Origin of the sequence: Pseudarthrobacter sp. J1738 (assembly GCF_050490315.1) — a bacterium.
In the GTDB taxonomy this organism is placed as follows: domain Bacteria; phylum Actinomycetota; class Actinomycetes; order Actinomycetales; family Micrococcaceae; genus JBNPEO01.
On sequence record NZ_JBNPEO010000007.1, the window covers coordinates 1 to 57671 of the forward strand.

At 57.2% G+C, this 57671-nt stretch carries 52 protein-coding genes, 1 tRNA gene and 1 pseudogene (1 of these 54 running past the window's edge); 14 read left to right on the top strand and 40 right to left on the bottom strand.

Annotated elements, in window-relative coordinates:
- Window positions 1-376: 376 nt before the first annotated feature.
- Genes ACQR35_RS10080 through ACQR35_RS10090 form a run of 3 tightly spaced genes read right to left on the bottom strand, consistent with a single transcriptional unit; the run spans window position 377 to window position 4038 of the window.
- Window positions 377-1057, bottom strand: coding sequence for a plasmid pRiA4b ORF-3 family protein (locus tag ACQR35_RS10080; RefSeq protein ID WP_236803071.1), 681 nt, complete (start codon window positions 1055-1057; stop codon window positions 377-379).
- Between the two features lie 15 nt (window positions 1058-1072).
- Complete coding sequence (locus tag ACQR35_RS10085; protein WP_430269953.1) at window positions 1073-3178, bottom strand: Tn3 family transposase; 2106 nt, start codon at window positions 3176-3178, stop codon at window positions 1073-1075.
- The gene (locus ACQR35_RS10090; RefSeq protein ID WP_430269954.1) at window positions 3175-4038 is read right to left on the bottom strand and encodes a DUF4158 domain-containing protein; all 864 of its coding nucleotides are present in this window, start codon (window positions 4036-4038) and stop codon (window positions 3175-3177) included. Before ACQR35_RS10090 ends, ACQR35_RS10085 begins: the two co-directional genes overlap by 4 nt.
- Window positions 4039-4100: 62 nt before the next feature.
- Between ACQR35_RS10090 and ACQR35_RS10095 the strand changes: the two are divergent.
- A pseudogene (locus ACQR35_RS10095) lies at window positions 4101-4229 on the top strand (DNA alkylation repair protein); the annotation flags it as partial.
- Between the two features lie 558 nt (window positions 4230-4787).
- On the opposite strand, the gene ACQR35_RS10100 reads toward ACQR35_RS10095, so the two are convergent.
- From ACQR35_RS10100 to ACQR35_RS10130, 7 genes are all read right to left on the bottom strand, one after another.
- On the bottom strand, window positions 4788-4952 hold the full coding sequence (locus tag ACQR35_RS10100; protein WP_430269955.1) for a hypothetical protein: 165 nt from the start codon (window positions 4950-4952) through the stop codon (window positions 4788-4790).
- Between the two features lie 239 nt (window positions 4953-5191).
- Entirely contained in the window at window positions 5192-5719 is a 528-nt protein-coding gene (locus ACQR35_RS10105; protein WP_366372583.1) for a hypothetical protein, read from the bottom strand.
- A 77-nt stretch (window positions 5720-5796) separates the two neighbouring features.
- Window positions 5797-7314, bottom strand: coding sequence for a recombinase XerD (locus ACQR35_RS10110; RefSeq protein ID WP_430269956.1), 1518 nt, complete (start codon window positions 7312-7314; stop codon window positions 5797-5799).
- Window positions 7304-7642, bottom strand: coding sequence for a helix-turn-helix domain-containing protein (locus ACQR35_RS10115; protein WP_430269957.1), 339 nt, complete (start codon window positions 7640-7642; stop codon window positions 7304-7306). The genes ACQR35_RS10110 and ACQR35_RS10115 overlap by 11 nt, the downstream gene beginning before the upstream one ends.
- Window positions 7636-8742: a tyrosine-type recombinase/integrase gene (locus ACQR35_RS10120; RefSeq protein WP_430269958.1), complete on the bottom strand. Its 1107-nt coding sequence runs from the start codon at window positions 8740-8742 to the stop codon at window positions 7636-7638. Before ACQR35_RS10120 ends, ACQR35_RS10115 begins: the two co-directional genes overlap by 7 nt.
- A gap of 431 nt (window positions 8743-9173) precedes the next feature.
- Window positions 9174-11561, bottom strand: a complete 2388-nt coding sequence (locus tag ACQR35_RS10125) for an ATP-binding cassette domain-containing protein (RefSeq protein WP_430269959.1) — start codon at window positions 11559-11561, stop codon at window positions 9174-9176.
- 42 nt (window positions 11562-11603) lie between these two features.
- A complete protein-coding gene (locus tag ACQR35_RS10130; protein WP_430269960.1) occupies window positions 11604-12053 on the bottom strand; it encodes a nuclear transport factor 2 family protein in 450 nt (149 codons plus the stop codon).
- Between the two features lie 34 nt (window positions 12054-12087).
- Between ACQR35_RS10130 and ACQR35_RS10135 the strand changes: the two genes are divergently transcribed.
- From ACQR35_RS10135 to ACQR35_RS10155, 5 genes are all read left to right on the top strand, one after another.
- The gene (locus ACQR35_RS10135) at window positions 12088-12756 is read left to right on the top strand and encodes a peptide deformylase (RefSeq protein ID WP_430269961.1); all 669 of its coding nucleotides are present in this window, start codon (window positions 12088-12090) and stop codon (window positions 12754-12756) included.
- Window positions 12757-12766: 10 nt separating this feature from the next.
- Window positions 12767-13630, top strand: coding sequence for a putative RNA methyltransferase (locus ACQR35_RS10140; protein ID WP_430269962.1), 864 nt, complete (start codon window positions 12767-12769; stop codon window positions 13628-13630).
- A 69-nt stretch (window positions 13631-13699) separates the two neighbouring features.
- Window positions 13700-14170: an NfeD family protein gene (locus tag ACQR35_RS10145; protein ID WP_430270018.1), complete on the top strand. Its 471-nt coding sequence runs from the start codon at window positions 13700-13702 to the stop codon at window positions 14168-14170.
- Window positions 14171-14203: 33 nt separating this feature from the next.
- Complete coding sequence (locus ACQR35_RS10150; RefSeq protein ID WP_430267148.1) at window positions 14204-15223, top strand: SPFH domain-containing protein; 1020 nt, start codon at window positions 14204-14206, stop codon at window positions 15221-15223.
- Between the two features lie 175 nt (window positions 15224-15398).
- Window positions 15399-15746 carry an RNA polymerase-binding protein RbpA gene (locus ACQR35_RS10155; RefSeq protein WP_430267147.1) on the top strand — a complete coding sequence of 116 codons (348 nt, stop codon included), beginning with the start codon at window positions 15399-15401 and terminating at the stop codon, window positions 15744-15746.
- A gap of 109 nt (window positions 15747-15855) precedes the next feature.
- On the opposite strand, the gene ACQR35_RS10160 is transcribed toward ACQR35_RS10155, so the two are convergent.
- From ACQR35_RS10160 to ACQR35_RS10245, 18 genes are all read right to left on the bottom strand, one after another.
- Complete coding sequence (locus ACQR35_RS10160) at window positions 15856-16593, bottom strand: polyprenol monophosphomannose synthase (protein ID WP_430269963.1); 738 nt, start codon at window positions 16591-16593, stop codon at window positions 15856-15858.
- 374 nt (window positions 16594-16967) lie between these two features.
- Entirely contained in the window at window positions 16968-18644 is a 1677-nt protein-coding gene (locus tag ACQR35_RS10165; protein WP_430269964.1) for an amidohydrolase, read from the bottom strand.
- Between the two features lie 46 nt (window positions 18645-18690).
- Window positions 18691-21582: a DEAD/DEAH box helicase gene (locus ACQR35_RS10170; protein ID WP_430269965.1), complete on the bottom strand. Its 2892-nt coding sequence runs from the start codon at window positions 21580-21582 to the stop codon at window positions 18691-18693.
- A 24-nt stretch (window positions 21583-21606) separates the two neighbouring features.
- Complete coding sequence (tatC, locus tag ACQR35_RS10175) at window positions 21607-22401, bottom strand: twin-arginine translocase subunit TatC (RefSeq protein WP_430267285.1); 795 nt, start codon at window positions 22399-22401, stop codon at window positions 21607-21609.
- A 47-nt stretch (window positions 22402-22448) separates the two neighbouring features.
- Window positions 22449-22730 (bottom strand): Sec-independent protein translocase subunit TatA, encoded by a 282-nt coding sequence (gene tatA / locus ACQR35_RS10180; protein WP_430267143.1) that lies wholly within the window; start codon window positions 22728-22730, stop codon window positions 22449-22451.
- Window positions 22731-22762: 32 nt separating this feature from the next.
- Window positions 22763-23113 (bottom strand): hypothetical protein, encoded by a 351-nt coding sequence (locus ACQR35_RS10185; protein ID WP_430267142.1) that lies wholly within the window; start codon window positions 23111-23113, stop codon window positions 22763-22765.
- A 47-nt stretch (window positions 23114-23160) separates the two neighbouring features.
- Window positions 23161-25212 (bottom strand): helix-turn-helix transcriptional regulator, encoded by a 2052-nt coding sequence (locus ACQR35_RS10190; protein WP_430267141.1) that lies wholly within the window; start codon window positions 25210-25212, stop codon window positions 23161-23163.
- A 96-nt stretch (window positions 25213-25308) separates the two neighbouring features.
- Window positions 25309-25704, bottom strand: coding sequence for an FKBP-type peptidyl-prolyl cis-trans isomerase (locus ACQR35_RS10195; RefSeq protein WP_430267140.1), 396 nt, complete (start codon window positions 25702-25704; stop codon window positions 25309-25311).
- A gap of 46 nt (window positions 25705-25750) precedes the next feature.
- A complete protein-coding gene (locus ACQR35_RS10200; protein ID WP_430267139.1) occupies window positions 25751-26683 on the bottom strand; it encodes an FKBP-type peptidyl-prolyl cis-trans isomerase in 933 nt (310 codons plus the stop codon).
- A gap of 110 nt (window positions 26684-26793) precedes the next feature.
- A complete protein-coding gene (gene pafA, locus ACQR35_RS10205) occupies window positions 26794-28158 on the bottom strand; it encodes a Pup--protein ligase (protein ID WP_430267138.1) in 1365 nt (454 codons plus the stop codon).
- Complete coding sequence (gene prcA / locus ACQR35_RS10210; protein WP_430267137.1) at window positions 28151-28915, bottom strand: proteasome subunit alpha; 765 nt, start codon at window positions 28913-28915, stop codon at window positions 28151-28153. Before prcA ends, pafA begins: the two co-directional genes overlap by 8 nt.
- Window positions 28916-29725, bottom strand: coding sequence for a proteasome subunit beta (gene prcB / locus ACQR35_RS10215; protein ID WP_430269966.1), 810 nt, complete (start codon window positions 29723-29725; stop codon window positions 28916-28918). It abuts the gene before it with no gap.
- Window positions 29726-29728: 3 nt separating this feature from the next.
- Complete coding sequence (locus tag ACQR35_RS10220; RefSeq protein ID WP_430267135.1) at window positions 29729-29929, bottom strand: ubiquitin-like protein Pup; 201 nt, start codon at window positions 29927-29929, stop codon at window positions 29729-29731.
- A 50-nt stretch (window positions 29930-29979) separates the two neighbouring features.
- Window positions 29980-31584, bottom strand: a complete 1605-nt coding sequence (dop, locus tag ACQR35_RS10225; protein WP_430270019.1) for a depupylase/deamidase Dop — start codon at window positions 31582-31584, stop codon at window positions 29980-29982.
- A gap of 71 nt (window positions 31585-31655) precedes the next feature.
- Window positions 31656-33389 carry a proteasome ATPase gene (gene arc, locus ACQR35_RS10230; RefSeq protein WP_430269967.1) on the bottom strand — a complete coding sequence of 578 codons (1734 nt, stop codon included), beginning with the start codon at window positions 33387-33389 and terminating at the stop codon, window positions 31656-31658.
- Between the two features lie 126 nt (window positions 33390-33515).
- Window positions 33516-34601 carry a tRNA (adenine-N1)-methyltransferase gene (locus ACQR35_RS10235; RefSeq protein WP_430267133.1) on the bottom strand — a complete coding sequence of 362 codons (1086 nt, stop codon included), beginning with the start codon at window positions 34599-34601 and terminating at the stop codon, window positions 33516-33518.
- Window positions 34602-34684: 83 nt separating this feature from the next.
- Window positions 34685-35848 (bottom strand): site-2 protease family protein, encoded by a 1164-nt coding sequence (locus tag ACQR35_RS10240; protein WP_430267132.1) that lies wholly within the window; start codon window positions 35846-35848, stop codon window positions 34685-34687.
- Window positions 35849-36577 carry an HAD family hydrolase gene (locus ACQR35_RS10245; RefSeq protein WP_430267131.1) on the bottom strand — a complete coding sequence of 243 codons (729 nt, stop codon included), beginning with the start codon at window positions 36575-36577 and terminating at the stop codon, window positions 35849-35851.
- A gap of 127 nt (window positions 36578-36704) precedes the next feature.
- Here ACQR35_RS10245 and ACQR35_RS10250 point away from each other — a divergent pair, with 127 nt between their 5' ends.
- Window positions 36705-37595 (top strand): PAC2 family protein, encoded by an 891-nt coding sequence (locus ACQR35_RS10250; RefSeq protein WP_430267130.1) that lies wholly within the window; start codon window positions 36705-36707, stop codon window positions 37593-37595.
- Here the strand turns inward: ACQR35_RS10250 and mshC are convergent.
- Together mshC and ACQR35_RS10260 are read right to left on the bottom strand one after the other, a co-directional pair.
- Window positions 37592-38875: a cysteine--1-D-myo-inosityl 2-amino-2-deoxy-alpha-D-glucopyranoside ligase gene (gene mshC / locus ACQR35_RS10255; protein WP_430267129.1), complete on the bottom strand. Its 1284-nt coding sequence runs from the start codon at window positions 38873-38875 to the stop codon at window positions 37592-37594. The two genes, ACQR35_RS10250 and mshC, sit on opposite strands and share 4 nt — an antisense overlap.
- A 15-nt stretch (window positions 38876-38890) precedes the next feature.
- Window positions 38891-39724, bottom strand: coding sequence for an undecaprenyl-diphosphate phosphatase (locus ACQR35_RS10260; protein WP_430267128.1), 834 nt, complete (start codon window positions 39722-39724; stop codon window positions 38891-38893).
- Between the two features lie 51 nt (window positions 39725-39775).
- Between ACQR35_RS10260 and ACQR35_RS10265 the strand changes: the two genes are divergently transcribed.
- Window positions 39776-40714: an aldo/keto reductase gene (locus ACQR35_RS10265; RefSeq protein ID WP_430269968.1), complete on the top strand. Its 939-nt coding sequence runs from the start codon at window positions 39776-39778 to the stop codon at window positions 40712-40714.
- Here ACQR35_RS10265 and ACQR35_RS10270 read toward each other — a convergent pair.
- Entirely contained in the window at window positions 40711-40989 is a 279-nt protein-coding gene (locus ACQR35_RS10270) for a hypothetical protein (RefSeq protein ID WP_430267126.1), read from the bottom strand. The two genes, ACQR35_RS10265 and ACQR35_RS10270, sit on opposite strands and share 4 nt — an antisense overlap.
- A 39-nt stretch (window positions 40990-41028) precedes the next feature.
- Here ACQR35_RS10270 and ACQR35_RS10275 point away from each other — a divergent pair, with 39 nt between their 5' ends.
- Window positions 41029-41262 carry a DUF5703 family protein gene (locus tag ACQR35_RS10275; protein ID WP_430267125.1) on the top strand — a complete coding sequence of 78 codons (234 nt, stop codon included), beginning with the start codon at window positions 41029-41031 and terminating at the stop codon, window positions 41260-41262.
- Between the two features lie 28 nt (window positions 41263-41290).
- Here the strand turns inward: ACQR35_RS10275 and ACQR35_RS10280 are convergent, their stop codons facing one another.
- Entirely contained in the window at window positions 41291-42460 is a 1170-nt protein-coding gene (locus ACQR35_RS10280) for an acyl-CoA dehydrogenase family protein (protein WP_430269969.1), read from the bottom strand.
- Window positions 42461-42579: 119 nt separating this feature from the next.
- Complete coding sequence (locus ACQR35_RS10285; RefSeq protein WP_430269970.1) at window positions 42580-43887, bottom strand: M20/M25/M40 family metallo-hydrolase; 1308 nt, start codon at window positions 43885-43887, stop codon at window positions 42580-42582.
- A 205-nt stretch (window positions 43888-44092) separates the two neighbouring features.
- Here ACQR35_RS10285 and ACQR35_RS10290 point away from each other — a divergent pair.
- Window positions 44093-44175, top strand: a tRNA-Leu gene (locus ACQR35_RS10290).
- Window positions 44176-44329: 154 nt separating this feature from the next.
- Here ACQR35_RS10290 and ACQR35_RS10295 read toward each other — a convergent pair.
- From ACQR35_RS10295 to ACQR35_RS10305, 3 genes are read right to left on the bottom strand one after another with little or no spacing between them, the layout of a single operon-like run.
- The gene (locus tag ACQR35_RS10295) at window positions 44330-45277 is read right to left on the bottom strand and encodes a MaoC family dehydratase (RefSeq protein ID WP_430269971.1); all 948 of its coding nucleotides are present in this window, start codon (window positions 45275-45277) and stop codon (window positions 44330-44332) included.
- Window positions 45274-46614: a 3-oxoacyl-ACP reductase gene (locus ACQR35_RS10300; RefSeq protein WP_430267121.1), complete on the bottom strand. Its 1341-nt coding sequence runs from the start codon at window positions 46612-46614 to the stop codon at window positions 45274-45276. Before ACQR35_RS10300 ends, ACQR35_RS10295 begins: the two co-directional genes overlap by 4 nt.
- A gap of 12 nt (window positions 46615-46626) precedes the next feature.
- Window positions 46627-47928 carry an acetyl-CoA C-acetyltransferase gene (locus ACQR35_RS10305; RefSeq protein WP_430269972.1) on the bottom strand — a complete coding sequence of 434 codons (1302 nt, stop codon included), beginning with the start codon at window positions 47926-47928 and terminating at the stop codon, window positions 46627-46629.
- A gap of 142 nt (window positions 47929-48070) precedes the next feature.
- Between ACQR35_RS10305 and ACQR35_RS10310 the strand changes: the two genes are divergently transcribed.
- A complete protein-coding gene (locus ACQR35_RS10310) occupies window positions 48071-48814 on the top strand; it encodes a TetR/AcrR family transcriptional regulator (protein WP_430269973.1) in 744 nt (247 codons plus the stop codon).
- Window positions 48815-48831: 17 nt separating this feature from the next.
- Complete coding sequence (locus tag ACQR35_RS10315; RefSeq protein WP_430269974.1) at window positions 48832-50958, top strand: acyl-CoA dehydrogenase; 2127 nt, start codon at window positions 48832-48834, stop codon at window positions 50956-50958.
- A 120-nt stretch (window positions 50959-51078) separates the two neighbouring features.
- On the opposite strand, the gene glgA is transcribed toward ACQR35_RS10315, so the two are convergent.
- The gene (gene glgA, locus ACQR35_RS10320) at window positions 51079-52275 is read right to left on the bottom strand and encodes a glycogen synthase (protein WP_430269975.1); all 1197 of its coding nucleotides are present in this window, start codon (window positions 52273-52275) and stop codon (window positions 51079-51081) included.
- Between the two features lie 102 nt (window positions 52276-52377).
- Here glgA and glgC point away from each other — a divergent pair, with 102 nt between their 5' ends.
- Together glgC and ACQR35_RS10330 are read left to right on the top strand one after the other, a co-directional pair.
- Window positions 52378-53775 carry a glucose-1-phosphate adenylyltransferase gene (glgC, locus tag ACQR35_RS10325; protein ID WP_430269976.1) on the top strand — a complete coding sequence of 466 codons (1398 nt, stop codon included), beginning with the start codon at window positions 52378-52380 and terminating at the stop codon, window positions 53773-53775.
- Between the two features lie 55 nt (window positions 53776-53830).
- Complete coding sequence (locus tag ACQR35_RS10330) at window positions 53831-55282, top strand: SDR family NAD(P)-dependent oxidoreductase (RefSeq protein ID WP_430267115.1); 1452 nt, start codon at window positions 53831-53833, stop codon at window positions 55280-55282.
- Between the two features lie 93 nt (window positions 55283-55375).
- On the opposite strand, the gene ACQR35_RS10335 is transcribed toward ACQR35_RS10330, so the two are convergent.
- The 3 genes in view from ACQR35_RS10335 to ACQR35_RS10345 are tightly spaced (at most 48 nt apart) and all read right to left on the bottom strand, a layout consistent with a single transcriptional unit that may run on beyond the window.
- A complete protein-coding gene (locus ACQR35_RS10335; RefSeq protein ID WP_430267114.1) occupies window positions 55376-56227 on the bottom strand; it encodes a transglutaminase family protein in 852 nt (283 codons plus the stop codon).
- A complete protein-coding gene (locus ACQR35_RS10340; RefSeq protein ID WP_430269977.1) occupies window positions 56224-57150 on the bottom strand; it encodes an alpha-E domain-containing protein in 927 nt (308 codons plus the stop codon). Before ACQR35_RS10340 ends, ACQR35_RS10335 begins: the two co-directional genes overlap by 4 nt.
- A gap of 48 nt (window positions 57151-57198) precedes the next feature.
- Window positions 57199-57671 carry the end of a circularly permuted type 2 ATP-grasp protein gene (locus ACQR35_RS10345; RefSeq protein WP_430269978.1) on the bottom strand. 1084 nt of this gene lie beyond the right edge of the window, so 473 of the gene's 1557 nt are visible here — the last part of the coding sequence; its start codon lies beyond the right edge, outside the window; the stop codon is at window positions 57199-57201.

A 57671-nucleotide genomic window follows, 5' to 3' on the forward strand; every position in this document is an offset into this window, starting at 1 on the left:
GCGGCCGGCGACACAGTGGACGTCGCATCGGTCGGCGCAACGGTGGCGGTGGCGGCCACTGCTGCACCGGTGCCACCAGCGGCAACGACGGATGCTACAACAACGGCTTTTCCTGTGGTGCCCAGCGCACCCAGCCAGGGGATGATTCCTGCCATGACAGGGGAGTCCTTTCAATACAGAACATGAGACCGGCTGACCTCATGGACAGCCGAGCGCAACGGTACTTGACAGATGGGGGATCCTGCTCGCCAGTTCCTGGAAACTACGTCAATCCTTGGCGTTTCCTGCGCCGTCCACGCGGAGACAAAAACTCGCTAAGGCATGCCGGCACAATGCCATTGGTGCCAGGCCTGGCTGTGCCGTGGCCGGCACTTGGTCAGTTTCCTTCGGGTGTGAAGAGTCTGCCGAGTTCTTCGTTGACTTTGACCGGGTCGAAGTGTGCGGGATCGAAAGTTTCCTCTCCGCCGGATCGTTGCGCGGTTCCTTGGGCCCATTCGTGCAGGCCCTGGAGGTGCTCGCGGTCTGATTCATCGACGGCATCAGGGTTGGCCAGAGTGGCGATGAGGTCTTCATAGCCGCCGATTCCACCGGAGTCCTCCAGGGGGCAGCGTCGTTTACCGCGGATCACCCGGGCATGGGCGTCGTCACCGGTTTTCCTGACGGTTTCGATCCAGTCGATGCGGTGGAGCCAGCTATCGCCGAAGTCGTATGCGTAGAACAGCGGGGTTGAGCCTTCGTTGAGGACTTTCCCGAGCTGGACGGTCTCTTCAGGCAGGTACCAGCCCTCCTCGTCTTCTGCCCTGACGTAGGCAGGCGCCCAAGACCTGGCCTGTGTCCGTCCGCGGCCCGGGGTGTTCGGGTTGCGGTCGGTAAAGGAATGCAGGTGGGAGTTTTCCCAGCCAATGATCACCTGCAGAACGTCGTGGAATTCGTCCAGGTAAAGGCTGGAATCGACTTCGAATAGCCGCCAGATCTTTGGTTTACTCCCGACGAGGTGGACTCTGGCGCGCAGAAGCTTGCCTTTGGTTCTTGGCGTGGATCTCTCATTCGTGGCCATAGGGGGTCCTTTCCATCACAGAGCAGCGGCCTGGGCCAAGCGGTTGTCACCGGGGGTACGGTGTTCGGGTTCGGCAGAGATCTGGCCCAGGTTCAGGTGGGTGTTCATGTCGAGGGTGAAGCGTCCGTAGGGGTTGATATGGGTCCAGAACAACGGTGTGAGGCCCCTGCGGTCTTCCGGTTCGAGCAGTCCGGTGAACTCCTTGACCTCGAGCACGGTTTGCAGCAGCAGGGTGTTGACCAGGACCAGGGAGGATTGGAGCAGGTGCAGGGCGAGCATGGACACTTCGGTCGTTTCACGGTCAGGGCCCGTGAGGTCACGGTTTTTACCGTAGAAGACGACGTCGTTTCCGCTGTTCCAGTTCTCCACTACCTGCAAACCGGAATTGATTTCGCGTCGCAGGTCTTCGCTGGCGAGGTAGTCGGCGGCGAAGATCGTCCGCACGGCCCGGCCCAGTTCCTCCAGGGCCTGGTACGTGGGGTGTTTGGGCCCGCCCCGGGTGAAACGGCGCAGGATCGTCTCCGACTCTGCCGTGCCGAGTTTGAGGGCCGTGGCGTATTTGACCATCTGATCGTATTGCTGGGCGATGATCTCCCAATTGATCGGCCTGGACAACACGTCATTGATCTCGGCGTAGGCTTCTTCATTGCTGGCCCGGTAGAGGCGGATCGAGCCGATGTTCTTCAACCTCGGCAACAGCTTGAACCCCAGGAGTTCGGTGAACGCGAACCCCACGATCGAGGCCCCGTGGGTATCGACGTAGTTTGCTTCGATCTCGGCGTCGGTGTCGTGGCGCAGAACGCCTTCGATCATCGCCGCGACCTCGGAGGAGGAACAGTTCTTCAGCTGGGAATAGATGCAGGTCGATTTCTTTTCCACGTGCCAGTAGATCATCACGCCGGGACCACCGTAGCGGTTGTGCCATTCGGTCATCAGGTTTGATTCCCAGGAGCCGAACTTTTTCGAATCCGACGCACAGGCGTTCCCTTCACCCCACCAGTGAGGGTTCCTGGCCTCGAACGTGGCGTTGACGACCTTCACGATCGCCTGGCGCAGATTATCCTTCGTAATGAACGTCCGGCGCACATGGCGTAGCTCCCGCTCCGTCTCTCCGTGACCGCCGGCATCAGTGACCGCTTTGATGCCCATGTTCGTCCCAAGCCCGAACAGGCACAACAGCAAACGCCTGCGCAGGGTCTCACGGTCAAGGACCTCACGGGAGGCCACGGAAACAAACTCCCCGGTAAACCCGGTCAGGAAGTCCGCTTCCTTGAGGACTTCTAGCAAGTCCAGGGTGCCCCACCGGGCCAGGACCTCGGCCTTGAGTTTGCCCAGATTCACCGGCTCGTCGAGTTTTTCCAGCTTGGGGACCTTTATCCACGGCGCCCCACGGCGTCTGGTGATCTTCACTCCACCGGTGGTATCGGCCGGCAGCCCCTTATCCAGGTGCTCCAGTGACCTCCTCATTCTGGACTGAAGATCAAGAATGAACCTGGCCGGGTCCAACGGTTTCTGCAGGGCCTCGTAGTGGAGCTCACGGGAAGCGTCGAAGTCCTGGGGAAGGTCCTCTTCCGGGTCCCGCCATTTCCCCGCCCCGTCAACGAAAACCTCGCGGCGGCGCAAAGCGTCCCGTAAGGACACGAGCAGGCACAGCTCGTACGGGATCCGCTCGATCCTGCCCTTCTCGTCGCGGACAGCGCCCTCCCAAGACCTGGGCACCACACCCGCAACCGGGACTACCTCTCCGGGCGCGAAGAACTGGCTCTTACTTCCAGCATCCGCATACCGTTCCAGCAACGCGATGGCATCCATGATGGGCCGGAACGCCGTGTTATGGCACCGGAACCGCAGCACGGACAGCAGCGCCGGTAACATCCGCCGGTAATGATTCGAGTACGAACCCCGCAACACCGTCCTCACCTTGCCCTGGAACACGCTCTCGTTGGCTTTCGCCTCCTGGACCAGTTGCCGCAGGGTTTTCTCACTCACCACCGGGAACACGGCCTCCCGGACCGTCTCATCGGGGAGCGCAATCGCTGTCTCGGCCAGTTTGAACAGCAATGCCGTCTTGCCGCGCACCCTTTGCAGATCCTCGGTCAGTTCTTTCTCGACCTTCCTCACCGCGCTGTATTGAACTTCAACACCAGCACGAGTAGCAAATCGACCAGACTGTCAGCTATCTCTGCCGTCCGTTGATGACACAGCGCCGCCAACAGCGTCAACCGCACCGGCGCCGGCGCGTCCTGGAAATCCGATGGATACATCCGTGCCGCCCGCGCCCGCCAGGCACTCACGACCTTCTCCGACACCCCGGCAAACAAACCAGCCGGTAAATCAAGAGCCTGGGCTGCTGAAAGCTTCTCCACCTCCGCCAGCAACGACTCCAAACCAGCCGGGCCCGGATCAGCTTTCAACACCGTCAATAAAGAACCCGCTGCTCCATCAGCGACCAGGGCCTTCAGCCCAGCCGCGCCGTCCGGGCCTAGAACCTGGAGGACATCAGCACACAGGCGCTGCTCAAACAACGCCCGGCCAGCACCAACAATCCTGCCCGCACGTCCCGGCGGCTCAATCCGCTCCTGACGACACCGGGACAGCGAAGCCTCCACAAGCGCAGACTCTCGAACCTCAGACGGGCACACCCTCTCCGCCAACCACCCAGCCAGCCGGGCCTCATCAGCGGTCGTGAACTCACGGAAACCAAAATGGGACCGGATCTCGGCCCGGTGGTACTTGATCGAGCGCCCACCCCAATAGGGAGCCAGCGCAACGGGAGGAACAGAAATCTGCGCCGCAATATAGTTCAAAGCTCCCGGTGGAAGGTCAGAAGGGCTACCCGGGAATCTGGCATGTTGCTGAAAAAACTTCAGCAACACAGCAAACCCTGCCCGAGTCGCTCCTGACTTCCGCGCCATCAATGCCACATCGTCATCAACCAGCGTCCACGAATCAAGGAGTTCGCTCGTCAGCTCAAGGCCCATACCAGAACTCAACCACACCTGATTGCCCCTGAAGACACCTTCAGGACTACCGGGCCGCGTTGCGTGAGCGGGCCCTAACAATTGGCGAGAGACTTGGCGTTTTGCGAGATTATCCGACGCCCCCCAATTGCACTTCGCCCTTTGCGCCTTTGTGGATCAACGAGATGGTGAGGCGAAAAGAAGGCCAATGAAATGAACGCCGCGGGCAAGCTTATGCTGAGCGCGTGATTTTCCGCCACCACCACAGCCGCATGGAATGTCAGCGGCACCGTCACAACGCGTAATGGCGCCGATTACACCGGGTAACTACAGCAGACAGGTGACACGATGGCATTGGCTAAACGAATGGCAGGCTAGTTCTCCGGACTGACAAACAACTCGCAGGTGGAGTTGTAGTAGGCGGTTGTTGTTCGGCGGTGTTCTAGACCGATGCGTGTGCAGACACGCGGGGGACAAGCCCAATGTACTTTTGCACGTCCCACCTGCGAGTTGGGTGTCAGCTGATGGATGCTGCGATCGAGTTCTCTCAGACGATTACGGCCGCCAGGATTGTTTTGTCGCCGTCTGAGCAAGCGCGCTCGTTCTGCGGACGTCTTGGATCTAATGCCGCTGACGAGCTCTTGGTCAAACGTGTTTTGACCTTCCACAAGAGCACTTCTTCCGATGCACGCTGCCACGCCAAATCACCAGTTCCTATCAATGCCGACGCCTCAGAGCGGAGGTACCCGTGGCCTGGTGAAGGCCAGCCGTCAAGATGCGGGCTGGTCGTGATCGGCCCTGCGTTCATTCCGGGAGTCAGCTGCTGCCGCCTTACGTGCTGCAATAATGCCGTCCCTAGTTGCCGCTCGGATGACGCCATACAGGATGTAGAAAAAGATGGCTGCAAAAATCACGGATAAAACTACGTCATTCATTTTTCCCCCAAAGAGTTTCCTCTGCATGTGATCAACGTCAGCGTAGCTGATGGCGTGAACATCGACGAGCGATCGCGAGCGGGAGGTCTACGCCGAAACTGCCCGAAAGCAAGTGTTGAAATCAAGTGAGGGAGTCCCAACTTGACCTTACTGGCATCCCTGCGGATTCAAAGTGAGCGTATTCATCCTGCGGTAGGGCCGCTTGGTCAGTGGAAATAGCAGCCGAAGAGCCAATCTCCCTACCGAACTTTGAGCACGCGATCGGGTTGTTTGGAGGGAAGGCGCAACGACCGGCCACTGCGGGCAATTATTTTTCCCGAGTCTTGCAGGCGCCATGTTGACTCCTTGGCCTGTCCACCCTGTAGCCAATCAAGCCGTTCCACGGGGCGTTTAAGCTGACGTTCCAGCCAGTTGGCTGCGAAGTGGCCGTAGGTATCCGGCGCTTCCTCCAAGCCGATAATTGTGAGGCCATCTCCGTCGTAGACATGGTTGTCCAAGACGTGGCTATCTCCCCATTCACCTTCCAAAGTGCGGCCGCTGGGTCCGTCGTGCCAGTACGCAACCTGAAGTGTGCACGCGTCCGGCGTCTCGATACCAGGGACGTCCAGAATCACGACTAGCGGTTTGATGCGTGCGAACACTTTAAAGGAATCAAGCTTGGGGTTCGTCGGGGGCCAGCCGGCGATGCCGCGAGCGAGCTCCTTCAGGAACTTCTCCTCTTCGGGCGTGCGGGCTCGATCTCCTTGGAACTGGCCATGCACCGTCATGGGGTGAGCCTAGCGCAGGCTGACAGTCGTGGCGGAGGAAAGTGCGTGTAGTCGTGGCCCGAGCTGCGGCGGGAAGGTCATGGTTTGGTTCGGAGGTTGACGTAGCGGGACCAGGCGTCGCCTGCTGCGTCGGCGTGGAGGAACGCGATTTGATGGCTGTAGCCGAGGGCGTCGGCGACCAGTGGCGGCGGTGAGACTAACAGGTGTTCGTCCAGGGCAGTGTTTCGTGCGCCGCGCAGGTCGATGCCCAGGCTGCGGAGCCTATCCATGATGCCGTTTGGGTGAAGTGGTTGTCCGGCCCGGGTCCCCGGGAAGAGCCAAGGGCTTTGTGCGTCTGATCCTGTTCTGAGATTCGGACGGCCTTTAAGGTGCTCTCGAAGCAAGTCGGCGAAAGGTTCGGGAATGGGCACTGGATGCGGGCCGAAGGTGATCCACATGTTGCCGGTGCTTTCATTGGTTTCGATAGCGTCGGTCCGGAGTTTGGCGACCCGAACGAGCGGCTGGGCGTAGAGAAGCAGCAGGATGCCGGCGACTCGGTAGGTCAGGGACTCGCTGGTGCCTGTAAGCAGTTCCCGGAGCCAGGCCACGCGCTGGTCCTGGGTGATCGCGGGGCGGGTCTTGGCTGTGTAGTGGCCCATGTCCACTCGGTGGTTTGTGCCGGTGTTCTTGATGAAGACGATGAAGGTGCGGATGGCTTTTCTGGTCGTGGGACCGGTTGCGAGCCAGGTTTCGATGTCTTGTTGGGTGCAGTTCGCCGCTGTCCGCTGGTGGGTTTCCCAGAGCCAGTCCAGAAACTTGATGGTCTCCGTGATCTCCTGTTTGGCGGAGTGCACCGGGGCCTGGGCACTCTTCTCCGGTGTTGTCATGGATCGGATGCGCCGGAGGTGATGCCAGGTGGCGAACTGCGCGACGGGTTTGGCGACCTCCTCGGACAAGTCGCGGAGCTTGTCGTCAACCCAGGTCTCGAACCGGGCCAAATACGGGTCCTGGTAGGGGAGGAGTCCGTGATGAATGAACAAGGCGCGCAGGTGATTGGCTTCGCGGTTCGCTGACTCAGCCGCGGCATCGAGTCCTTCGTGCGTCAGCGGAGTCTCCCCGCTCGATAGAGAGCGGAGGAGGGCTTGGACTTTGGGGGAGCGCTTCCACGTGATAATGCTTTCAGGCCGGTCTGCTTTGCAGAGGACATCGACAATTCTGCTGGCTGTTTCGGGGTCGGAAGATTCTGTCAGCAGTTGCTCATTGAGGTCCTCCCGGAGGGCGCAGCGGGCGCAGATACCGCGTCGGTAGAACTCACCTTCAACATTGCAGCGGGTGCAGTGAAAGTCATGGAGGATGCCGGCGCAGGGCGCGCAGCGGGGCCCTCCGTTGCTGTCCGGTGGTCCGGGTAGAAGTCTGTGCTGGCCGCAATCCGGACAGGTCCCGGTGGTGCGGGTGGCGGCGGTGAAGCAGGGCCCGCAGATTCGGCCTTCGGGCCAGGTGGCGCGTGTTCGGCCGGCGGCCCGGCCGCAACGTGCGCACGTCGCGGTCCCGGTGGTGCGGGGCCGGCCGCGGCTGGTGCTGCGGGGGCTGAGGCCTTCGGGTTTGTCAGTGGTCATCGTCGATGATGCGTGCCCGTTGTGGTCTGACGGTGCGGTTCAGGTCAACGACGTTGGGGGCGCTGGTTCCTGTCTTGCGGGCGCGGACGTCGGCGGCTGTGACGGTGATGAGGTCCTCGGGTCCGCAGGAGAAGATGTCGCAGATCGCCGCGATGACCTGCAGCGCAACGCGTTCGGGTTTCTGGTTGACGAGCCGGTAGACCTGTGGCCGGGACAAGGTGATGCCGCGCTCGGCCAGCAGGGGGATGAGGTCCGTGGTGTTGTGCAGTCCCCGCGCTGCCATGAGCTCGGAGAGCCGCCATTTGTATTCGACTTCGCGTCTCACCATTGACCCCTCATCTGCACGCCCAGGACTTCATCCATGGTGCGGTCCAGCGCCGCCCGGAGGGTCGCGTTGCGGAAGTCGTCGCTGACGAACTGGTAGATCCCGGTGGTTGAGGCGTGTTCGTGGCCCATCTGATGTTGCACGAATCTAGGATCCCATCCGTCCTCCAGCAGGTGCGTTGCATAGGAGCGCCGGAGCGAGTGCAGGTCCAGGCCATCCAGCGGCAGGCCCAGCTCGTTGAGGTAGCGCCGGAGCCGGCGCAGCAGGGTGGATTCACAGATCAGGCCGCCGCGTTCGCTGGGGAACAGGTCCAGCGTGTCGAGCGTGCCGCGTCCGTTGGCGAGCCAGTCCTCGATAACGCCGGCGGTCCAGTCGAAGACCGTCAGGACGCTGCGGGGTTTGTGCGGGGAGCCCTTGCGTGATTTGCCGAACCGGACCTTGCAGACGCCTGCCTTGCCGAACCTTCGTGCTTGGGGGTTGGCCGCAAAGTCGATGGTTTGCAGGTGCCGGAGCTCGTTGAATCTGAGCCCGTACGAGTAGGCGACTTTCAGCATGACGGCGTCCCGGTAGGCTACCTGCCAGCCTTTCTTGCCTGAGGCGGCGATGAGTTCGACCTGATCGTCGGCGTGATCGAACAGCATCTGCAGTTCGGTCTTGGTGAAGGGCCGCTTGGAGGCGCGTCCCTCGTACTCCTGTGTGTGGGAGGCAGTGTTCCAGTCAAAGAAGACCTGGGAGGGGTGTGTGCCGAAACGCTGTTCGCAGACCCGGTCCCAGCCGTAGTCCGGGTTCGAGACGTATGACGTGAACCGGCGGAGCGTCGACTGATAGCCGCGGACGGTGGAGTGCTTCAGCTGGTGGATCGAGCGGAGGTCACCGAAATACTCCTCGACATGCTCCGGTGCCCAGTTCCACGGGAACTCGTTCACATGGTTCACGAACCGGCGGACGCACTCGATGCCCTTGTCGATCGTGTCGAACTGGAGGTTCCTGGAGAGCTGCTGGTTGCGCCACCCGGCCAGCATGTCCTCAAGCGTCTGTTCCTCGGGATGCAGCAGCTGAACAGCGCTCAGATGCAGCACCCGCCCGGACGCGTCGACCGCCATTTTCGCCCCACAGTTTCGTCGAAGTTTTTGTTCAAATCCTGAATCAATGATTCATTAAATGCATCATCGGCACAAAGCCGCAGCTCAGACGCTTGTATCGGCAGCTTCGAGGGCTGGGTGTTGCAGCCGTCCGCAGCGTCTGGTCAGCTGCACATCAGAACTGACAGGCTTCATATTCCGCGGAATCTCAAGGAAGTTAGAGAACTCCTTGCTGGTCCCGGGGGATCGGGACGATTGATTCATCTGATGCAATACGCAGAGTACTACTTTACATAATGTAGATTATCGGCGTTAGTGTGAGGTGTGCAGGAGGGGTGACATCGACTGGACATCAGGTTCGTGGACGACGCCACCTGTTCTGCGCAATTTGCTTTTGGCGCTTTACAGATGCTGATGCGAGCCTGCATCCCGAAGACTGACGAGTTCGAGTTCTAATTGATTCGCTTCCCAACATAAGCGGCAAGGTGGCGCCCGGTGAGGGTCCCGCCGTCGTTCGCTAGATCCTCAGGCGTGCCTTCGAACACCACCTGGCCGCCCTCATGACCTGCACCTGGACCCAGATCGATGATCCAGTCGGCATGTGCCATCACTGCTTGGTGGTGTTCAATCACCACTACAGACTTGCCCGAATTAACCAGTCGGTCCAAGAGCCCTAAGAGCTGCTCGACGTCGGCTAGGTGCAGGCCCGTGGTGGGTTCGTCAAGGATATAGACCTCACCTTTCTCAGCCATCTGCGTAGCCAGCTTAAGTCTTTGGCGCTCACCACCCGATAGCGTGGTGAGAGCTTGACCGAGTGACAGGTAACCTAGGCCAACGTCTTTGAGCCGCTCCAGAATCTTCTGAGCCGCAGGTAACGCCGCCTCTCCCCCGCAAAAAAAGTCCAATGCTTCACTAACGCCCATCGCCAGCACCTCAGCGATGTTGCGCTCACCGAGTCTGTACTCCAACACAGACGCCTGAAAGCGGCGGCCTTCGCACTCTTCACACACCGATTCAACTGTCGCCATAACGCCGAGTTCTGTATAGATGACCCCGGCACCATTGCAGGTGGGGCAGGCCCCCTCGGAATTTGAACTGAACAGTGCAGGTTTCACGCCATTGGCCTTGGCAAACGCTTTGCGAATCGGCTCGAGTAGGCCGGTGTAGGTGGCCGGGTTACTGCGCCGTGAGCCCTTGATAGCCGTTTGATCAATCACCACGACGCCATCGCGGCCGGCAACCGATCCGTGAATCAAAGAGCTCTTGCCGGAACCTGCAACACCGGTCACCACCGTGAGCACACCCAGAGGAATGTCCACTGAGACGTCTTTGAGGTTGTGTTCCTTGGCCCCGCGTACCTCAAGCACACTCTTGGACTTGCGTACCGAGGCCTTAAAGCTGGCACGGTCATCAAGGTGCCGGCCAGTGATAGTGTCACTCCCCCGCAACCCGTCAACTGTTCCCTCGTAGCAAATGGTTCCGCCAGAAGTACCTGCACCGGGCCCCAGATCCACCACATGGTCGGCAATGCCGATCATTTCGGGCTTGTGCTCCACTACCAAGACAGTGTTGCCTTTGTCCCGTAGCTGCAGCAAAAGGTTATTCATCCGCTCAATATCGTGCGGATGTAGGCCAATAGAGGGTTCATCAAAAACGTACGTGACATCCGTTAGCGAGGACCCCAAATGGCGGATCATTTTGGTGCGCTGCGCCTCGCCGCCGGACAGAGTCCCAGCGGGCCGATCCAGTGACAGGTAACCCAAACCAATTTCAGCGAATGAATCCAGCAAGTGCTGCAGCCCACGGACTAAAGGCGCCACCGACAGCTCATCAATCTGGCGCATCCACTCTGCCAGATCACTGATCTGCATGGAACACAGTTCGGCAATGTTCTTGCCCTGGATCTTGGAACCAAGGACGTCCTTGGTGAGACGGGCACCGCCGCACTCTGGGCATTGTTGGAAGGTCACAGCCCGTTCAACAAAGCGACGTACGTGAGGCTGCATAGCCTCCGGGTCCTTAGACAGCATCGACTTCTGGATCTTAGGGATGATGCCTTCAAAGGTGAGGTTAACGCCCTCTACTTTGATCTTGGTGGGCTCTGAATACAGCATGGTTTCCAGCTGCCGCTTGGTGAAGCTGGCGATCGGTTTGTCCATGGGCAGACCCATACCCTCGAAGAGCCGCCCGTACCAGCCATCCATGGAATAGCCGGGAACAGTGAGCGCTCCTTCTTGGAGAGATAGAGAATCGTCGTAGAGGGCCGTGAGATCAATGTCGCTGACATTGCCCATACCCTCACAGCGTGGGCACATGCCTCCGAGGTATACAGCGTCTTTCACCACGTGTTTCTCAACGCGGCCAGCCTTCTCCGTGCTCATAACTCCGCCTGCACGGCGAGTGGGAACGTTAAAGGAGAACGCGGTGGGCGGTCCAACAAATGGCTTGCCCAGACGACTGAATAGAATTCGCAGCATCGCATGGGCGTCCGTGGCGGTACCCACGGTGGAGCGTGGATTAGCACCTAGCCGTTCTTGGTCAACGATGATTGCAGTGGTCAGGCCCTCAAGATGGTCCACTTCGGGCCTCGCGAGACTCGGCATAAAACCCTGGACAAAGGAACTGTATGTCTCATTAATCATCCGCTGAGACTCAGCAGCGATAGTTGCAAAGACCAGGGAGCTCTTCCCGGACCCAGAAACCCCGGTGAACACCGTTAGGCGGCGTTTTGGTAGCTCAACGCTGATGTTCTTGAGATTGTTCTCCCGAGCACCTTCTACACGAATGATGTTGTGGGAATCGGCGGAATCGAGCTCCGCTGCGTTGGCACTCTTACTCATGCTTAGTGGCACTCCGTCGCGTGGATCGGCTAGAAATTTGTTTTAACTCAGCCATGACAAATCACCAAGGTCGATCACAGGCTCGGGGTGGTCATTGGTGTAGTAACAGTCGTAGCTATCTTGACTCTGAATTTGTCCGTTTTTTACTTCGAAGATGGAGATCACTCGGGCGCGCATTTTTTGCCCGGTATTCCAAAAATTGAGGTCAATCATGGCTGTGGCACTCCACTCAATTTCCAGTACTACCCGTTCGCCTTGAACAGTGGAGCGTTTAATTCTGTAACTCTGTTCAGACACCACTTGATGGGCTTGTTCGGCGCCGGAAAGAGTCTGCTCAAGATTCCGCGTTCCGCCCTCAGGATTAAGCGCGTGGGGCCACTCGGTGAGAATAAAGTCCTCAGCCAAGAGTGGGCGAATCTCTTCGGCGCCTGCGCCGGCTTCCATGGCCTGGACAAATTTCGTTGCGAGCTCCAACGGAGACAGTTCAGTCATGCTGTGAAGCCTAGTGCAAGGCTAAAATCCATGCATGTCCTTCTTAGACTCATCACCTCACCCAGCCGCACCAGTCTCTGCGTTCACTCCTGAGCAAGTCCGCTCACTTGTACTGCCCATCCTCGAAGCAGAGGCATTGCCACCGATCGTGCAAGTGGGACATCCAGCACTGCGCCAGCAGAGTTTGCCGTTTGATGGCCAACTCACTTCTGAAGAATTGGGCGCTTTGATCGACATCATGCGCCAAGTGATGCACAACGCCCCCGGCGTGGGCCTCGCAGCACCACAGATCGGAGTGCCTTTGCGGCTGGCTGTTTTGGAAGACAAGTTCGACGTCGGTCCGGAGGCTGTTGCCGCGCGGTCGCGGCACCCGCTGGACTTCTTCGCCGTCGTAAATCCACAGTACACAGCCACCAGCGGTGACTACGCCGAACACTACGAAGGTTGCCTCTCAGTGCGAGGGCTTCAAGCAGTTGTGAAGCGAGCCGTGGACGTTCAACTCGATTACTTCGATGTTCAGGGGCGCCAGCAGAAGGCATCGTTCAACGGTTGGCAAGCGAGAATTGTCCAACATGAGACGGACCACCTGAACGGCACCCTCTACATAGACCGCTGTTCTATTCGTTCCTTGTGTGCTGACTCCCAATACGGGCAGTGGGCCGAACTAGGTTTTGATACTGCGCGAGCCTCACTGGGCTTCTAGGATATAAACCATGCCCTCCACTGCGTTCTCACTCCTGCTGTGCCCACTCTGCGGAGCAAGATTCTCCGCCGAAACGGAGGAGAGCTCACTGAGCTGCGGCTCCGGGCACCGGTTTGACCTAGCAAAACAGGGATACGTTAATTTTCTTACCGGGAAAGGCACTGCGTTCGCTGCAGATTCTGCGGTGATGGCTGCGGCCCGGGCAAACTTTCTTGAAGCAGGGCACTATCAAGAGCTCGCACAGCGAATTGCTGCCAAAGTGCCAATCACCGTTGATCACACACCAGTAGTTTTGGACGCTGGAACCGGCACTGGCTACTATCTGCACAAAGTGCTCCAGAACCACGCCGCAACGGCCGTTGCCTTGGACATTTCAAAGTTCGCCCTTCGCAGAGCTGCCAGGCTAAACCCGCAAGCGGCCAACGTGGTGTGGGACATCTGGCAGCCACTCCCCCTTGAGGCAGCCAGCGTGGACATGGTGATGGTGGTGTTCGCGCCACGCAACGCGAGTGAGTTTGCTCGTGTCCTCCGAACTGATGGAATCTTGGTGGTAGTTACACCGGGGCCGAATCACCTGCGTGAAATAGCGCAGGCCGCGGACCTGTTAGGGATTGAACACGACAAACTCAAACGCCTTGACACCACCATGAACCAGGCATTCAGCTTGCAGTCTCGCGAGGAACTTTGCATTCCCCTAGAGCTCTCACCAGCCCAAACTGTAGATCTGGCCCGCATGGGTCCGGCAGGCCACCATTTGGACGATTCGCGGGCCGAGGAACTGACACGACGGTTGGAATCTAGCACCACCGTGCATGCTGAGTTTGTTATCAGTACGTATCTTCCGCTCCCAGATTCAGAGCCCGCATCCGGCTAGGATGTTTAACAGGTGCAACGCGGCTCCAACCGGCAGTCACGCATTGCACCTAAAATCTAGGGGGAAGTGATGTTTGAATGGCTCGGCAATAACTGGTGGGCGTTATGGCTCACTGTTTTCTTGATTTGTGCCGCAGTAGAAATGCTTACCCTCGACTTGTTTTTTATTATGCTCGGCGGCGGCGCCATTGCTGCGCTGATTAGCGACTTCCTTGGGGCCCCGCTGTGGCTCGAAGTCATTATTTTCTGCTTGATCTCACTCTTGATGATCGCCCTCGTACGGCCCATCGCCCTGCGCCACCTCCGCAAAGGCCCAACTGAGCAGCTCAGTAACGTTGATCGTCTGATTGGTCTGGAAGCAGTGATCATCGAAAGCGTCAGCGAGCACGGCGGCTTGATCAAAATTGGTGGCGATACGTGGAGCGCCAGGAGCGCTGGTCCTCAACTAGAACCGGGTCAACGGGCGCTGGTCTCTGCCATTGAGGGAGCCACCGCGGTGGTTATTCCCGCAGCTCCAGGCAGCGCGCACAACAACCACTAGATTTCGTTATTCAACCAGGGGAGAGAAAAACGTATGGACACAGCAGGAGGCACCGCGCTCACCGTGGTGCTGTTGGTATTCGTCATTGTGGTGGTCATAGTACTTGTCCGCTCAGTCCGCATTATTCCCCAAGCACGTGCTGGTGTGGTGGAGCGTTTGGGTAAGTACCAGCGCACTTTGAACCCAGGTCTTACCGTCCTGATTCCTTTTGTTGACCGCTTGCTGCCGCTTTTGGATCTTCGCGAACAAGTAGTCTCCTTCCCGCCGCAGCCGGTGATCACAGAAGATAACCTCGTGGTCTCAATTGACACAGTGGTCTACTTCCAGGTCACCGACCCGCGCGCAGCCACCTACGAGATCGCCAACTACATCCAGGCCGTGGAGCAGTTAACCACCACTACGCTGCGTAACGTTGTTGGTGGCCTAAACCTTGAAGAAGCGCTCACGTCTCGAGACCAGATCAACGGTCAGTTGCGTGGTGTTCTTGATGAAGCCACTGGCCGTTGGGGCATTCGCGTTTCCCGTGTTGAGCTCAAGGCCATTGATCCGCCCCACTCCATCCAGGACTCGATGGAGAAGCAGATGCGTGCCGAGCGTGACCGCCGTGCGGCGATTCTTACCGCTGAAGGTACCAAGCAGTCCGCGATCCTTACCGCTGAAGGTCAACGCCAAGCAGCCATTCTTAAGGCCGAAGGTGACGCGAAAGCAGCGATCCTCCGAGCCGACGGTGAGTCGCAGGCCATTCAGAAGGTCTTCGACGCCATTCACAAGGGCAAACCAGACCAGAAGCTTCTCGCTTATCAGTACTTGCAGACCCTACCGAAATTGGCTGAAGGTACTTCCAACAAGCTGTGGATCATTCCCAGCGAGGTGGGCGAAGCACTCAAGGGAATTGGCAGCGCCTTAGGCGGCAAGCCCGGTTTCGACTTTGGTTCAGAAACCGAAACGCCCGACGTCGAAGCCTCCCCCACCCCGGTTCGGCCGGCAACAGTTCCCACTCCACCGGCAACACCGCCTACCGAAGCGGGCCCTGGAACTGAAAATCAGTTCTAAGAACGGTATGATTAAGTCTTTGTCCGCCTAGATCAACTACGCGGAACAAAAGGACAGCGTCCACCGTTGTTTTAAATGCAAGAATTTTGGTGTTGTTTTGCAGGCCGAGATGCGGTCTGAGCTGCAACACCTGCGCGGTTTGAGCTAACGCGCACATCAACATGAGGGAGTAAATATGAGCGACCGCAGCCTGCGAGGAATGCGACTTGGCGCCCAGAGCATGGAGACCGAGTCCGGCGTTGAGCCAGCTCCACGCCAGCGCATTGAGTACCGCTGTGCAGATGGTGAGCAAGTTTTTGTGACCTTTGCCGCGGAAGCTGAGATCCCGCCGGTCTGGACATCTAAGACGGGCAAAGAGGCTCTGCTGGTTGATGGCGAGAAGCCCACGGACGGCAATGAGAAGGCTGTCCGTACTCACTGGGACATGCTGCTTGAGCGTCGTAGTTTGGAAGAGCTCGAGACCATCCTTCAGGACCGTCTTGATATCTTGCGCGAACGTCGCGGCGAGCGTACCTCCGCCTAGGGGTTTTTCCTGAGCAGAACGTTTAACGTCTTTGGCTAAGAGGCTGGGGACTAAAAGAGCGGGCTGGCACCATATGGTGCCAGCCCGCTCTTTTAGTCTTGTGCTAGATCTAAGCTTTGTTGCTTCGCTTGTTCAAGCGCTTCCAACGATCGGCCAGACCCCACTTTGTGACGTTGATCATGGCTTCAACAACAATGTTGCCGCTCATCTTGGAAGAGCCAAATTCTCGCTCTACAAAAGTCACCGGTACTTCTACGATCTTCAGCCCGAGCTTTGCGGTACGCCATTTCAGGTCTACTTGAAAGCCGTAACCAACTGAGGCAACTTGGTCCAGACCAATTGCTTCCAGCGTTGTCCGCCGAAATGCCTTGAAGCCGGCCGTGATGTCCTTGATGCCCATGCCAAGCATCAAACGGGCGTAGGTGCTGCCCGCGCGAGAGATCAGTTGACGGTACAAGGGCCAGTTCACTACGGAGCCGCCCTTGACCCACCGAGATCCGATGGCAAGGTCTGCCCCCTGCTCAACGGCGTCTACGAGTAAGGGCAGCTGTTCAGGCTTGTGAGAGCCATCTGCATCCATTTCAACCAGTACGTCGTAGCCAGCTTCGAGCCCCCACTTAAAGCCTGCGATGTAGGCGGCGCCCAGCCCCTCTTTACCTTTTCGGTGCAGGACATGGACTTGGCTGTCTTCTGCAGCCAAGGAATCTGCCAATTGCCCGGTACCGTCAGGGCTGTTGTCGTCTACAACCAGAACATCCGACGCCGGAACGGCGGCACGCAATCGGCCCAATGTTTTTGGCAACGATTCGAGTTCGTTGAAGGTCGGAATGATGGTCAGTACGCGCACGCGGTGGCCCTTCCTGGCAGGAGCGGTCGATATTCGCGCCACAGCAGCCCAGTCGAAAAACCGGCGGCAAGCGGCGCAACTCTCCATTATAGGTGAGATTAGCAATGGAAAATTTTACTAAAAGAGGGCAGGCCCACACGGCTTCGGGCCAGTAAGAGCCCAGCCAAAGCCGGGAAACTGTTTTCTGCTGCCGTGGGACCTGCCCTAAAGTGCCGCTACATCAGCAGGAATATGAGAAAAATACGTAGCCCCGAGTGATGCGAGTGGCCAAGTTCCTACGATCATCTCGCGGGAACCCGTTGAACAAATATGCTACGTGCTGTGACAGTCATGTCAACCATGCACTGAACTGGGATAACTCTTATCGGCCCAGTTCAGAGCCATTTGGATGCCTCATGATTTCCTGCGGAATCGAGCTGTTCAGCAGAGTAAATTTCCGTACCGTTGGCCACAGTCTGTAGACAGATCGGTTCTGCGTCACCATCGAGTGCAGGCAAGAGGGGTGTACGCGCACGCGGATCGGTACTCCACGATTGAACGCGCTCGTCGGCTACCTGAACCATCAGTTCTTCCACTTCCCACACGGCGAAGCTGGCTGGCGCACCAGGGACCAACTGTCCCAGCAAGGGATTTGATTCACGTAATGCCCGCCAACCAGCACGAGTGTGGCCAATAAATGCTGCTCGCGCAGAAATACGTTCTGAGGCGGTGTTGTGGTTCAAGCATGCACGAATACTGTCCCAGGGGCGCAAAGCGGTGACCGGTGAATCGCTACCAAAAGCTAGTGGCACTCCGGCGCGGAACATCGAAGCGAAAGGATTCATCCCAACGTGGCGTTCACCCAAACGCTGAGCGTACATACCGTCCGCGCTTCCCCATGTTGCATCGAAGGAAGGCTGGGCGCTCACCGTAACTGAATGGGCAGCAAGGCGTTCGATCGCCTGCGCGTCAGCCATTTCTACATGTTCAAAGCGATGGGCGGCGGCCCGGACGGCTCCGCCTCCAAGCTGCGTAGCTACTCTGTCCAAGGCTTCGAGGGCTGTGTCCAACGCGGCATCCCCGATCATGTGGAATCCACCTTGGAGGCCAGCTTGTGTGCAGGCAGCCAAATGTTGTGCAGCTTGTTCCACATTGAGATAAGCGGCGCCCCTCTCCCCCGCAGCGTCGGCGTAGTCGGTCCGTAGCGCAGCCGTGCGGGAACCTAGAGCTCCGTCCATATTCAAGTCGCCTGCAAGGCCGCGAACCTTGGAACCGAGGGCCTCTACAAGTTCGCGAGCCTGGGCTTCGGTGGACACTAATTGGCCCCAATATCCGTAAACCGAGGGTGTGGCTGTAGCTTGGCTGGTCCATGACGTAGCTAAGCGGAAGTCATCCATGCCCGCTATTTGTGGTGAGGACATTTCGGCCAAGGCTACGTAGCCATTGCGTGCAGCTTCGTGGAGGGCAGCGCGCTGAAACTCTTGCAGCTGACTAGGCGCAAATTTTCGGGCCAAGGGACGTACAGCAGCATGAGCTTCGCGGGTGACGAGTGAGTGAACAGCATCCCAGCCGGGCAGTGAAGTTGCCCCTGATTGTTCAGCGAGTTTCTGGGACACCAGCGCTGAATGAACATCAACGCGAGTGAGATAGAAGTCCTTGCCAGCGGCCGCGCGCGCTAATTGCTCCGAAGTAGGTAAGGTATGATCACGCCAGGCTGAATTGTCCCACGAGTGACCCAAGAGCACAGCTGAACCGTTCGCAGTAGCTCCGGCCTCAATGGTGGCGAGAAGCTCTTGCGCGGAGCCGATTTCTGCGAGGTTTAGGCTGGCCAGCGCTGCGCCTGTCTCAGTCAGATGCACGTGAGAATCAACAAAACCCGGGGTAACAAGTGCACCCTGCAAATCTACAATGTGCATCGTAGAGTCGGCAATGGATGTGGCGGCTTGTTCGGAGCCAATCCACGCGACGGTGTCACCATCCACAAGCATCGCCGAAGCAAAGGGGTCAGCTGCTGAATAGACGGATCCGTTCCGGTACAAGGTGAGATTCCGGGCAGGCGTAGGGGTGCTCATTTACAGTCTTTCTCGTTGGTGCATCATTGGACGGGCCAATGATCGGTTACGCGACAGCGGAGTAGGCCACTACGCCACGTCGCAAATTTCGGATGGCCTCTTTGCACAATCGGTGCAAACGGTCGTCAATGCCTGGCACCTTTGCCAGCTGGTCCAAGAGGTCAATAACTTGTTTGACCCAACGCACAAAGTCCCCAGCAGCTAATTCGGTGCCTTTGAGAACTTCGAGCAGGTGCCGGCCCTTGGACCACTTAAAAATGGGCCACACCAAACCGAGCTCGGGTTCGCTCGTTAACGGCAGCTTATTGCGCTCTTCGACGTCTTCAAGCATTGACCATTCCCGGACCACCACGTCCACTGCCGATTCAAGTGAAACGCTGGGCATCTTTGGCCGCATACCGCGCTCTTCGCGCTTGGCTTGGTAAACCATAACGCTCGCCAGTGCGGCAAGCTCATGGGCGTCAACATCGTCGAATGCGCCGTGCCGGATCGACTGGGAGATAAGCAAATCCTTCTCACCGTAAATGCGGCGCAGACTCGCACCTTCGGCACTTATGGTGACTTTGCCGGAGTCGTCCGTGACCAAGTATTCGTAACGGGTCAAAACGTCACAAACACGGTCGAAAGTGCGGGCAATGGTGTTTGTCCGTCCCTGAATTTGCCGGACCAGCGTGTCAGTCTCGCGGCGCAACTTCCACCAGCGCTCCGCCCAACGCGCGTGGTCTTCGCGTTCGGCGCACGCATGGCAAGGATGCTGGCGCAGCTGCTTGCGAAGTGCGACGATCTTCTGCTCGGTGTCTGCAAGACCATCAGCAAAGGCGTATTGGCTCCGGGGCTTACGGCGCTTTTCCTGGTCCGGACGCTCGCGCAAGCCGTTACGAACCGCTGAAGCAAGGTCGCGCCGATCCTTGGGAGATTTAGCGTTAAACGACTTGGATATCCGGACCGTGAAAATGGGGGTGACGGGGGCGTCGAGGTCCTGAAAGCCAATCCGGCGCAATTGGTGGTCCGCCGTAAGGACGGCGGGCCGCGGTTCCCGAGCATTAAAGTCAGCGTTAAGAACGACGGCGACACCAGCGTTTTTTCCGTGCGGAATGTCTATCACGTCCCCCGGCATCAGACGGGTGAGTGAATCATCAATCAGAGACTTTTTCATCCGATTGTTGACCTTGGAGGCACCGTTCTCAAGATCCGAGAGATCACGGCGAAGTTTGGAGTACTCGCTGAAATCACCCAGATGGCAGGTCATGGATTTTTCGTAACCGGCCAACGATTCTTCGCGGCTACGCACCTGCCGGGCCAAACCTACGACTGAGCGGTCAGCTTGGAACTGGGCAAAGGAGGATTCCAATATTTCGCGCGCTCGTGGCCTACCAAACTGTGCAATGAGGTTGATACTCATGTTGTAAGTGGGGCGGAAGCTCGAGTTCAGTGGATAGGTACGGCGAGAGGCCAAACCAGCCACCGCGGTGGGATCCGTGCCAGGCTGCCATAGAACAACCGCGTGACCTTCAACGTCGATCCCTCGCCTGCCCGCACGGCCGGTCAGCTGCGTGTACTCCCCCGCTGTGATGTTCACATGCGCTTCGCCGTTGTATTTCTCGAGCTTTTCCAGAATCACCGTGCGGGCTGGCATATTAACGCCGAGCGCGAGGGTCTCCGTGGCATAAACCAACTTCACGAGGTTGTCGGCAAAGAGTTTCTCGACGACTTCCTTAAAGGTTGGCAACATCCCAGCGTGGTGTGCGGCGATTCCGCGCAGCAGGCCCTCGCGCCATCCCCAAAAGCCAAGGACGTCTAGGTCATCTGAAGGAATCTCCTGGGCAGCCTCATCTACTCTTGAAGCAATAATTTGTTGCTCACGCTCTGTAGTGAGCCATAAATTAGCAGCTACACACTGTTCTACAGCTGCGTCGCAAGCTGCGCGGGAGAAAATAAAGCTGATAGCGGGTAGTAAGTTTTGGCGGTCTAGGCTGGCCACAATCTGTGGGCGTGTGGCACGGCGAACGGGGCTGCGCTGCTCCTGCCCTGAAATGTTGCTTTGTTTGTAGCGGTTCTGCCGATCTTGCTGGCGCCGGCTCCGTCCGCCATGACCAAAGCGGCCACGGTGGTTCATCTGCGTTTCATTCCGGGCCATTTTGAGCAATTCCGGATTGACTACAAAACGGTCTTTAACGTCTTCTGATGTAGTTTTCGAATCGATGGCCGGGCCCGTTGGCGCTACCTCGTCAAAGGGGGTATCGGTCCCAAACAGGTCTACAACTTCTTTGCCCACCATCACGTGTTGCCACAAGGGCACTGGGCGCGTTTCAGAGACAATCACGTCAGTATCACCGCGCACGGTATCTAGCCATGCGCCAAATTCTTCAGCGTTAGAAACGGTGGCGCTCAACGAGGCAAGTTGGACCTCTGTGGGTAAGTGGATGATGACTTCTTCCCACACTGCACCACGGAATCGGTCAGCGAGATAGTGGACTTCATCCATCACCACGTAGCCCAAGTCATCGAGAGCCTCTGAACCGGCGTAGAGCATATTGCGCAGAACTTCAGTGGTCATGACCACCACCGGTGCGTCACTGTTGATGTTCGTGTCGCCGGTGAGCAAACCTACATTTTCAATCCCGTATTTGGCGCCGAGCTCTGTGAACTTCTGGTTACTCAGGGCTTTGATGGGAGTGGTGTAAAACGCCTTCAGCCCGCGTTCTAGCGCCAAGTAGATGGCGAATTCGCCAACAATTGTTTTTCCGGCCCCGGTGGGAGCAGCAACGAGCACTCCCCTGCCCGCTTCAAGGGACTGGCAGGCCTTGAGCTGAAAATCGTCCAAGGCAAACTCAAGAGTGGACGCAAATTGTCCAACTTTGGTGCGTGCCATCTCTTGTCTCTTGGCCGCCGCTTCGTATCGTTGGGACGGCGAGAAAGTCTCCGATGGTGATGACATACTTCCAGCCTAATAGCCGTAGGCCTAGAGGTTCTCCAGATCCTGCAATGGCGTGGCAATATCTGCAGTGGCGTCTGACTCTTGCTGCGCCTTGGCCACACGTGCTGCACGGCGTTTGTCGTTGATAATGCACAGGCCGATGGCAGCAAAAAAGAGAATCAAAAGCGGTCCGGCCAACATAAACATGGATAGGGCGTCGGCACCAGGAGCGGCGACGGCCGCCAGGACAAACACCAGAAATACAGTGATGCGCCAAGATTTCAAAATGGTTCGTCCCGAAACTATGCCTGCCATGTTGACACCGACGAGCACCACAGGCACCAAGAAGGCGATGCCCAAAAAGAGGAGCATGTGGGTGGCAAAGGTCAGGTACTCAGAGGCGTCAACGTTGTTAGCACCGTTCTGGGGAGTGAATTGCAGCAAGGCACGAACCACAGTGGGGATAACGGTCCAAGCCACGAACACACCGGTCAAAAAGAGAGGCACAGCTGCGGCCATAAAACCAAGCGAGTAGCCGCGTTCTTTTTTGGTCAGACCAGGGGTGATAAATCCCCAGATTTGGTAGATCCAGATGGGGCTGGAGATCACCAAACCAATTTGGATCGCGATTCGAATCTTAAAATCGAATGGCGAAGCTACGGAGGCAAAGTTCAACACCGCTGTGCGGTGAGACTCCGCCGCAATCCTGATCAGTGGGTCCGAAAGACTGTTAACCACCGGATCATAAAGGAACCACCCAGCAACGGCACCGAGAATAATCCCGATGCCAGCTTTAATGAGCCGGTTCTTAAGTTCCTTGAGGTGGTCCCAGAGGGCCATACGACCCTCTGGGTTGGACTTTCGGCCCTTCGTCACTGCCACTTGAGTCAGGCGCGGTTCGACGGCGGGACGTCAGTTCCGCCGTTGGTGTTGCCGTTCTGAGTCGGAGCATCAGAGTGGTTAACTATCTTGCCTTCAACAGGATCAGTTACGTCACTCTTGGTCTCGCTCTTGCCTTCATCCTTCATCTGCTTAACTTCAGATTTCATGATGCGCATTGACTGGCCCAGGCTGCGTGCCATTTGGGGCAGCTTGGGGGCAGCAAAAAGCAATAGTGCCACGATGATAATAATTACGATGGGCCACGGGCCATCAAAGAGTCGTCCCATTGGAAGTCCTTTCCTCTGCGTACATCCTACGTCTATCTCATACCTATGTCGTGCAGTGTCCGCGGTTGGTGACGCGCCACTTTGCGGGCCACACGTTTAACCCGACGTAGTTCTTGGCGTTCTGCCTTGCCGGCGCGGTATTCGGCCCTGACAGTATCCGGATCAGCGAAAATTCCCAAGCCGGGACGTTCCGCCGATGCATCATCAGACGAGCCTTCAACGCTGCGCGAGTCCAAAAAGTTTCCCAGTTTTGCGCTGGACTCCTCGAACTCCTTAAGTAACGCCATAAAACCGCGGAACAAGCGAATGCCTAGCACCACAAAAATAAGCAAGGCGATAGCCACAAGGGCTACCCACAACAGAATCCATGACCACCAAGGCATTCGAGCAGTCTACCTTCCTCGATCCACACGCTTGTATGGGTGCTGGACTATTGCTCGGATTGATACAACTGGACTGATTCATCAAGCCATCCCAGCGTCTGTGCAGCCACAGACGCCGGTTCCACCACGCGAAGTGAACCGCCATGTTGGGCCACAGCTGAGGGTAGCCACGCTGTGGATGCAACACGAATGTTAGCTAGAAGTCCGCCATCGGGCAGTGGAGCTGTGGCCTCCGCGTAATAGTGCTCTGCCAGCCATGCGCCGGCATCACTGAGCGCCAGCGTAACAACCTGGTCGGTGTCGTGGGCGGTAAAAAGCGTGGCTGGAAACCCATCGTCAGTGCGTGAGTGCGTAGCGATGGGCTTCTCGGTCACCTCAACGCTCAAAAGGCGTTCCAGCTTGAAATTACGGTTTGCCTCAGCGCTGTGGCACCAAGCCTCAAGGTACCAAGAGTCATCTTGAGAGATCAGGCGCAAGGGGTCCACGGTGCGCTCTGTGACCTCGTCCCGGCTAGGAACCAAATACTTCAGTCTCAATTGACGCCGGCCGCCAAGACCCTTCTGGATGCGTTCCAAGATTTCAGGTGAGGCACTTGGAGTCAGTCGAGCCTCAACGGCTGGCGCCAGGGCGGCGACGTCCCCGGCTGCTTCGGTGAGCTTCACCGTTGCTGAGTCTAGGGCTTCGCGATCCGCCAAACCCGGTAGGCCGCTCAGAGATTCCAAACCAACCAAGAGCGCGCAGGCTTCTTCCATAGTGAAGCGGACAGGTTTGGACAGCTCTTCAGCATTCTCTAAATAGACGTGCCCATCATCGAACTGCACGTCCATCAGATCGTTGTGATACCCATCAGGCAAGCCAGAACACATCACAATGTTCAGATCAGCATCTAGCTCCTGTTCAGTGATGCCAAAGTTCGCTGCGATGTCCCGCTTGTGCATTCCTGGATTTCGTACCAAAAAGGGCACCAAACCCAGTAAGCGCTTTAGCCGTTCTTCAGAACTGCTTCGGGTACGTCTAGTAACACTGCCAGCCTTGAGGCCGGCGAAGGCTGCGGGACTCGGTGCCTTGGTCATTGACGCTGCCCGAGCCATACTCAAACGCCGGACGGTAGCCGCCCGCAAAGGCGCAGGTTCTAGAACCCTTACATTGGGGCCCAAAGCAGCGAGTTCTTCGGCGAAGACTTCGTGGTCTCGGTACTCTAGCTGGAGTTCTTCCCAAACCAAGTCCGTTGCGCCCGGCTGTGAGCCAGCCGCTGGCCGCTGTCCTGAAGGAATACTCTCAGTGGCGCTCAGCGCACGGTTACGGAGAGCCAGTGCCTTAGCCGGTGCTACGGCAACGGTGGCAGTGATGGCAGGCAGTTCCTCCATCTGATCTAGCGCCACCGTCACGTCAAAGTTCTCCGGCGGCAGGAAATTGACGTTCGGCTTTGAGGTTACGGCAGAGGCCATGCGGGAGAGCCTAAAAGTCCGCTGCTCCCCCACCTGAACGTCGCGGCCCACGAGGTACCACTGCCCGAATCGATTGCCGAGCCCCCACGGTTCCACCATTCGCTGTTTAACGTCTTCGCTGCCGCGGCTGCGGTAAGCAAATGTGATGGCGTAGTGACCGCGCATTGCCGTCATCACGGCGTCGAACGCTGGGCCAGCGGTACGAATGCGAGGAAGAACAGCCGAGGCCGTCTCCGCCTCCTCAGGCTCCGACGACGTGTTGGTAGCGGGAAGACCGCCGGCAATTTTTTGTACGGCGCTAAGGGCAGCTTGGCCTAGGGAAGCTTGTTCCCACAGTTGAGCTGCGAGTACCAATACTGAACGTTCCTGGGCCGTGAAAGTAACATCAGGCAAACGGTACTGGTCTTGGCGGATACGGTACTTTGTGGCCTCAGACTCTTCGCCCTGCATGCCCGCGTCGCCGATGATTTCAATGGGAATACCCATAGTTCGAAGATCACTTTTGTCTCGCTCAAACATTCGCAAAAATGCTTCTTCCGAGCTCGCCTCGGCGTAGAGCTTACGGCGCAGATATTCACGCGTGTACCCGTACTTTGTGCTGAGTAACGCAATGAGTAATTTGAGGAGGCGTTCGGTCTTGGCTGCTGACACGTTCCTTAGGGTACTCAGTGCAGGCTGGGAAACGAAAAGCGCGGCCGGATGCTGATGATTTTCAGCTTCCGGCCGCGCTGAGTTCTAAAGGTTTACTTAGCGAACGTTCACCAAATCAACCACAAAGATCAATGCCTCGTTGGGGCCAATGGCTCCACCGGCACCGCGCGAGCCGTAAGCCAGCTCGGAGGGGATCTCAAGGCGACGGCGGCCGCCAACTTTCATGCCCAAAAGGCCCTGGTCCCAGCCTTGGATAACCTGACCAACGCCTACGCGGAAGTCTAAAGGTGCTCCACGGCCCCAAGAGGAGTCAAACTCTTCTCCGGTGGACCAGGCAACGCCAACGTAATGCGTGGAGACGGTGTCGCCTGCTTGTGCTTCGCGACCGTCGCCCTCGATGAGATCGGTAATTACTAGTTCGCTAGGAACGTCACCCTCGGGGAAATCAATTTCCGGTTTGGTGCGGTCGTAGTCGCGCTGACCAAAAGACATGGCTACTCCTTAGAGATTGGCTAGTGAGAAAAAGGGGATATAAGGGTTACTTCACACCAAGGATATCGACGACGAAGACTAGATCGCCCTTCGCCTTACCTTGGGCTGTGTCACCGTAAGCGAGATCCTTCGGGACCACCAGAAGAACACGTGAACCAACCGTCTTACCGGCTAGGCCTTGGCTCCAACCCTTGATGACCTGGTTCAAAGCGAAGCTAGCGGTCTGCCCGCGCTCAAAGCTTGAATCAAAAGTGACACCGTCGGAGAGGTTTACACCGCGGTAGTTAGCGACGATGGTGTCAGTGTCCTTGACCACCGCACCCTTGCCCTTGATGAGGTCTTGAGCAATGAGTTTGGTGGGCTTAGCTACTCCCTTTACATCGATGCTCGGAACGCCCTTGGCATCGGAAGTTACCTTTGGCAAACCAGCGGGCGGCGTTACGGTATCACCCTCAGGCTTCTCCAAAGGCTTCGGGGAATCCTTGGCGCTCAGGATCTTAATAACCAAAATCTGAGTAGGACCTGCAGCCTGTGTGGAAGTCGCGGTGCCCGGCACTGCGTAGGCAAGCTCGGAGCCAATCTTGGCACCAACAAATGCGTTGTAGACCACCGAATTGCCGGATTTCATCTCGTCGCTGAGATCAACCTTTTGCGTCTTGGTTTCGTCTGGGTAGGTGTCCTCAAGGACAGAGGCGTCCTTGCCGCTCAGCGCTAATAGGCTCACGTCGGCAACTTGGTTGGCTTTGACCTTATCGCCAGAGCCTTCCTTAACAACCTTGATGGTGGGTTGAGTGACCTCCAGCGGAGTTTTGAACTCAACCTTCGGTGCTTTTTTGTCTCCCTGATCAGTTAGCTTGAGCGAATCAAGCTTGGAGATGTCACCGGACGTTTGGCTAGTTGGTTCCGGAGTCGACGCCTGACCACCACACGCTGTAAGCAGCAAGGCGGTAGGGATCACTATGGATAAAAGTCGGCGCACAAGAAAACTTTCGTTTCGACGATAGGGGTTGCCGCCACGTGCTCACAGCACTGCAGCAACGTTCTGGGACAGCAGACTGCCCAGACAAGGGTACCGAACGAAGCTGAAAATCAGCCTATGGACTCCAAAATCGCGTCAACTCGTTCATCGGTGCTCAAAAATGGGTCCTTACACAAGATGGTTTGATGCACCCGGTCATTGAGCTTCAGATGCACCCAATCGACGGTGTAATCGCGACCGGCAGCTTGGGCCCGGCGGACAAACTCACCCCGCAATTTTGCCCTGGTGGTTTGTGGCGGTGTGTCCACTGCAGCCTGAACATCTTGGTCCGTGACCACGCGTTTTGCGGCACCTCGGTTTTCGAGCAAGTAGAACAGTCCGCGCTTGCGCGAAATGTCATGGTAGGTCAAGTCCAATTGAGCAATACGTGGGGCATCGAGGGCCATCGAATTCCGGGCAGCGTAGGAATCGATGAGCTTCTTTTTGATAGCCCAGTCAATTTCCGTGTCGATCTGGCTGGTGTTCTGGCTCGCGATGGCGTCCAGGGTCCGGCGCCACAGGTCCATAATGAGCGGAACGTGCGGGGTGTGTGCACCCTCCGCCGCCACAAAATCGGACACTTTGGCAAAGTACTCTTCTTGGATCTGCAAGGCAGTCAGTTGACGGCCATTGGCGAGGCGAACCAGAGCCCGGCCGGTGAGATCATGGGAAATCTCACGGATGCTGCGGATGGGGTTTTCCAAGCGCATGTCCCGCATGATCGTCCCGCGCTCAACCATTCGCAACAAGAGGTCCACCGTGCCCAATTTGAGCATGGTGGTGGTTTCAGACATGTTTGAGTCGCCCACGATGACGTGAAGCCGGCGGTAGAACTCTGCATCCGCATGTGGCTCGTCGCGGGTATTAATGATGGGCCGCGAACGCGTTGTTGCCGAGGAGATTCCTTCCCAAATGTGGTCTGCTCGTTGTGAAAAGGCGTAGGTGGCCCCATGCGGGGTCTTTAGAACTTTCCCTGCTCCGACGAGCAATTGGCGAGTCACCAAAAAAGGAATCAGGACTTCCGCCAAACGGGCAAACTCTCCTTTGCGAGGGATGAGATAGTTCTCGTGGCTCCCATAGGAGTTCCCGGCGGAATCGGTGTTGTTCTTGAACAGGTAAACCTGTCCGTCGAACCCTTCGGCAGCAAGTTTGCGTTCTGCCTCAATCACCAGGTCTTCGAGGATCAGCTCACCGGCACGGTCATGGGCCACCAATTGGGCCAAATCATCGCACTCGGCCGTGGCATATTCGGGATGGGACCCGACGTCGAGATAGAGCCGTGAGCCGTTGGTCAGGAAGACGTTGGAGGATCTTCCCCAACTAACCACTTTGCGGAACAAGTAGCGTGCTACTTCTTCCGGCGCCAGTGGACGCCCGTTTGGGCTCGAGTAAGAGATTCCGAATTCGGTTTCAACGCCGAAAATACGCCTATCCATCTGAGTTTGTACCCACCTGTTTGTCGGTTTCTTCGGCTGCGCCAACGGCGCCACTAATTCCGTTGAGAAGTTGGTCGACGTCGGCCGCTGGCAAACGTCTAAACGCTCGCCGGGTGCCACGAACCGATTCTGAGTTCCGTTCCAAAAGCGCCACTTCCAAGGAAGCCGACGTGAGCTCTTCGCCCTCGCGATCGGTGAGCAGAGCATTGACAGCCAATGACAGCGCAGCAGAAAAATCGAGGTCCGGCCGCCATGCCTGAGCCAGAGCGGCAGACACAACATCGGCTTGCCCGCCCATGGCTACAAAGTCCGTTTCATCTGCAATGGAACCGTCAAAGTTCAGGCGAAATAGATGGTCATCACCTTGGTGGCGGCCCACTTCAGCCACTGCAAGCTCTACCTCAAAGGGTTTGTGCTCGGCAGTGAAAACGGTGCCCAGACTTTGCGCGTAAACGCTTGCGAGGCCTCGGGCAGTAACGTCTGCACGGTCGTATGAATATCCGCGAACGTCCGCGTAACGCACACCGGCTTGACGCAAACTTTCAAACTCGTTGTACTTGCCAACCGCAGCAAAAGCGATTTTGTCGTAAATCTCACCGATCTTGTGCAGCGATGGTGAGGGGTTCTCAGCGACTAACGCAATACCTTCGGTGCAACTGATTACCACCACTGATCGTCCGCGAGCAATACCCTTCCGCGCAAAGTCAGCGCGGTCTTTCATTAGCTGTTCGGGCGAAACATAAAACTGCTGTGACATCTAAGCCTCCCGCCCGGCAGCCGCACGGTCGCTTAGTACCGCTGCTGCAACCTCTGCAAGTTCATGATCGGTGACCCGCCGAGCACCTTGTCGATTCACCGTGTAAACAACCGGCCACAATTTACGAACAACATCCGGTCCCCCGGTGGCTGAGTCGTCATCGGCGGCGTCGTATAGGGCTTCGACGGCAACCCGAACGGCATGGGCCTCATCTAAGTTGGGCTGCCAGAGCTTCTTCAGGGCGCCGCGGGCAAATACTGAACCTGAACCAACGCTATGATGTTCAACCTCTTCATAGCGGCCGCCCGTAACGTCATAGGAGAATAAACGCCCAACGCCCAAGGTGGTATCAAAGCCAGCGAACAGCGGCACAACAGCCATGCCCTGCAAAGCCATGGGCAAGTTGCTGCGAATCATGGCTCCTAAACGATTCGCCTTGCCTTCAAGGCTGAGAAGTGCGCCCTCGATCTTCTCGTAATGTTCCAGCTCAACTTGGAACAACTTGGTGATGTCAATAGCGATGCCAGCAGTGCCAGCAATTCCAAGGACTGAGTATTGATCGGCTGGAAAAACTTTCTCAATATTTCGGCTCGCGATCACGTTTCCCATGGTGGCCCTGCGGTCCCCCGCCATCAGCACACCGCCGGCAAATGCCAGAGCAACAATCGTTGTCGCATGGGGAACGGGCGGCACCACACCGGCCGGCAACTGTTGGCCATAGGGCAACAGATCAGGCCGTGATTGAGCTAGGTACTCAGAAAAGGACGACGTCGCCGCCGCACCTACCGCCCGGATGATCCCCTCAGACAAGAGTTACTGACCACCCTTTTGCACAAACGCGCGAACAAACTCTTCAGCGTTAGTCTCCAAAACGCCGTCGATCTCGTCTAGGAGATCGTCGACACCTTGGGTGGCCTCAGACGTTTGGGCGGAAACGGCGGGTGCTACGGGTGCGGGTTCCTGAACCTCTTCATCTTGCCGTGCGTTAGGACGATGCTGTTCCTGGGCTGCCATGTCAGTTCCTTCGTGTTGTTCCAACAAATGCGGAAAAGGTCTTAGCTACATTATCTGCTTCCTAAGAGCGCAGAGAGGAAGTTTTCCGGATCTTGATGATCCCTAAAAAGTTGCCCGGTCAGTGCCTCAGTCCCCCGTAGCGGTTCGAGGATCGGGATGCGTTGGAGCCGTAAGCGTCCGTTCACATCAAAAATCACCGAGTCCCAGCTCGCACCGACCACACTTTCAGCGAATTGGCTGACGCACTTGCCCCGGAAAAATGCACGGGTATCTCCCGGCGGCTCTGTGACGGCAACCGCGATAGCGGCGGCGTCCACGAGTTTTTCCATCCGCCCACGTTGCGCGAGCCGATGGTACAAACCGCGTTCTGGCCGAATGTCAGACCACTGCAGATCAATCAAAGCAATGCGGGGATCATCCCAACCGAGTCCATCCCGTTCCCGGTACCCTTCTAGGATTTGTAACTTCGCGAGCCACTCAACTCGACCTGCGGCTGCCTGAGCGTCAGTCTCTAACAAATCAAGCGTTGATTCCCAGAGCTGCAGAACCCGATGTGTGTGTCCATCGCCACCCTGTACAGCACCAACACCGGTGTCATTAGCCAATTTCTGCGCAGCTTCAAGGTAGATCCGTTGAATTTCGATCCCGGTCAACCGCCTGCCATCAATGAGTCTGACGGCATGCGTCAAGGATGTGTTGTGGCTGACTTCTTGCAGTTCCTGAACGGGCTCGTAAACCTGAATCTTAGGGGCGCGGTCTGCCTCAATAAGGCTCAGAACCATGGCCGTTGTGCCAAATTTTAGGTAGTTAGCCACCTGGGACAGATTGGCATCACCAATGATGACATGGAGCCGGCGGTACTTTTCGGCTGTTGCATGCGGCTCATCGCGCGTATTGATGATCGGCCTACGGATGGTGGTTTCAAGTCCAACTTCCGCTTCAAAAAAATCTGCCCGCTGACTCAATTGGAAACCGGATTCCACCGGTTCCAAACCCACACCTACACGTCCGGCACCACACATCACCTGGCGAGTAACAAAAAAAGGTGTGAGACCCTCAACGATTTTGCTGAACGGCACACTTCGGGGCATCAAATAGTTCTCGTGCGAACCATAGGAAACGGCTTTGTTGTCTGTGTTGTTTTTGTAGAGGTTGATCGCTGGCAGCTCAGGATCAGCGGCCAGTGAACGGACAGCTGCCAAAGCTACAAGGTCACCGGCGGCATCCCACCGGACCGCGTCCAAGGGGTTAGTAACCTCTGGGCTGGAATACTCCGGATGCGCATGGTCAACGTACAAGCGTGCGCCATTGGCCAAAACCATGTTCATCAACAACTCACCCTGTGGGTCAGATCCATCTTGCTCCAGGCCGGGACGTCCATGAGCCATCGCCACAGCCGTGGCATCTAGCACCGGCGGTTGATCAGTGAGCTGACTTGGGTCTGCGTCTTCTCGAGCCATCGTGTAGCCACGAGCATCATGCAGAGGACTCTCGTCTGCATAGTCCCACGCAGTCCCCGCACGTTGGGCTGCACGACTGGAGGCGTGCTCGCGCGAGATCTTCGCGTAAGCCTGCACTACCCGGGCAGACATCATGGTGGCGTTCGAGTACGGCGCTGTTGGCGCATGAATGCCGTACTCGGTTTCAGAGCCCATCACGCGCACCGCGCCGCCTACAGGCAGTGAAGATGCGCTTGCTGCAAACTCAGCGGCGGCGGAACTGTTGGTCACAAGTACTGCCCGGTGTTGGCTGTAGTTTCGATAGTCTTCCCCGGCTCCTGACCGCCTTTACCCTGAACAATGGTGCGGATGTAGGTGATACGTTCGCCCTTTTTGCCGGAGATTCGTGCCCAGTCATCAGGATTGGTGGTGTTGGGCATGTCTTCGTGTTCACGGAATTCGTCCACCACAGCGCGGAGGAAATGCTCTATCCGGATACCACGTTGGCCGGTTGTGAGCAGGTCCTTGATGGCGTACTTTTTGGTCCGGTCTACCACATTTTGGATCACAGCACCGGAGTTGAAATCCTTGAAGTAGAGCATTTCGGTGTCACCGTTGGCGTAGGTAACCTCCAGGTACTCGTTGGACTTGTCAGTGGAATACATGGATTCAACGGTGCGCTGGATCATGTCATCAACGGTGCTTTGGGCATCGCCGCCGTGCGCAGCAAGATCAGCCTCATGGAAGGGCAAATCAGTGGTCACGTACTTGGCAAAAATGTCCGCGGCAGCTTCTGCGTCGGGCCGTTGAATTTTGACTTTGACGTCCAATCGTCCCGGGCGCAGGATGGCTGGATCAATCATGTCTTCACGGTTGGACGCACCAATAACAATGACATTGTCCAGACGTTCAACACCGTCAATTTCGCTCAGAAGTTGCGGAACAATGGTGGTTTCGACGTCGGAGGAGACACCGGTTCCGCGGGTGCGGAAGAGCGAATCCATTTCGTCAAAAAACACCACAACGGGGCTGCCGTCTGAAGCCTTTTCCCGAGCTCGGGCAAAGATGGAGCGGATGTGCCGTTCGGTTTCGCCCACGTATTTATCGAGGAGCTCAGGGCCCTTGATGTTCAAGAAATAGCTCTTGAGGTCTGCTGTACCGGCACGTTCTGCAGCCCGGGCCGCCAACGAGTTCGCCACTGCTTTGGCAATGAGTGTTTTGCCGCAACCAGGCGGGCCGTAGAGCAGAATTCCCTTGGGCGCTTTGAGTCCGTGCTCGCGGTATAGTTCCGGGTGCAAAAAGGGCAGCTCAACGGCGTCCCGGATTTGCTCGATCTGCGGACCAAGCCCACCGATGTCCTCGTAGGAAATGTCCGGGACTTCCTCCAACACCAAATTTTCCACTTCGGAGCGTGGGATCTTCTCGAGGGCATACCCGGTCCGAGTTTCCAGTGAGAGTGCGTCTCCCACACGAACACCTACACTCTGCAGCGCTGCGGAAATCCGAACCACTTTTTCATCGTCGGTGCGGCCAACAACAAGCGCGCGGTCTTTGCCAAGTAGCTCTTTGACAGTGACGATGTCGCCGGCGCGTTCATAACCGAGAGCAGCCACGATGACGAGGGCTTCATTAAGAAGTACCTCTTGGCCCGCGCCGAGCTGTGCAATGTTCAAGAGTGGACTGATGCCCACCCGAATTTTGCGACCAGCGTTGAACACGTCAACACTTTCTTCGGTGGCGGCCTTGCCAATTCCAGCTGCAGAACGTGGGTTTACTTGCAGGACGGTGGCAAAGGTGTAAGGGGGTTGGCCATCTTGCTCAAGGGCTGCTTTGAGACGTTGAATCTCGGTGCGTGCGGCCTCGAGTGTGGCCACCAACTTACTGTTGTTTCCCGTGGCCGCAGCTAGTTGGCGGTCTAGGCTACGCAGCTTGTCACGAAGAACGTTGACCTGCCGGTCCGCCACGGACAACTGGGCAGCGTTTTCAGCGCTCGGATCGTTTCCTGATGCAGCATCGTTCACGGTGTGTGCGCCTCTCGACTTGGGTACCTATATAGACCCTAACGCGTGGTGCCGCTCAGTTGCTTCCCTGCGTCCGTATGCTGGCGCTGACGGTCAGCATACGGATGCCCAAAAAAGCAAGTTATTTTAGTCTCCGTCTACAACGTTGGTACCGGCTTGCGCATCCCGAGCTGCACGGCGAAGTTTTTTGTCAGAGACCGGACGCTCCCCCACATTCGCTGGTGTCCACGCATTCAAGTCTTCTTCGCTGAATTCGGTTTTGGATGGCCTGCGTTTGAGACCAATACCAGTGACTCCGTCTGCCAAGCGCCGCGTCACCAGCAAAAAGCCTGTGTGGGCTACCATCCGGTGGTCCGGGCGGACGGCCAAACCTTCAAGGTGCCAGCCGCGGACCATGGACTCCCATGCGTCAGGCTCAGTAAAGCGGCCATCGGCACGGATGGCTTCAGCGGTGCGGGACAACTGGGTGACGGTGGCAACGTAGTTAATCCAGACGCCCCCCGGGGCCAGAACTGTGGCTACTGCATCAAGGCATTCCCATGGGGCCAGCATGTCTAGGACAACGCGGTCAACACTGCCGGGTGCTTCAGCTTTGACGACTTCGTCTTGGAAATCACCCAAGGAAATCTGCCAAGCCGGATGCGGTCCACCAAAAATGGTTTCGACGTTCCCGCGGGCAATGTCAGCGAATTCTTCGCGACGCTCAAAAGAGTGCAAGTACCCGGAATCGCCGACGGCACGCAGCAAAGAAATAGACAATGCACCTGAGCCAACACCAGCTTCGACCACGCGCGCACCCGGGAAAATATCCGCCATGGTGACAATCTGACCAGCATCTTTCGGGTACACAACTGCCGCACCGCGAGGCATTGACAGTACAAAGTCACTGAGCAGGGGCCGCAAGGCCTGGTACTGCTGGCCCACATTGTTGGTGACTACAGAACCGTCCGGAGAACCAATGATGAGGTCGTGGTTCAAGAAGCCGCGGTGTGTGTGAAAGGCCCCACCCACCTCAAGGGAAATGGTGTTCATGCGTCCGCGTTCGTCAGTCAATTGAACTCGTTCGCCTTCGCGGAACGGACCACGACGGCGGGCAGCGCCAGTTGCAGTGCTAACCCGGGAATTCCCGGACGCCAGATGAGTGCCTGTCACCGGTGCCGAATCGCTCACAGTTTCGTGGGTGGATTCCGGGGTTTCGCTGGCGCTGGTCATAAACGTTCCTTGCTGCTTTGCTGAGTGGTGGACCGGCTGGTAACTCTACCGTGAATGGCCTGCAAGGCCGACATTCGACGGGTTTAGCGTCGCGCCTGATTGTTGCGTTTGCCAACAGTTTTTCCTGTGATGGCACTGACAACCGTCTGTTGGCGCAAAAGACCAGTGACCCGTCCGGCGTCGTCAATCACCGCATAGTCACGGCCCTCAAGTTTTGCCAGATAGTGCACCAAGTCTTCGCCCGCAGCAGCGCCGGGCACATAGGCTCCTGGCGAGAGCGCAAAAGACACTGCCGTCACCGGGGTAGATGCTTGGGATTGGGCTGGAACGCCCGCAAGAGCCGCGTCATCCACCACTCCCTGAGGCTTTCCGTCAGGCGCGCATAGTACGACGGCGAGTGAACCGCCGTCGTTCATTCGCAAAACGTCCGCGACGGTCGCCGAATTCGGTACACCGATCGCTGGCACGGAGAGCGAGGCTGCCGAAATGGCAGGCAAACGTAAACGCATCTTTGCGTGGTTGATGGCGGCGCTGGCGCCGCTCCACAAGAACCAAGCGACCAGAATGGAGATGATCCCGAAGCTGAAGTCCAGACCATCGCCGCGGAGCAACGGTAGGACCACAAACCACAGCAAAATGCCCACTACGATAATGCGCCCGGCCCAGCCAGCTGCAATGGTGCCGCGTTCGTGACTACCGGTAGTTTTCCACACGATGGATTCAACAATCCGGCCCCCGTCTAGCGGAATACCGGGAAGTACGTTGAAGATAGCGATCACAAAGTTGGCCCAGACAAAAATGTTAGCCAAAACACCAGCAACACCGCTTGGGTTGGCAGTGCTGACAAAGAGCCATGCCCCACCAGCCAGAATGAAGTTTGCCGCTGGCCCAGCGAGGGCAACGACCACCGATTTGCCGGGAGTTGCCGTGAAAACATCAAATTGTGTATGGCCGCCCCAAAGGTTGAGGACAATCTTTTCGGTGGGCCAGCCAAAAATCCGGGCGGTCAGTGCGTGAGCAAGCTCGTGCGCCAACACTGAGAGCAAAAGCAACACTGAATAACTGAAGGCAACTAGATAAGCGCCGGCACCGAGATGAGGCATTCCGCGCTGCAGTACTGGGCCAAACATAATGACTGTCAGAGCTGCGATGATAAACCACGAGTAGGCCAGAATGATTGGTACCCCGGCGATACGACCGAGGTGGATGCCTTCGCGTGAGTTTGTAGTGTGTTCGGGGGCAGACATTTAGTGGCTACCTGCTTTCGCTTGGGCAACCCTAAAGTCTTGCAGCACTGCGTGGAGGTCATGGACGTCCTTGCCGTGGAGCGAATCCCAAAGGACCGATGCGGATCCCTCCGGGATGTCGATCACGTGGGGCACGCCGACCGTGACGAGGCCCGAGGATACAGCGGCCTGAATTCCGGGGATGGAATCTTCCAATGCCACACAGTGCTCGGTACCTAGCTCTGGATCGGTCCTGCGCAAACGTTCCACTGCCGTGGTGTAGGCCTCCGGGTGTGGTTTGCCGTGCGTTACCGAATCGCCAGTCACAAGGAACTCAAAATAGGGTTCGGGCAGGCTCTCAGCAACCACAGTGGCCATGGGCCGCTCAGACATGGTCACCATTGCGCAGCGAATATCTGCTTGGTACAGGCTGTCCAGGAGCTCACGTGCGCCGGGACGCCATGGAACACGCTGTTGGATTCGCTCAATGACTTCGCCGCTGAGGTGGTCGATGATCTCGCGTGATTCCATCTCCACGCCGGCACGTTGCAGGATCTTGCTGGAGTGGACCAAAGACTGCCCTACAAGCTGCATAGCCTGCTCGTGAGACCACTTTCCGCCGAATCGTTCAACGAGGCCGTGTTCGGCAGCTATCCAATAGGGCTCGGTGTCCACGAGTGTCCCATCCATATCCCAAAGAACTGCCTTAAGCTGAGGAAAATGATTGGCATTGAGGGCCGAAGTCTGCATGCCCTCCAGTCTACGGTGAGCTGCTGATGAGTCACGGGTGTTGAACACAAATGCGCCATGGGCGAATATTTGCCAGTCTTGAACGCCGTACCGTTACCAGCGCCATGCTTCGACGTAGGGTAATGAAATGAACAGCTTCGAAGAGAATCTGGACTCCGTGGCCGCAAAGCTTCTGAAGAACGTGCCCGACGGCGAGCGGGTCACCGTCATGGTGGCCGCCTTTGAGGGCTGGAACGACGCCGGTGAGGCTGCCAGCGATGCCTTGCGCCATCTGATTCATGCATGGAACGCAAAAAAGATCGCGGTCATCGATGCTGATGAGTTTTACGACTTCCAGTTCACCCGACCCACTATTCGTACAACGGCCTCGGGCGCCCGGAAAATCAAGTGGCCGTCCACCAAAATTTCCAAGGCGTCACTGCCTGACCGCAACGTAGATGTGGTTTTTGTTCACGGCACAGAACCTTCATACAAGTGGCGGGCCTACACGGCCGAAGTCCTGCTTCAGGCTGAACAATTGAACGTGGACTATGTGATCTTGGTGGGCGCGCTCTTAGCCGATGTCCCCCACACCCGGCCCATCCCCATCACTACCACTTGTGATGATCCGGAAGTACGTGAGCGCCTGAACCTCGAAGCCTCCAACTACGAGGGGCCGGTGGGCATTGTGAGTGTTCTCGGCGAAATGGCGAAACTCGCTGGAATCCCAGCGATTTCTCTCTGGGCAGCCGTGCCGCATTATGTTGCTCAGTCCCCGTCTCCCAAAGCCCAGCTCGCCCTACTGCACGGGATCGAGGATCTCTTGGAGATTCCTCTGGACACCGCTGACGTGGCGGAAGACGCGGAAGCCTGGGAGCGCGGTGTCAACGAACTTGCTACGGACGATCCAGAAATCGCTGCCTACGTCCGGCAACTTGAAGAAGCGAAAGATACCGCCGAGTTGCCGGAGGCCAGCGGGGAATCGATCGCCCGCGAGTTTGAGCGGTACCTCAAACGCCGCGGGCAAGAAAACCCTTAGAGTTCGATTCCCAAAATTGCGTTGATGGCGGAGCTAATCAGAGTGGCGTCAGCTTCAGAATTTTCAGCTGTGGCGCTTGAACTGTGTGTTTGTTCAGCCCAAGCATCAACGGCCACCAAGGCGCCGGGCGCATCTAGATCGTGTGCAATGTGCTCGCGAATAGCAGCAATGAGTGGGTTAGCGCTGCCGGCTGGCGTGCTCGTGAGAGCGCCGCGCCAGCGTGCTAGGCGTTCCTGGGCCTGGGTTAGGAGCGCATCCGTCCAGAACCAGTCTTGACGGTAATGGTTACTCATCACAGCAAGCCGGATAGCAGCGGGGTCCTCCCCTGCCTTCCGCAGAGCCGAAACCAAGACCAAGTTACCCAGTGACTTACTCATCTTTTCGCCGTCGAGACCCACCATCCCGGTATGGGCATAGTGCAAGGCCATGTCCTTGCCGCTCAAAGAGAATGCGTGGCCAGCCCCCATCTCGTGGTGAGGGAAGATCAGGTCGGAACCTCCGCCTTGAACCGTGAACGGTGTGGGGAGGAAGCGTTGGGAAATAACGGTGCATTCAATGTGCCAACCTGGACGGCCGTTGCCTAGAGTTCCGCCATCCCAATGGGGCTCGCCAGACCGGGCCACGCGCCACAACAGTGGGTCCAGCCGGTGACGCTTACCGGCGCGGTCTGGGTCTCCACCGCGTTCGGCGAACAACGGAAGCATTTGGTCTTCGCTGAGCCCGGACACCGAGCCAAGCTCCCAAGAGTGAACCGCATGCCCGGCCGCTGAAGCAGCAACAGTGTCGTAATAAATGTCGCCATCGGGGGCGCCATCAGTACCAACCACGGGGTAGGCGAGTCCGGCCGCGATCAGCCGCTCTACCTCGGGAACAATCCACTCGATGGCTTCAACGGCACCAACGTAGTGAGCCGGAGCAATCACGTTGAGAGCTTCCATGTCGGCGCGGAACAGCTCAGTCTGCTCTACAGCAAGGTCCCGCCAGTCCACGCCGGTCGCAGTGGCGCGCTCTAAGAGTGGGTCGTCGACGTCCGTCACGTTCTGCACGTAACTCACGCTTTGACCGCCATCTCGCCATGCACGGTTCAACAGGTCAAAGGCGAGATAGGTCGAAGCGTGACCCATATGAGTTGCGTCATAGGGGGTGATGCCGCAGACATACATCGACTGCGAGCCGGTCTGTTCGATCACATCCAAGCGACCTTTAGCGGTATCAAAAATGCGAACCGCTGGCATGGAGCCGGGGATTTCAGGGACAGGACGGGATTTCCAAGCTTTCACTGTTCAAGCCTAGTGCTACGCGGCAATGACGTTGAAACCCAACAGGATGTAAAGCATAAGGCCCAGGGCAATTCGGTACCAGACAAAAAGGCGGTAGCTACGGGTGCTGACGTATTTGAGGAACCAGCCGATGATAAAGAAGCCCACCACAAACGCAATAACAGTTGCCAGCGCAGTTTCGCCCAAACCATAAGGGCCGGTGAGCCCGTCATGGGAAAGGACCTTGTAGAGCTGGTAAAGGCCACTACCAAAAACGGCGGGGATGGCCAGAAGGAACGAATAACGGGCTGCGGCTTCGCGTGTGTAACCCATCAATAGACCTGCTGAGATGGTGCCACCAGACCGTGAAACACCCGGAATAAGTGCCAGAGCCTGCGCCAAGCCAAACAGGATGCCGTGCTTAACGCTGATGTCGCTCAGCTCACGAGTCTGCTTTCCCACTGCATCCGCTACGGCTAGGACAAGACCAAAAACGATCAGCATGGTGGCAACAATCCACATACTGCGCAAAACGCTTTCAATCTGGTCTTGGAAGAGCAAGCCCAAAATGATGATGGGAAGGCTACCAATGATGATCAGCCAGCCCATCCGAGCGTCTGGATCTTGGCGACTGATACGGCCTGTGAGTGAACCAAACCAGGCCTTGATAATCCGGACGATGTCCCGCCAGAAGTAAACCAGTACAGCTGTCTCGGTGCCCAGCTGGGTAATAGCGGTAAACGCAGCACCTGGATCCGATGCGTTGGGTAAAAACTCACCCACAATTCGCAAGTGTGCGCTTGAGGAAACGGGGAGGAACTCAGTCAGTCCCTGTACTAGGCCGAGGAAGGCAGCTTCAATCCAATTCACAGATTTGACCTTACTTCATAGGCCACCAATTTCAGCCGTAAGCTTGCAGACATGCAGCAAAGATTTGTCGGCGACAGTGGCCTCCGTGCCTCCGCACTGGGACTGGGCACCATGACATGGGGTTCAGGAATAGACGAGGACGTGGCCGCGGATCTTTTGCGGATTTTTTGCGATGCCGGTGGCAACCTAGTTGACACCTCCGCCGGATACACCAACGGAGCGGCGGAAGCTATTTTGGGCCAGCACCTTGGCCACACTGTGGCGCGTCAGGATCTAGTCCTTGTGAGCAAGGCTGGGCTGGAATACCGGAACGGACACCGAGGGGTGGATACGTCCCGCAGTGCAATGTTGAGTTCGCTGGATGCTTCATTAGTGCGGCTAGGCACTCCCTACTTGGACCTGTGGCTAGTAGATGCATGGGATCCGCACGTCCCACTGCAGGAGACACTTTCCGCCATGGACCTGGCCCTGAACACGGGGCGCGTTCGTTATGTGGGATTCTCCAACTTTACTGGGTGGCAATCAGCCAAAGCTGCGGTGCAGGCACCCTTCACCGCCGTCGCGCACCAGATTGAATACTCGTTACTTCAGCGGCAAGCGGAGGCCGAAGTGATTCCCGCTGCCTATGACGCTGGTCTGGGACTCTTGGCTTGGGCGCCGTTGGGCCGTGGTGTCCTCTCAGGCAAGTATCGTGGCCAAATTCCCACCGACTCGCGGGCCGCCAATGAAGAGTGGGCCGACTATGTGGAGCCCTATTTAGCCACAAGGCCATCGCGCATTGTTGAGGCGCTGTGGACTGCATCGCAGGGTTTGGATAGCTCACCGGCGCAATTAGCTCTTGCGTGGTTATTGGCTCAAGAAAACGTTAGTTCGGCAATTGTGGGGCCACGCTCTGCGCAACAATTGCAACAATTACTGGGTGCTGAAGAGGTTCGGCTCCCCGAGCAAATCTCACAGGTGCTCAGCGAAGTGTCTGAACGGGCGAATTAGTCCTCGACGGGTTCGAAGTCGTCCTCGTCCTGTGAATCTTCGTCTGAATCTTCGTCATCAAAGTCGTCATCGTCTTCTTCGAAGACTTGAAGCGGTGTAACTTCGCCGTACGCTTCATAAAGAGCATCTTCGTAGACTTCAAAAGCGTCTGCGACGGCGAAAAAGGCTGCTTCAACGGCTGGGTCTCCATCGCTTCGGCGACTGGCGGCCGCCGCGAGGTGTTCCTCGAGGGCGGCCGTCAAAGACTGTAAGGCGACACGCGGATCGATGCTCATACGTTCACGTTAGCCGGAAAAGTAACAAAATGGAGGGCTATGAAGGAACAATTTCCAGCAGCAGCTGTACGACGCAGCCGGGACTTCGCGCGCCAGTACGAATACATGGTGCTTACAGTCCCCCGCAGCGAGTCAATCGGTGATGCGCGCCAACGCCTTGTTGAACATTCGGAGTACGGCAAATGGGAATTGGAGCGCACAGTGATGTACATGGGTGGTGCACGCCGTTTCTGGCTCCGCCGCAAAGTCCTCAGCGTCCAACGGACCATCTAGGGTCAATGCTCGAGTCAGCCTCCCGGTGCTAACTTTCTATCGGCCCCAGCCACGCATTGGCCACCGTGGCGTGCGCTGACTCGTCATCAGATGGATGGAACATCCCGGCCAAAACGTCACGATACAGGCGCCCCAGCTCACTGCTTGACGAGTAGCTGCCGCCTCCAGAGACCCTGATGGCCAAGTCAACAACTGTCCGGGCTGTCTCAGTGGCACGCACTTTCAGACCTACAAGCTTGGGGAACCATTTACTGCCATGATCAACGAGTGAATCAACGTCACGGCCCACGGTGAGTAACTGAGGAAGTATGGCGTCCATCGCGATCGCTGCGTCGGCCACTTTCCACCGAATGTCCGGATCCTGCGCGTAGCTTCGGCCACCATTTTTAAAGGAAGTGCGACGCTTCGCCGTAGCAACCCCCAGCTCCAAAGCCCTATCCCCTACGCCTGTGTAAACAGCTGCCAAGAGGGTTTCGAAGCAGGCAAATATGGCAAAGATCAACGGGTCAGCGTTGGGGCCTACAGGCAGCTTACGGAACACACGGTTGGAGGGAACTATTGCCCCTTCCAAGACGGTGGTGTTGGACTGGCTGGCTCGCATCCCCACAGTGTCCCAGTCATCAAGGATTCGATATCCTGGTGTGTCCCTGGTGATAAACCCGTGGACCAAAACAGGTTCAGGGCCACTAGAGTCCTTCCCGAAGATTCCCAAGCGGGTCCATGCTGGCGAAAGACTCGTGAAAATTTTAGTTCCTGTGAAGGAATAGCTTCCGTCATCTGAGGGGACGGCTTCGGTCCTGGAATCAAAGAGCACCGAATCATTGCCTGCTTCAGAATTGCCGAAGGCAAAAACTTCGCCTTGACCTGCTTCGTGCAGGACAAAGTCCAGACTCGTATCTCCGCGCTGAGCCAGCAAATGTGCGACGCCGGTCCACACCAAGTGCATATTCACCGCGAGCGCGGTGGCCGGGGCTGCCGTTGCAAGGCGGCGCTGAAGCAACGCCGCCGCTTCGAGCCCCAGACCCGATCCGCCGTCGTCCTTTGGAACGAACATCTTCAAGTACCCAGAGTCTTGAAGTTCCTTAAGATCCTCGTGGAAGAACTGGTTATTTTTGTCATAGCCTGCAGCACGTGAACGGATGCGCTCCAAAAGTTCATCGTTCAGGAGTGCTTTGTAGAGGTTTTGCTGGTCATTCACGGCAGCTAAGTCCTTTCAATGGACCTTTGTTCAGAGGCAGAAGTGGTCAGTCGCAGAAGCGGTCAGTGGCAGAAGCGGTCAGTGGCAGAAGTTCCACTTGACCGGCTGGAACAGCGAATCTAGTAGTTGGTGAGGAGTTGTTCCAACACCCGGGTGCCGAACTTGAGTGACTCGGCGGGGACACGCTCGTCCACGCCGTGGAACATGCCGGTGAAGTCGAGGTCATCAGGAAGCATCAGGGGTGCGAAGCCGTAACCGGTGATGCCCAGACGGCTCAGCGACTTGTTATCCGTACCGCCGGAGAGTGTGTACGGGAGGACTTTTGCGCCGGGATCCTGGCTGTGAAGGGCATCGATCATAGAGTCCACCAAGTTTCCTGAGAACGGAACTTCCAGGGACTCTCCCTTTTGCACGTAGCTAACGGCCACATCGGTTCCGGCAAGTTCGCGAACCTTTTCCAGAACCTGTTGCTCTTGGCCGGGCAGAGTTCGGCAGTCAATGAGAGCCTCAGCTGATTCAGGGATCACGTTGTGCTTGTAGCCACCCTTGAGCAGCGTGGGGTTGGACGTGTTCTGCAGCGTTGCTCCCACAAAACGAGCAACCGTGCCCAGTTCCTTCAACAGGAGTTCGGGATTGTCCGGATCGAATTCCACACCGGTAAGTTCCGTTACGCCATCTAAGAATTGACGTGTGGTGGGGGTGAGCTCAATGGGCCAACGGTACTCACCAATGCGTGTCACGGCCGAGGCCAGTTTGGTCACGGCATTGTCTGTGTTGATTTGTGAGCCGTGGCCAGCGCGGCCGTGGGCCACGAGGCGCAACCACGAGAGCCCCTTTTCCGCAGTTTGGAGCAAGTAGGTTCGCTGACCACCAATGTTGGCAGAGAATCCACCAACCTCTGAGATGGCCTCAGTAGCGCCTTCAAAGAGTTCAGGACGGTTTTCTACTGCCCAACCGGCGCCGTAACTTCCGCCAGCCTCCTCGTCGGCATAAAACGCAAAAATGATGTCTCGTTTGGGCTTGATGCCTTTCCGGGCGAAGTCCCGCATCACCGAAAGGATCATCGAGTCCATGTCCTTCATGTCCACTGCGCCTCGTCCCCAGATGAGACCGTCCCGCAGTTCCCCGGCAAAGGGATCAACTGACCACTGCTCTCTCAACGCGGGCACAACATCAAGGTGGCCATGGACCACCAAAGCTCCCTTTGCGGGGTCTGAGCCCTCCATGCGGGTGATGACACTCGCCCGGCCTGGGGCGGATTCGAAGATCTCTGCTTCCAGACCAACTTCGGTAATCAATCCCGCAGTGTATTCGGCAGCTGCGCGCTCCCCCGGGCCAGTTCCATCACCAAAGTTGCTGGTGTCCATCCGGATTAACTCTTGGCAAATCCTGACGACTTCGTCTTCGGGCCTGGTCTGCTCAGTCACGTGTCCTCCTGTTATTCGGATCGGCGAGAGTGCCACTTCTCAGACTACCCAGTTGTGGTGGGGAAACTTCCAGATTTTGGGCCTCAAAAGACCCCCGAGCTGGCCCGATTGTTAGTTTCCGCAAAGTTCGTGTTAGAGTTTTTCTCGCTGCTTTTGAAGGAAACGAACCGGTTTTACAGCGGGTCGAATCGTCAAAATACACCCTGCGCGGGTGGCGGAATGGCAGACGCGCTAGCTTGAGGTGCTAGTCCTCGAAAGGGGGTGGGGGTTCAAGTCCCCCTCCGCGCACAAAGCAAAAATGGCCCTGATCTTCGGATCAGGGCCATTTTTGTTTCGCCGAAACATAGGCTCATAAACTTCCCGCTAAAGGGCTGGGCAGTGGTGGTCTCGCCCAGCTCTGGGAGAGACCACCCCTGCCCGTCAGACGGGCCTTGTTGTCCGATTAGTTCGGCAGGATCGGTTCTACAGATCCCGTGAAGTGACGTCGCCCACTTCGTTGGTTCCACCCCACAAAAAGCATCTTTGGGGCGTTTCCCTCGAGTGCAGCAACGTCCGCTGCGGGTCCGTTTTCTTCTTCGGCCTCAATGCGTACGCCAACCGTCGCCGGCAGAAATACTGGTGCCTCAAATGAAACGTTCCACACAAAAGAATCGGATGCCGAAGTGCCAATTTCTGCGAGTGCACGCGAGGCAACGTACATGCCGTGCACAATCGAGGTTCGCAGTCCCAACGCTTTAGCAGAGAGAGAACTCAAGTGAATGGGGTTAAAGTCCCCGCTCACGGCTGCGTAGGCTCGCCCCGCATCGGCTCCGAGTCGCCATACGGCTGTGGGGTTCGGTGGCGCAAAGTCGGTCTTGGGCGGCTGCGTGGTGGGCTTATCGATGCCCGGAAGAAACACGCCTTTGGCGAGGTAGGTTGAAATACCGCGCCATAAGAGGTCGTCGCTGTGGGCTGCGCGAACTTCCACCACCAGGTCTACTTTGGTTCCAGCCCGGTGACCCGAGAGATTTTCAGCCCAGCTGCGAATATCCATCCGCTGAGAGCGTTCTATCTTGCCGAAATGCTCCACCCGATTTTGCAGGTGGATCATTCCCAATAGTGGTAGTGGGAACTCGTCTTTGGTCATCAAGCTCACGGCGAGTGGAAACCCCAACACATGTACGTAACCAGAAGGCACTGCATCGCTAACCGGTAGCCCAAAAAGCTTTTGGTAGGCGGTGAGCTTTTCTAGGTCGATTTCCACGTCAGCCACTTCGTGGGCAACGGCTGGAAGTTCTGGTTTCTCGTGGTGACCCAGTAGCTTTTTTCGTGCGGCGAGCGCTGCTGCATTTAGATACAGCTTTGACAATGACGGCGTCTCGCCGAGCACTTGAACGCTGGGGGTGCTCACGCTCCCACCAGATTCTGCCCGCAGACACGAAGCACTTCGCCGTTGATCCCTGCGGCGGCGTCGCTGGCCAAAAATGCTATCGCCTCAGCAACGTCAACGGGTTTGCCACCTTGTTGCAAAGAGTTCAGGCGACGCGCCACTTCACGGGTTGCGAAGGGGATGCGTGCTGTCATTTCGGTCTCGATGAATCCTGGTGCGACGGCGTTGATGGCACCTCCCTTAGTTTCCATGGCTGCGGCGGTGGAGCGAACCATTCCCATCACGCCACCCTTGGATGCTGCGTAGTTGGTCTGCCCGCGGTTACCGGCAATGCCACTGGTGGAGGCCACCGAAACTATGCGCGGACGTTGGGCAAAAACGTCGGAAGCCAATAGGGCCTCGTTGATGCGCAATTGGGCTGCGATGTTCACGGCCAGTACCGAATTCCAGCGTGCTGGATCCATGTTGGCTAGCAATTTGTCCCGTGTGATACCTGCGTTGTGCACCACAATGTCCAGGTGGCCATGGCGGCTTTTTGCGTGTTCCAGGATCTTCTGTCCTGCATCTTCACGGCTGATGTCTAATTGCAGTGCGCTGCCGTGTACTTCGTTGGCGATCTTGGCAAGGTGATCTCCCGCAGCAGGAATATCCACCAAAATCAGTGTTGCGCCGTCCCGGTACAGGGTGCGAGCAATTGCCGCACCAATTCCACGTGCTGCCCCGGTCACGACGGCTACCCGACCTTCGAGGGGACTGTCGCGCTTGGGCGGCAGGGCGCCGTCGTTATTTCCAATGGTCAGGAACTGACCGTCAACAAACGCCGAGCGACCGGAGAGGAAGAACTGCAGTGCACCTAATGCTCCAGGGCTGACCGGGGAGACATCTTCCGCCAGCACAATACCGTTGGCGGTTGACCCGGCCCGGAGTTCTTTGGCCAGTGAACGCACAAAGCCGTCGATGCCTTGACGTGCGGCCGCTATAGCCGGGGCGCCGGCGCTGACTGGGGAGCGGAATACGGTGACCACTCGAGAGTTTGCGGCTAGATGACGCAGGGCAGACCCCGTGGCTAATACTGACTCTTCTAGATCGGTGGGGTGCTGAACGTCGTCCAATACCAAAACGATGGCACCGAATTTTTCCTTGGCCGTAACGTGACGGCGGATGTCTAGGCCCCATGAGAGGAGTTCTTGGGCGAGTTCTTCAGCGCCCGAGGAGCTACCTTGAACCAGAACCGGACCAGTGACCAATGGATCACCTGGTGTGTGGCGACGAAGGACTACCGGCTGCGGTAGGCCCAGTTTTTTTGCCAGGTCTTTACCGAAACCTTTGCTAACGAATTCTGTGTATTTGTCAGTCACAATCAGTTCCTCCTAAAGAGATTCGAGGACGGCGACGACGCCCTGGCCGCCGGCGGCGCAGATGGAGATCAACCCGCGTGAAGGCCGGCCATCGACTGTGCCGCGTTCGTGGAGCATCTTGGAGAGGGAGGCAACGATGCGACCACCCGTGGCAGCGAAGGGGTGACCTGCTGCCAAGGATGATCCGTTGACGTTCAGTTTGGACCGGTCAACGCTGCCAAGGGCTTTGTCCAGACCGAGACGTTCGGTGCAGAAGGCGTCGTCTTCCCAGGCCGTGAGGGTGCTCAGAACCGTTCCTGCGAAGGCCTCATGGATTTCAAAGAAGTCGATGTCATCGAAGGTTAGGCCTAGTCGAGCCAGAAGGCGTGGCACAGCAAAGGCTGGCGCCATTAGCAGGCCATCCTTGCCGTGGACAAAGTCAACTGCTGCTGCCTCGCCATCAACCACACGGGCGAGCTTGGGCAGATCGTGAGCGTCAGCCCATTCCTCGGAGGCCAAAAGCACTGTGGACGCGCCATCGGTGAGCGGGGTGGAGTTGCCGGCCGTCATGGTGGCCTCTGCACCGAGCTGCTTGCCGAATACTGGCTTCAGCTTGGCGAGCTTTTCCAAGGTGGTGTCCGCACGCAAGTTTGAGTCTTTGCTCAAGCCGCGGTACGGGGTCATCAAATCGTCAAAGAAGCCACGCTCATAGGCAGCCGCAAGGTTCTTGTGGCTGTTGTAGGCCAACTCATCTTGTGCTTCACGAGTGACTTTCCACTGTGCAGTGGTGAGTGCTTGGTGTTCGCCCATGGACAGTCCAGTCCGCGGCTCACCCGTGCCCGGAGCGTTGGGAGCCAGGTCCTTGGGACGCAATTTACTCAGAGCCTGTACGCGCTGGCCGAGAGTTTTTGACCGGCTCAGTTCCATCAGAATGTTGCGCAGACCGTCGCTGACTGCAACGGGAGCGTCTGAGGTGGTATCCACTCCCCCAGCAATCGCTGAATCGATCTGGCCCAGCTTGATTTTGTTAGCCAGCCCCAAGACCGCTTCCAAGCCTGTGGCGCATGCCTGCTGAAGATCGTAGGCCGGGGTTTCGGCCGAAAGCGCCGAACCCAAAACAACTTCACGCGTGAGGTTGAAGTCTTTTGAGTGCTTCAGGACGGCACCAGCTGCTACTTCACCAATTCGTTCATCTTGGAGACCAAAGCGAGCGACAAGCCCGTCCAATGCCGCTGTAAGCATGTCTTGGTTTGAAGTGTTGATGTAGGCGCCATTAGAGCGGGCGAAGGGAATTCGGTTTCCACCGATTACTACGGCATTACGCAGATCATTCACGTTTTGACTCTCCTTTGTCCGGCACACAAGGTCCGGTTCGGGCCAACGCGACGAGATGCACGCTGACTCCATGTTGACGCCGCCCGACTGCAAGAAGCAATGGCGGTTACCGATACTCAGCGTACCTGATACGCTGAGTATCGTGAACATTCGGACCACACTTACGACGACGACTACCGACACTTCGGTTGCGGCGTCCACAACGGCGGCAGTAGCAGTGGCAGACGGGCGATCGGCTCGTTGGAGCAGCCACCGCGAGGAACGCCGTCGTGAATTAATCCGTGCAGCCCGCCGCGCGGTCCATACCTTGGGTCCAGAAGCGTCAATGGATGACATTGCCAACGCGGCCAGCACTTCCAAATCGGTGTTCTACCGCTACTTCGGTGACAAAGCTGGCTTACAGCAAGCTGTTGGGGAAGTGGTCCTACACCAGATGCGGCAGAAAATTGTTGACGCAGCACAGGGTGCAGAGGGTCCTCAAGAGGCACTGCATGCCATGGTCAGTGCTTATCTGCACATGGCCCAGACCTCGCCGAACGTCTATACCTTCGTAACAAAGCGTGGAAATCTAGATAGTTCCTCAACGGTCGGAAGCCCTTTGGGCGGTGCGTTCAGTCATTTCTTCGATGCGATCACACAAATGCTGGCAAAACCCATGCAGGACTATTTCTCCGGCAATAGCAGCGCGCTCATTGCGTACTGGCCCACGGCAGCCATTGGGCTAGTACGGGCCGCTGGTGAAGAGTGGCTTTCCGCCACGGCCAGCCAGCCACAAGCAGACCCGGACTCCATGGCTACTCGGATTACCGGCTGGCTCCTGCACGGGATAGCCCACGAACTTAGCACTCCCCTCAGCAACTCTGCGATGACTAATCAGCCATCATGACCAACGAAGGAATGACAATGACTGAAGTATCTGACCGTCCCATCACCAAGGGATCAGCCGGACACACTCCCCCTAAGCAGCACCCGGCATCTAGCTCCGAGCCCAAAGTCAACGTTGAAGCATTGGGCGAACAGCTTTTGGGGAAGTGGGCTGACTACCGCAAGGCCGCACGAGTGCTTGCAGCGGACACCCGACTTCACAAAATCGAGGGCCTGTCTCACACCGAACACCGCAAGCGCGTTTTTGAGCAACTAAAGATCCTCGTTGAACAAAAAGCAGTGCTGCGCGCTTTTCCCAAGAGCTTGGGTGGCGAAAACGAAAACGGCGGAAACATTGCCGGGTTCGAAGAACTTGTGACCTCCGACCCTTCACTGCAGATCAAGGCAGGCGTCCAGTGGGGTCTCTTCGGTAGCGCCGTGATGCACTTGGGCAGCGAGGAACACCACAAGGCGTGGTTGCCGGGGATTATGAGCCTTGAAACCCCTGGCTGCTTCGCCATGACCGAAATTGGTCACGGCTCTGATGTTGCTAGCATCGCCACCACGGCCACCTATGACGAAGCAACACAAGAATTTGTTATCAACACCCCCTTCCGTGCCGCATGGAAAGAATTCATTGGCAACGCAGCCGTTGACGGCCTGGCGGCAGTGGTATTTGCCCAGCTCATCACCAAGGGCGTTAACCACGGTGTCCACGCGTTCTACGTAAATCTTCGCGATCCCGAAACCAAAGAGTTCCTGCCGGGTATCGGCGGCGAGGACGACGGCATCAAGGGTGGACTCAATGGCATCGATAACGGCCGTTTGCACTTCGACCATGTCCGTATTCCGCGCACCAACCTGCTCAACCGCTACGGTGACGTCAACGAAGCCGGTGAATACAGCTCTACCATCGAAAGCCCAGGACGTCGCTTCTTTACGATGCTCGGAACCCTAGTCCAGGGCCGTGTGTCCTTGGACGGTGCGGCCGTGACGGCTACCAAGATTGCTCTCAAAACGGCCATCCAGTACGCAACTGAGCGCCGTCAGTTCAATGCTTCCTCCCCCACCGAGGAAGAAGTCCTCTTGGACTACCAGCGCCACCAGCGCCGCCTCTTTACCCGTTTGGCCACCACATACGCCGCAAGCTTTGCGCACGAAGAACTGCTTGAAAAGTTCGACGGCGTTTTCTCAGGCCGCACAGACACGGATGCTGACCGTGAAGACCTTGAAACTCTGGCAGCAGCGTTGAAACCATTGAGCACATGGCACGCGCTGGACACGTTGCAGGAGTGCCGTGAAGCGTGCGGCGGCGCCGGATTCCTGGCCGAGAACCGTTTTGGTTCATTACGCGCGGATCTTGACATCTATGCGACGTTCGAGGGCGACAACACGGTGCTGCTCCAGCTTGTGGCCAAGCGGCTCTTGGGCGACTACGCCAAAGAATTCCGCAACGTGGACTTTGGTGTGCTGGCCCGGTACGCGGTAGGCCAGGCAACTGACCTTGCCGTCAACCGCACTGGTCTGCGCCAAGTAGCCCAGTTTGTGGCTGACACTGGACTTGCCCAGAAATCTGCTAACGCTCTGCGCTCTGAAGAAGGCCAGCGTGCCTTGCTGACCGATCGTGTTCAGTCCATGGTGGCCGAGGTTGGGTCGGCGTTGCGCGGCGCCCCCAAGCTGCCCCAGGCCAAGGCAGCTGCATTGTTCAATGCCCACCAGAACGAGATCATTGAAGCAGCCAAGTCCCACGCTGAGCTCCTCCAGTGGGAAGCGTTCACGCGTGCGCTTGCTGAAGTTCAAGACGAAGGAACCAAAAAAGTCCTGACCTGGGTTCGTGACCTCTTTGGCCTGTCCTTGATTGAAAAGAACTTGGCCTGGTATTTGATGAACGGCCGGCTGTCAATGCAGCGCGCTCGCACAGTGGGCGACTACATCAACCGTCTCCTGACCAAGATTCGTCCGCATGCTTTGGACTTGGTTGACGCATTCGGTTACGGCCCCGATCAGTTGCGGACAGCCGTTTCCACGGGAGCCGAAAAAATCCGTCAGGACGAGGCCGCTGCGTACTTCCGTGCACAGCGCGCCAGTGGTACTGCCCCGATCGACGAAAAGGTGCTGATCGAGCGTAAGCGCCGCGAAGCAAAGAGCAAGGGCGCAGCTAAGTAGCCAGCCTCTAGGGTGCTAGAAGAACGACGGCGGTACTCGCCATCGGTGAGATTCTCACGGATGGCGAGTACCGCCGTCGGACATTAACGCAGCAAAACATCTATTAGCTAGGGCGAACCCTTACTTTAGGACCGAGCGGTAAACCTCTAGGGTCGTTTCAGCAATGGATTCCCACGAGAAGTGCTCTTCCACCCGGGCGCGCCCGGCAACACCCATGGCGCGGGCCTTGGCTGGATCTTCAACTACCTTGATCAGTGCGTCAGCGAAGTCGTTAACGAACTTGTCTGGGTCCAAGGGGGTACCGGTGCCGTCGGTGAGCTGCTCAATGGCCACAAGCAAGCCTGTCTCGCCATCTTTAACTACCTCGGGGATACCACCGGTGGCACTGGCAACTACAGCAGCACCACAGGCCATAGCTTCTAGGTTCACAATGCCCAGCGGTTCGTAGATGGAGGGGCAAGCGAAAGCCGTTGCGTGGCTGAGAACCTGAATGAGCTCTGCACGAGGCAACATTCGCTCAATCAAAATCACACCCTCACGCTGACTCTGAAGTTCCGCAATGAGTTTGTTCGTTTGCTCGGCCAGAGCTGGAGTGTCTGCAGCGCCCAAGCACAGGACTAGCTGAACGTCAGCCGGTAGCTTTGCAGCGGCCTGGAGCAAGTACGGGACACCCTTTTGACGAGTATTACGCCCAACAAACACCACACTCGGTTTTTCTGGGTTAATGCCCAAAGTACGGACGGCGTCTTCGCCTTCATCACGCGTCCACTGAGAGACGTCAATTCCGTTGTGAACCACCTTGACCCTTGCCGGGTCAACGTTCGGGTAGCTCTTGAGGATGTCTTGGCGCATTCCGTCGGACACGGCAATAATCGCAGCGGCTGCTTCATAGGCGGTCTTTTCAGCCCATGAGCTCACTGCATAACCGCCACCGAGTTGCTCTGCCTTCCACGGTCGCAACGGCTCAAGGCTGTGTGCACTGAGTACGTGCGGAATACCGTGCAATAGCGAGGCAAGGTGCCCGGCCATGTTGGCATACCAGGTGTGTGAGTGAACCACATCAGCGCCAGCAATGTCAGGGACGATCGAAAGATCAACACCAAGGGTTTGAATCGCTGGGTTCGCGTCGGCTAAGTCTGCCGGCACGTTATAGGAGTTCACAGTGGCACCGTGGTAGTCCTCAGGGCGGGGCGCACCAAAGGCCCGAACCCTCAATTCCACGTGTTGCGCCAGCACACGGCTGAGCTCCGCTACGTGTACTCCGGCGCCGCCGTAAATCTCGGGCGGAAATTCTTTGGTCACAATGTCGATTCGCACGGTTCTAACGTAGTCCTTCCACGTTATGTGATCTAGTGTGAAAGTGTCCGGACATGATCCGGATCTTTGTTGCCACAGTTTTGATGCAGGGGAGTTCACACGATGGCGTTGAAGAAAGTCCTGGCAATTGTCCTTGCAGGCGGAGAAGGTAACCGATTGATGCCGTTGACGGCCGATCGCGCCAAGCCTGCCGTCCCTTTTGCCGGAGGATACCGACTTATTGACTTTGCGTTGTCCAACTTGGTCAATTCTGGTTATCTGCAAATTGTGGTGTTGACGCAGTACAAGTCGCATAGCTTGGACAGGCACATCTCCGAAACGTGGCGTATGTCCACTTTGTTGCAGAATTACGTCGCTTCGGTGCCGGCGCAGCAACGTGTGGGCAAGAGCTGGTTCTTGGGCAGCGCCAACGCCATCTATCAGTCCTTGAACCTGATCCATGACGCTCAGCCAGACATTGTGGTGGTGGTTGGTGCCGATCACGTTTACCGGATGGACTTTGAACAGATGGTGGGATTCCACACAGCATCTGGTGCAAAAGCTACAGTTGCAGCAGTCCGGCAGCCGCTGAGCATGGCGGACCAATTTGGTGTCATTGAAGTTGACCCAGAAAACACCGGCCGGATTGGCGCTTTTGTTGAAAAGCCTTCCAGCACACCAGGGCTGCCTGACGCGCCGGACCAGTTCTTGGCGTCCATGGGTAACTACGTTTTTGATGCAGATGCTTTGGTTGAAGCTCTTACGCTGGATGCCGAACGCCTGGACACCAAGCACGACATGGGTGGAGACATCGTTCCTTACTTTGTTTCTCGGGGCGAAGCCGCTGTCTACGACTTCACCACCAATGACATTCCAGGCTCTACTGATCGCGACCGTACCTACTGGCGAGACGTAGGGACCATCGATTCGTTCTACGACGCCCACACGGACCTCATTTCACCGATGCCAGTGTTCAACCTCTACAACTCAGAATGGCCAATCTACACGCGGCAAAGCATTTCGCCGCCGGCCAAGTTTGTCCGTGGAGAGCACAACACCGTTGGGGCTGCATTGGACTCGATTGTGTCCAATGGCGTAGTCATTTCCGGTGGCATTGTGGAGGGTTCGGTACTTTCCCCTGATACGTTCGTGGACGCCGGTGCACGAGTATTGGACTCCGTTCTGATGGACAAAGTCCGGATCGGTGCTGGAGCAATTGTTAAGCGAGCCATTATCGACAAAAATGTCCAAATCCCAGCAGGCGCCACAGTAGGTGTAGACAGGGCACTGGATGAGGCTCGCGGCTTTAAAGTCACCGAGTCTGGAATTACTGTTCTGGCTAAGGGACAAGAAGTGCCAGAACCCGATGAAAAAGAACTGGCGCTTTCTAAAACCGAACGCGGCCGAATTCCGCAAGCGGTAGCAGCGGCAGCCAAGACCTTTGAGGGCCTTCAGACCGAAATCAATAAGGTGGCAACCGTTCAGGAAGCCGCTGCAGACCTTCCGAAAGCAGCCAAATAGCTCCACACAGTTTTCCGCGCGTCGCGCAACTGAGTAGCACGGTAAAATGGGGCCAATGAGCGCTCCAGAATTATCGCCTGAGGAAATTCAAGCCTGTCTTAAGGTTTTGAATGCCATCCACGTCTATGACGAGGAGGACCCGGACTACATTGCTGTGCGGCGCGCAACCGGAAAAATGTTTAAGGCAGTCAAGCGTCACCGCCGCGTCACCAAGCGTGATGCCATTAACGACGCCGACCGTGCGGTTCTAGCGAAAACTGCCACCGCTGCCCCGGACCGGATTGATGACGAGACGCGCGGCAATAAACTATCCAGTTCAGTGACCGGTGAAGTCGCCGGTCACTTGCTTCGTTCGCGTCCTTGCTACATTTGCAAGCAGCACTACACTCAGGTTGACGCTTTCTATCACCAGCTGTGCCCTGATTGTGCAGCGATGAGCCACGCCAAACGTGACGCCCGTACCGATCTGACTGGGCGCCGAGCACTGCTCACCGGCGGCCGGGCAAAAATTGGTATGTACATTGCACTTCGACTCCTGCGTGATGGTGCCCACACCACCATCACTACCCGTTTCCCCAAGGACGCTGCACGCCGCTTTGCAGCGATGGAGGACAGCACAGACTGGCTGCACAGGCTGAGGATTGTGGGCATTGACCTACGTGATCCGTCCCAGGTCATGGCCCTGACTGACTCGTTGGATGAAGCTGGCCCTTTGGACATCATCATTAACAATGCCGCCCAAACGGTGCGCCGCTCCCCCAACGCTTACGGCCCGCTGGTGGACGCAGAAGATGAAGAGCTCCCCGCAGCATTGCAACCGGCCAACGGTGGTCCTGAATTGGTCACCTTTGGCCATGCACATGACAAGCACCCCTTGGCGCTTGCCACGAGCGTTTTGGAACACCCGGTCCTCGCTGGAGACTCGATCACATCTTTGGCTCTCTCCACCGGTTCAGCTTCGCTAGAACGCATCAAGGCCGGAACGGCTATTGACGCAGGCGGACTTGTCCCGGACTTGGCTAGCATCAACAGCTGGACTCAAGTAGTCGACCAAGTTGATCCGCTCGAGATGCTTGAGGTGCAGTTGTGTAACGTAACAGCACCGTTCTTGTTGGTTAGCCGCCTCCGCCCAGCTATGAGGCGCTCCACCGCACGGCGCAAATACATCGTCAACGTATCTGCCATGGAAGGCCAGTTCAGCCGCGCATACAAGGGCCCCGGACACCCTCATACCAACATGGCCAAGGCTGCTCTGAACATGATGACGCGAACCAGCGCAGCAGAGATGCTGGAGACGGACGGTATCTTGATGACTGCCGTTGACACCGGATGGATCACCGACGAGCGCCCGCACTACACCAAAGTCCGGCTGATGGAAGAAGGCTTCCATGCTCCGTTAGACCTCGTGGACGGTGCTGCCCGAGTCTACGATCCGATTGTGATGGGTGAGGCCGGCGAGGACCAATACGGAGTCTTTCTCAAGGACTACAAGCCTTCGCCCTGGTGACTTATAGCTGCCATCGAAGGAGAGTTCACAAGATTTAAAGTATTGAGGACCGGCCTCAAGACCGGTCCTCAATACTCTGCTCCAGCCCTTGTCTCAGGCGAGCCGCGTGATCTCCACGCTGACGCTCAGCTCAGAACCACCACGCCCGGCCAAAATACCCTTCAGCGGTGGCACGTCGCGGTAGTCGCGGCCGCGGGCGACCGTAACGTGAAAGTCCCCAGCTGGTTTGTGGTTGGTGGGATCCCAGCTACGCCAGTCACCGTCCCAAAACTCTAGCCACGCATGTGACTGGCCGGCGACCGTCTCGCCAATTTCCGCCGTCGACCGTGGATGGATGTACCCAGAAATGTAGCGGGCTGGAATGCCACAACTACGCAGTGCCCCAATGGCCAGATGTGCCAAGTCCTGGCAAACACCCTGACGCTGGTTCCACGCTTCTTCAGCGTTGGTAGTGACCCCAGTGGTGCCCTTCATATAAGTCATCTCACCGCGCATCCACTCGAAGATCGCCAATGCTGCATCATGCGGGGACCGCGCTTCCACAACCCCGGGAATGATGCTGAGAACTTCCTCGCCAGGATTAGACAATTGCGACTGCGGGATCCAATCGCTGAATTGATTAAGCACCTCATATGAGCTCAGCGTTTCCCACGGAACAATGTCCGCAGACGTGGGGACGCGTTCGGCGCGGTGGACCTCAACAGTGGTAGTAGCCAAAACGTCCAGCTGATCGTGTGGCATTTGCATATCAAAAGCGGTCACTCGAGTGCCCCAGTAGTCGCGGTAAGTGCTCACTGCGGCCTGCGAGGGCAACACCTTGATCGAAGACTCGAGCACCACTTGCTGCGCATCGGTCAAAGGCGTCATACGAGCCTCGTTATACGAGAGTGAGACTCGATTCTTGTACTGATAATTAGTGCGGTGAACAATGCTCAACCGGGTCATGATACTTCTCCCACCCAGGCATGTTCATCAGCCTGATTGAAGTACTTACGGGAAATTGCGTCCGAGGCCTGGGCCACTGCTTTCTGCACACGTTCCATGTGTTCGGGCAGCTCTGACATCAAGTCATCCGTGCGGTGGAACTCCAAGAATGTACGTGCTTGGCCCACAATGCGCCGAGCGTCGTTGATAAAGCCAACGCGTTGGGCAGAGGGGTCCAGCTTGGACAAGCACTCGTCGGCGTCACGCAAGGCGAACACAATGGATCGTGGGAACAAACGGTCCAGAAGCAAAAATTCCGCCGCATGCTCGTCGCCAAATGCGGCCCTGCGCGTGCGCAAAAATGATTCGTAGGCACCAGCGCACCGCAGCATATTCACCCACGACATTCCTGCGGACAGGACGTCGCGTGTGGAGAGCATCCGGGCAGTCATGTCCGCGCGTTCCAACGAACGGCCTAGCGCCAAGAATTGCCAGCTCTCATCATGGCTGACAGTGGTATCCGCCAAACCACGAACCATCGCTGTACGTTCCAGCACCCAGTTACAGTATCTGTACGTCCCCACAACATCCTTGCGGTGCTGATTCAGTCCGTAGTAAGTGGTGTTCAAGCTCTCCCACAAGCTTGAAGACACTGTCTCGCGAGCACGGCGCGCATTTTCACGAGCTGCGCCAAGAGAACCTGCAATGGACGTTGCGCTGGTCTTGTCATAGGCCAAAGCATGGAGTAACTCGTTGAGCCCAAATTCCTCAGTCTGAGGACGCGCGCCCATCACGGCGAGAAGTTCTTGAGCAACGCTGCGCTGCTCTTCGAGGGGCAAATGGTTCAAACGTTCGAGGTGAACGTCCAGGATTCGAGCGGTGCCGTCAGCACGTTCTACATACCGGCCAATCCAAAAGAGTGATTCAGCAATTCGGCTAAGCATGGGGTGCTACCTCCTGAAAACGGGAGCGAATAGTGTCCTGGGTGCGGTTCACTGCTGTTGCTCCGTCTGCCGGTCACGCCAATTAGACTCCACAGGCCATACCGAAACACGTTCGTGAATGGTGATGCTTTGCCGCGGAAGTTTTTCCACTGGTGTTTGTGGTGAATCTGCGAGTACCCACGTGTCCTTGGACCCGCCGCCCTGAGAAGAGTTCACAATCAATGAGCCTTCCTTGAGCGCCACCCGGGTCAGTCCACCGGGCAAAACCCAAACGTCGTCGCCGTCGTTCACGGCAAAAGGACGCAAATCCACGTGGCGAGGGCTAAAGCGGTCCCCGCTCAAAGTGGGAACTGTAGACAGCTGCAACACTGGTTGCGCAATCCAACCACGAGGATCTTCAAGAATGCGCTGACGCAAAGCGTCTAGCTCTTGCTTGGTGGCGTCAGGGCCAATGACCAGGCCCTTTCCGCCGGAACCGTCCACGGGCTTAACCACAAGCTCATCGAGACGGTCCAAGACGT

Coding starts and splice junctions, on each gene's coding strand:
- ACQR35_RS10080 (WP_236803071.1), bottom strand. CDS start 1,057: ATGGCCACGAATGAGAGATCCACGCCAAGAACCAAAGGCAAGCTTCTG.
- ACQR35_RS10090 (WP_430269954.1), bottom strand. CDS start 4,038: ATGGGCCTTGAGCTGACGAGCGAACTCCTTGATTCGTGGACGCTGGTT.
- ACQR35_RS10100 (WP_430269955.1), bottom strand. CDS start 4,952: ATGAATGACGTAGTTTTATCCGTGATTTTTGCAGCCATCTTTTTCTAC.
- ACQR35_RS10105 (WP_366372583.1), bottom strand. CDS start 5,719: ATGACGGTGCATGGCCAGTTCCAAGGAGATCGAGCCCGCACGCCCGAA.
- ACQR35_RS10110 (WP_430269956.1), bottom strand. CDS start 7,314: ATGACCACTGACAAACCCGAAGGCCTCAGCCCCCGCAGCACCAGCCGC.
- ACQR35_RS10115 (WP_430269957.1), bottom strand. CDS start 7,642: ATGGTGAGACGCGAAGTCGAATACAAATGGCGGCTCTCCGAGCTCATG.
- ACQR35_RS10120 (WP_430269958.1), bottom strand. CDS start 8,742: ATGGCGGTCGACGCGTCCGGGCGGGTGCTGCATCTGAGCGCTGTTCAG.
- ACQR35_RS10125 (WP_430269959.1), bottom strand. CDS start 11,561: ATGAGTAAGAGTGCCAACGCAGCGGAGCTCGATTCCGCCGATTCCCAC.
- ACQR35_RS10130 (WP_430269960.1), bottom strand. CDS start 12,053: ATGACTGAACTGTCTCCGTTGGAGCTCGCAACGAAATTTGTCCAGGCC.
- ACQR35_RS10135 (WP_430269961.1), top strand. CDS start 12,088: ATGTCCTTCTTAGACTCATCACCTCACCCAGCCGCACCAGTCTCTGCG.
- ACQR35_RS10140 (WP_430269962.1), top strand. CDS start 12,767: ATGCCCTCCACTGCGTTCTCACTCCTGCTGTGCCCACTCTGCGGAGCA.
- ACQR35_RS10145 (WP_430270018.1), top strand. CDS start 13,700: ATGTTTGAATGGCTCGGCAATAACTGGTGGGCGTTATGGCTCACTGTT.
- ACQR35_RS10150 (WP_430267148.1), top strand. CDS start 14,204: ATGGACACAGCAGGAGGCACCGCGCTCACCGTGGTGCTGTTGGTATTC.
- ACQR35_RS10155 (WP_430267147.1), top strand. CDS start 15,399: ATGAGCGACCGCAGCCTGCGAGGAATGCGACTTGGCGCCCAGAGCATG.
- ACQR35_RS10165 (WP_430269964.1), bottom strand. CDS start 18,644: ATGAGCACCCCTACGCCTGCCCGGAATCTCACCTTGTACCGGAACGGA.
- ACQR35_RS10170 (WP_430269965.1), bottom strand. CDS start 21,582: ATGTCATCACCATCGGAGACTTTCTCGCCGTCCCAACGATACGAAGCG.
- tatC (WP_430267285.1), bottom strand. CDS start 22,401: ATGGCCCTCTGGGACCACCTCAAGGAACTTAAGAACCGGCTCATTAAA.
- tatA (WP_430267143.1), bottom strand. CDS start 22,730: ATGGGACGACTCTTTGATGGCCCGTGGCCCATCGTAATTATTATCATC.
- ACQR35_RS10185 (WP_430267142.1), bottom strand. CDS start 23,113: ATGCCTTGGTGGTCATGGATTCTGTTGTGGGTAGCCCTTGTGGCTATC.
- ACQR35_RS10195 (WP_430267140.1), bottom strand. CDS start 25,704: ATGTCTTTTGGTCAGCGCGACTACGACCGCACCAAACCGGAAATTGAT.
- pafA (WP_430267138.1), bottom strand. CDS start 28,158: ATGGATAGGCGTATTTTCGGCGTTGAAACCGAATTCGGAATCTCTTAC.
- prcA (WP_430267137.1), bottom strand. CDS start 28,915: ATGTCACAGCAGTTTTATGTTTCGCCCGAACAGCTAATGAAAGACCGC.
- ACQR35_RS10220 (WP_430267135.1), bottom strand. CDS start 29,929: ATGGCAGCCCAGGAACAGCATCGTCCTAACGCACGGCAAGATGAAGAG.
- dop (WP_430270019.1), bottom strand. CDS start 31,584: ATGGGCTCTGAAACCGAGTACGGCATTCATGCGCCAACAGCGCCGTAC.
- ACQR35_RS10235 (WP_430267133.1), bottom strand. CDS start 34,601: ATGACCAGCGCCAGCGAAACCCCGGAATCCACCCACGAAACTGTGAGC.
- ACQR35_RS10240 (WP_430267132.1), bottom strand. CDS start 35,848: ATGTCTGCCCCCGAACACACTACAAACTCACGCGAAGGCATCCACCTC.
- ACQR35_RS10245 (WP_430267131.1), bottom strand. CDS start 36,577: ATGCAGACTTCGGCCCTCAATGCCAATCATTTTCCTCAGCTTAAGGCA.
- ACQR35_RS10250 (WP_430267130.1), top strand. CDS start 36,705: ATGAACAGCTTCGAAGAGAATCTGGACTCCGTGGCCGCAAAGCTTCTG.
- ACQR35_RS10265 (WP_430269968.1), top strand. CDS start 39,776: ATGCAGCAAAGATTTGTCGGCGACAGTGGCCTCCGTGCCTCCGCACTG.
- ACQR35_RS10270 (WP_430267126.1), bottom strand. CDS start 40,989: ATGAGCATCGATCCGCGTGTCGCCTTACAGTCTTTGACGGCCGCCCTC.
- ACQR35_RS10275 (WP_430267125.1), top strand. CDS start 41,029: ATGAAGGAACAATTTCCAGCAGCAGCTGTACGACGCAGCCGGGACTTC.
- ACQR35_RS10315 (WP_430269974.1), top strand. CDS start 48,832: ATGACTGAAGTATCTGACCGTCCCATCACCAAGGGATCAGCCGGACAC.
- glgC (WP_430269976.1), top strand. CDS start 52,378: ATGGCGTTGAAGAAAGTCCTGGCAATTGTCCTTGCAGGCGGAGAAGGT.
- ACQR35_RS10330 (WP_430267115.1), top strand. CDS start 53,831: ATGAGCGCTCCAGAATTATCGCCTGAGGAAATTCAAGCCTGTCTTAAG.
- ACQR35_RS10335 (WP_430267114.1), bottom strand. CDS start 56,227: ATGACCCGGTTGAGCATTGTTCACCGCACTAATTATCAGTACAAGAAT.
- ACQR35_RS10340 (WP_430269977.1), bottom strand. CDS start 57,150: ATGCTTAGCCGAATTGCTGAATCACTCTTTTGGATTGGCCGGTATGTA.